Source organism: Paracoccus sp. BR5-17 (genome assembly GCF_055693925.1).
Genome location: NZ_JBVFUV010000002.1, coordinates 55,360 through 113,030, shown reverse-complemented (window position 1 = coordinate 113,030; position 57,671 = coordinate 55,360). Strand labels below are relative to the sequence as shown.

The window sequence follows — 57,671 nt, the reverse complement described above, 5'->3', positions numbered from 1 at the left end:
TGAGCTGCTTGATCATGTTGCCATGCACGTTCGAATTGGCTTGGTACTTCTGGATAACGATGCCGAGGGGCTCGATTGGCTCGGCGATCTCCTCGGCAAATTCACGCACGCGTTTGACGATCTGTGGGATGCCGTACGTAGATAGGATGTCTGGGATCGTGGGGATGATGAAACCCTGTGACATCCGCAGGCCGTTCTGCGTGATCTTGCCGAGGTTCGGTGGGCAGTCGACAATGACGACGTCATACTGCTCCACGATGTCCTTCACGGCACGCCACAGGATATCGAAGGGCCTGATCGCGCCGTACTTGCCGACCGGCGTGTTCACCAACTCATCCTGCACGTCGATCAGGTCCAGGCTTGAAGGAAGCAGGTCGATAGATCGCGCAGCAGAAACATCCGAGACGCGCTTCTGCAGAGTCTTCTCGAGGTCGAACTTCTTGCTCGAGGGGTCCAGCGCATCCTTGAATAGCTGAGCGAGCGTGTGACCTGCGTCGTTCAGTTCCCGCCAGCGCTCCTCACCAATCAGCATGGTGGTCGCGTTGGTCTGAGGGTCCAGGTCGATGACGAGAACCTTTTTGCCGAGTTCGCCAGAAAGCGTTTCGGCAAGCGCTACCGTCGTGGTGGTCTTTCCGACGCCGCCTTTCAAGTTGATGGTTGAAAACACGTGGGCCATTGGTATCCTCCTTCTCCTGAGCCAAGCACTGACGTGCGAGCGCTTGAACACAGGACCGGACGCGAGTTCGACGACTGGCTTTGGGAAGTCGGACATGCGGCTTCGCCAATTGGCTACCGCTTGCCGCGTCACCTTGGCCATGTCGGCAATCTCGTTGATGCCGACGAAGTCCTCATCCTCAGACACTTTGGGTGATCCTGTGAGCAACGTAAACAGGAAGTGTGTACGTTGTTCACGGAGCGCTTGTCAATCCTTCCGTCACGCCGCCGCCGTCGCCACCCCATCCAGCGGCATGGCGACGCTGGTGACGCCATTCCCCGCCGCCTCCACGGCAACGCCGATGGGGAAACGCCCCGCCGTCGGGGTGGTCACTTCCTTCGCCGTGTTGTCCCACGCCACGCGGCGCCGACGGCTAGGGGCCGCGGCGCTGGCCTTCGGCAGCTGGAACACGCCGGTGGTCGAGAGCTCGACCGGGTCGCCCTCGGCCGAGGAATAGGCAGCGATGCCGAAGATGCTGCCGACGATCAGCGCGTCGCCCGAGGCGATGCCGCCTGCGGGCGTCGTGACGCGGACGATGTGGCCGTTCTGAAGGTAGTTCTTCATCTCAGAGCCCTTTCGAGGATTGGATCCGGACGACCGAGACGCGGTCGGTCGCCCCTGCGATCTGCCGGTTGAGGTCCGCGAGCGCGGCGGCCATCTCGCCGTCGCTCGCGTAGGTGACGCGCTTGCCGTCGTATTCGACAGTCCGGACTCCTGGTAGCGCGCGGCCATCAGGGCGTCCCGCCAGGCGGTGAGCTGGGCGAGGTCGGCCATGCTCACGCCCCGGCGTTCATGAACCAGCCGCGATGGTCGATGAAGCCCGCGCCGAAATCGAGGATCACCCGGATCTCCACGCCGTCGACGTCCCAGCCCGAACGGCTCTCGACCTGCGGACCCTCGGCGCCCGAGAGATAGGCGAACTCCAGCCCGTCGATCTCGCCGGGGTCAGCGGTGACGTACCAGCGCGTGGCCGAGCTGAGGCGCGGTTCGACCACCAGAGACAGCGAGCCCGAGAACGGGTTCACGTCGGCCGCTGTCGCGGGCGCAATGCTCGCCAGCCACTTCTCGGCCGTGGTCTCAAGCGCGGGCGGGACCAGCAGGTTGCGGGGCGTCACGCGGATGGTGCGATCCTCGATGCCCTTCTGGGTGCGCAGCGCCAGCCGGGCCGCCGACAGCGTCGCATCCGAGATCGTCGCACCAGTGCCGGCCTTGTTGCCATGGTCGGCATGGAACAGGGTCTTGCCGTCCGACATGGTGGGGCCGTTGCCGCTGGCCGCCTCGAGGAGCGTAACGAGAATCCGCGCCTCGGTCTCGGCTGCGGCCTGGCCCATGCGGCGAGCGAGGTCCGAGAACGCGCCGAGGTCGTCGTTCACCAGCACCTGACGGGTGATGCCGATCTTCCGCGCCCAGGTCTCGACCTTGTAGGCCTCCCGTGCCTCAGCCATCGTGCCGGCCTTGATCTCGCCGTGCTCGTTGAGCTTCTCCAGAAGCGGCGCCTCGCCCAGCATGATCTTGTTCACCGCGCGGAAGTCCCGCGCCGTGGTCTGGCGGCCGAGGCGGCGGATGCCCGAGGGCGCGGCCTGGTAGGCGTCGCGCAGCACGCGGCCCACCGTGTCCCCGAGGATGATCGGGAAGTCCGAGGTGGTGTGCAGCGCGCGGGTGACGAGGCTCGCGGGCGAGAGCGCCATGGTGGACTCGCCGCGGAGCGTCAGCAGTTCCTTCGCCATGTCGACCGGGGTCGAGTAGGCGTAGCGCCGGGCGGGCTCGGAAAGCTCGTGGCGCGGATTGATCCGGGCATAGAGCGCCTCGCCCATCTGGCGGGCGCGCAGGGCGGGGTCGTCATGGGCTTCGCCCATCTCGACGCGGACCTGTTCGGTGCGGATCGCGGGCGCGCTGCGACTCGCCAGCGCCTCGAAGGCGGCGCGGCGGGCGGTGTCGGGATCGGCGCCTCGGTCGATCTGGCCGTCGATCCATGACTGGTCCAGCCCGGCGATGCGGGCGATTGAGCGGATCTCGGCGTTCGCCTCGGCGCGGCTTTCTTTCTGCCGTGCCTCGGGCGGGGCCGGGGTGGTGGTCGTGTCGGTCATCTCAGTCTCCATGCGGATATGGGCGCCGGGGTCGGCGGGCGTCGGCACCAGGGAAATCTCGTGGGGCGTCCAGCGCACCGCGGTCAGCACGCGCGCGCCGTTCTCGGTTGTCTCAGCCCACTCCTCGACCGAGTAGCCGACCGAGACGTGCCGCAGGATCCCCGCCAGCACGTCCTGCCAGACCGGCTCCACCTCGGGCCGGGCCGAGAACTGGATCAGCGCCGTGCCGCACTTGCTGTCGACAGCGGCGCTGCGGACGGAGCCGAGCACGTCGCGGACGGCGGTCTGGCGATGCGCGTCCAGAACGCTGGCGCCTTCGAGGCGGGACAGGTCGACCGCCTCGGGCGCGAGGCTCAGCCGCTCGACATACTGGCCCGCCATGTCACGGCGGCGCACGGGCGCGCCGGTGGACCAGACCACCTCGACAGTGCGGGCCTCCGCATTGGCGGTGGCGGGCGCGAGCGTCGCGCGTCGGGTCAGCAGCTCCATCGTCTCAGCCATCAGCAGCCTCCTTCTGCTGGGGCGCGCCGGTCTGGCCGAAAATCAGCCCCAGTCCATCTGCGCGCGCCTGATCGGCCGCAATCTCGGCATCCACCTGCTCGGCGTCGTAGCCCCGCTCGGAGATCGCCTGGGACCGGCTCTTGAGGCCCGCGCCGATCGCAAGGATCTCGGCCTCCACGTCCTTCTTGGGATCCACGTAGTCGAACTTTGGCGGCAGCCATTCGCAACCGAGATACGCCTCCGGGTTCCGGTCGAAGGCGCGTGCCGGAAGATCGCCGGTCAGCACCGCCAGCCGCACAAACCGCTCCCACACTGGGCGGCAGAACAGGTGCACAACCACGTTGTGCTGAAGCTGCTCGACACGGCGGCGGAACTCGATCAGGCCGGCGCGGATCGAGGAATAGGTGACGCCCTCGAGGTCGCCCGAGACCAGCTCGTAGGGCAGGCCGAGTCCGGCGGCGACGGCGCGCAGGTGGTTCTTCACGAAGGGCGCATAGGCGTCGTGCTCGGTAGGGTTGGAGAAGCGGATGTCGGTGCCGGGCGGCAGCGGGACCAGGCTGCCGGGTTCCATGCCGACGGTGAGAGCGCCGCCGGTGTTGGTGCCCGAAAGCCCGCCCGCCGTGCCGTCGGGATCGGTAATGAAGCCGGTGAACAACGCCGCCACCTTAGCCTTGACCAGCGCGGCGTCCTCGAACTGATCGAGTTCGTGCAGCCGCAACAGCACCGGCGCAAGCCAGGTGATCCCGCGCAGCTGGCCCGCCGCGAGCGGCTTGAACAGGTGCAGGCAATCGGCGGCGGGGACGCGGATCGGGTCCATGCGGAGAGACCCGAGAGGATCGCCCGAACGGGAGGACAAGATCCGGTAGGCGACCCGGCGACCGGCAGAGTCGAACTCGATGCCAGCGCGGATCCGCGCCCCGCCGCCGATCTCGCGGTGCAGGTCCATCGGAACCTGCTCGCGATCCAGAAGCTCGATTTGGAGGGGAAGAGCAGCGACGTCGCTGGCGACGCGGAGGCGGGCGAAGCTCTCGCCGCTCTCGACCATCGCGCGCACGGCCATCGCCTGCAACCCGTAGAAATCCGCCAGTCCGTCCGGGGCGGCGTGGCCGGTCCAGCGCAGCCATAGCGCCTGCAGCCGTTCGCGCACAACCGGGTCGGGATGGGTGGACTGCGGCTTGATCCCGGCGCCGACGACGTTGCCGACCAGACTGTCGACGGCCGCGGCGACCCACGGATTGTTCCGTGCATACCACCCAGCCCGGCGCGCTGCCGTGGTCGCGCCTGCGAGGATCGCCCCGTTCAGCCCGTCGACCGTTCGGGCGCCTTCCCAACGCCGCCCGCCACCCGCAGCATCGAAGCCGCGAGCGCGCGCGCGGCCGATAAGACGATGGAGAAAGGTCCGCATGGGCGACAGAATCACCCGAAAACGGACCCTCAAGCTATTGGGAATGTTTGGGAATAGCTGTCTTCGACCTGATATCCTCGAGCCCAACCACGCCTTGAATCAGTTCATGAATCCTCTATGGTGAAAAACAGAACATGAAATCTAGACTGGGTATGAAACATGGCGAACCAGGCAGCGGAAGCTGATCAAAAGCGGCTCTTCCAAGAAATCCGCAACTTTCTTGCGGGACGCATGCTTGGAGCTACGCGAGATCAAACGCTGCTTGAAGAGGTCATGAAGTGCCTTTTCACGCGAAAGAGGATGCTTCTCGATGGCCTAGAGACGGGGTCGTCCAAACTCGACGACCTCGCGCTTGCCAAGCTCTATCGATCGAACTTCATCGGCGTCCCGGGCATCTTCGAGCGCGACGACCAAATACTGCTCGACCCTGTCGCACTGCGATTTGTTGATGACCGAATAGCTCGGATTGACCTTTTCGCATCAGATCGTGACCCAGTCGGAGATCTCTATGAGACATTCATGGGAGCAGCTGTGAGGGGGCAGGAAGGGCAATTCTTCACTCCACAGAACGCAGGCAGATGGCTGGTTGAAGCGCTCGACCCCTCTTCGGGAGAGCGTGTCATCGACCCCGCTTGCGGTGCTGGTGGCTTCCTTGTTTGGGCCGCGCAGCATGCTTCCGGTCTGAGCCTTGTGGGGGTCGAAAAGGACGATTATCTCGCTGCGCTAGCCCGCGCGCGCACATCAATCATTGGCGCGCAGGCAGAAATCCATTGCGCAAACAGTCTGTCGTTTGAAAACGGTTCACCCGAGAGCAAGCTTGAACGGGAAATCATTGGAGAATTCGACGTTGTATTGGCAAATCCCCCTTTCGGCAAGAATATCCGCAGTGTTTCAGAGGAAATACAGCGCAAGTTTGAGCTTGGTTATAAATGGCGTAAGCAAGGGCAGGACTTCATACGCACGTCTCAATTGGCACCAAAGGTCCCGCCCCAAGTTCTATTTATTGAGAGGATCGTTTCGGTTCTGAAGGACGGCGGTCGTGCTGGTATCGTCGTCCCAGAGAGTATGCTCGCGAGCCGCTCCTATGGCCATGTTGTGCAATACCTAAGAGAGCATTCGCGCATTAAGGCTGTCGTGGGGATGCCCGAGGCCTTGTTCAAGTCCTCAGGTAAGGGTGGCACGCACACGAAGACTTCTTTGCTTATTTTTGAGAAGGGCAAGAAGCAGACACACGTTTTCATGGCTGAAGCGAAATGGTGCGGCCATGATTCCCGCGGGCGCCCTATTCCGAAAGACGATCTGCCGCGCATTTTGGAGGACTACCGTGCGGGAGCGCGCGCAGAGCTTGAGATGTCGTATCGATTGCCGGCCAAGGAAATCTCGAAGAATATCCTCTCGCCTCGATACCACGAGCCAACGGCAGAAGTTTTCAAGTCGGAGCTTGGCGAAACGCACGACTTCGTCCTTATCAGTGATCTCATCGAAGATGGAGTACTTGAGGTCCGAACGGGTAACGAAGTTGGTAAGTTGGCGTACGGGACGGGCAGTATTCCATTCGTACGAACTTCTGATATGTCCAATTGGGAGATCAAGATCGATCCCAAGCATTGTGTCTCAGAAGAGACCTACAATTCACTTCGCGTTCAACAGGATGTTCGGCGCGGGGACATTTTGATGGTCAGGGACGGAACTTATTTGATCGGCAGTAGTGCTATTGTAACGTCTTACGACGAAAAGATCGTTTATCAGAGTCATATACTTAAGATTAGGTCTCTGGACCATGATCGGCTTTCACCGTTCCTGCTTTTGGCGTTGCTTTCATCTGATCCTGTTCAAAAGCAAATTCGTGCGAAGACGTTCACCCAGGATATCATTGATCTCGCTGGGCAATCGGCTCGGAGAAATATTTCTTCCGATCCCCAAGAGTCAGGAATTGCAGCGGGAGATCGTAAAAATGGTGGAGCGGGTCATCATTGACCGGGTCGAGGCTCGTGAGCTGTCCCGTAGGGCCAAGATGATGGTTGTCGATCCTACGCTTTCCGTTCAGACTTCAGGATCCACGACATCGGAAGCTGCGCTGCTCGCCTCACCAGTGATATGAATCTCGCCGAGTTCGAAATAGCGCCCAATAAGTTTGACAAAGTAAATGCGCGATTGTCGAAGCGTCATGTTGCCTTGGATGAGATTGCTTCGGTAGGTCCTCCACCCAACATTGTCAGGGCGATGCTTCGGCTTCAACGTTGGGTCTTCGTGTCCGATGTGGAAGCTCGAGTGCCCATGGACTGGGTTTAGGCCTTCCGCCACGAGGTCATTGAAGTCGAACCGTTCGAGTAGCAGACTGTCGCGGAACGTCCCAGACTGGATCTGGTGACCAAGATAGTGCTCTTCGCAGATATGCTTGAGGTCAGGGCCAAGGTCCTTGATTTCTTGGGAGACCCGGGTCAGCACCGTTGGCATCTCGGGGGCATTGTCGAAGCAGAATATCTGAGCAGCGAGCTTTACAAAGATTATTTTGCAGTCAGTTTCAGTTCCGTATTGAGGATGTCCCGGATCCAGGGACCAGCGAGAATCGCGATTGGTTGCGTACTCGCCAGTGACTTTCCGGCCGGTGCGTAGGGCTTTAGTCTTGATGGACGATACCGTTTTTGAATGTAGCCCTGCAGCCCGTAAGGCTGCGCCCATGGCTTCAAAGTGCTTCTCAACTTCGGGTAGGTCTGGATACACGCCGATTCCACACTGCTCATGTTTCTCGAGGGCAGGGTATCGGCAACGGGGTTCAGCGTCACTACCCCACAGCGCGAGTTGTGTGGCCCACTAGGTGCCGTACAGCCACCGTGAACGTATCGGGGCCGGTCTCACTGTAGAAGTGACTTCGCTTGCTGTGGCGACCCCCTCCACCTCCTCGTTCAGCCTGAGCCCCATGCTGATCAGGCCGTGCAGGGCGGCGTGGGCGTAGACGAAGGTGTCGAGGGCCTCGTTGCGCTCGCCGTCGCGCTTGGGCTGCCAGGAGCGAATGGGGCGTCCGCGCTCGAAGCGGGTGACGATCCGTTCGGCGGTCAGCTGGCGGAAGTAGTCGGCATCGAGGCGGCGGGGGAAGTGGATCGCGCCGGGGCCGGGCTCGGTCAGCCGCAGGCGGGCATAGACGGCGTCCTTCACCGCGTCCACGCCGACGATGAAGAGCGGGATCTTGCCCTTGTTCGTGCGGGTCGGGCGTCGCGGCCAGACCGGGATGCCGGGCCCGCCGCGGCCCTTGATCGCCCAGATGCGACGGGCGAGGCGGGTGCGGCAGAACTCGTAGGCCATCTTGGTGTGGTGGCCGCCGGTGTCGATGGCGGCCGCGCGCACGGGCAGGTCGAGCCCCGCGGGATGCGGGAAGGTCGCCTGCAGCACCATGTCCAAATCGGACCAGAGGCGCGGCCCGGACGGGTCGCCCCAGAGCACGCGGTAGTCGATCACCCACGCCTCCTCGTCTCGGCCCCAGCCGAGGATCTGCACCTCGATCCGGTCGCCCTGCACGTCGACGCCCGCGGTGAGCGCGGCGACGGAGGCGGGCAGCGCCTCGCCCCAGTCCTCGCGCCGGGCCATCAGCGGATCGGCGGGAACGGTGTCGCCTGCCTGGTCCTCCCAGGATTCGCCCAGCTTGGTGTTGACCCAGACCTGCAGCCGGGGCGGATCCTTGCGAACGCGGCCATGCTCGGCGGCGATCTCGGCCCATGTCTCCCACGGGGAATAGAGCGCGGAGAGATGGAAGCCCGCAGTGCGGCCGTCGCCTTGGGCCGTCGCGCGCCACTCGCCCGCGGCCAGCAGGCGAGGCTTCTCGTGATCGTGGTGGATGCCGCCGCAGGCCTCGCAGACCAGGTAGGCCGCGTCGCGGCGCCCCTCAGGCCAGCGGATGCGCGCCCAAGTGATCGGGGCCATGTCGCCGCAATGCAGGCAGGGGACGCGATAGAAGCGCCGGTCGCTGTGCTCGAAGGCGGCCTCGATGCGGGAATGGCCCTTCAGCGTGGGGGTCGAGACCATGTAGATCTTGCGTCGTCCCCGAAAGGTGGTGGTGCGCTGGATCGCCAGATCGACGGGATCGCCTTCGCCATCGGCATCGCCGGGATAGCCGTCGACCTCGTCCAGGAACAGGTAGCGGACGGGCGTGGACCGCAGGCCAACGGCGCTGTTTGCACCCGTCATTACGAGCTGACCGCCGGGGAAGGATTTTCGGAACAGGCTGTTCCCGGCGTCGCGGGACCTCGGGGCCGATACCAGATCGCGCAGAGCAGGCGTTGCCTCGATCAGCGGATCGATGCGGACGGTCGTGTTCCGGCGCACCATGTCGAGCGAGGGCATGACCAGCATGGCAATGCCGGGCGCGTTCTGGATGATGTAGCCGAGCCAATTGAGCCCGACCTCAGAGCCACCTGTCTGCGCGCCCTTCATCAGCACGACGCGCTCGTAGGGGCTGGCGGTCGAGAGCGCGTCCATCACCTCGCGCAGATAGGGCGTGCGATCTGTGCGCCAGCGCCCCGGCTCGGCCGAGGTCGGCGGCAGAATGCGATGCCGGTCGGCCCAGTCGGAGACCGGGATCGGCGGTTCGGGGCGGATGCCGCGCCGCCAGGCGAGGTCGATGTCAGGCACCATCGCCAAAACTCCCGAGCGGCAGGTCGGCCAGGTGTTCGAGATGTTCCCGCATCATCCGGTCGAGGGCGGCGAAGGTGGCGCGGGGATCGGCGCTGAGCTCGGCCGCCAGCAGCGGCGCGCTGCGCTGGACCCATGCGAGATGCGCGTCGCGTTCGGCACGGGCGCGCGCGAAGACCGTGCGGGTGGCGGCGGCGGTCTCGACCAGCTGGCCCTGTTCGCGCTCGAACGCGAGCTTGGCGCGCTGGACCTTCACGATCTCATGCAGCCGCTTGGCCTCGGCCAGCGTCGTCGCCGCGCGGGTCGGGCTGGCGGCGCCGCCCTTGTTTCGCCGCGCCGGGTCGAGGTTGTCCTCGATCCAGGCGAGCCCAATCGCCACGTCGATCCGCCCGTCCGCGCGCACCGGCAGCCCCTCGGCGACCAGTTGCGAGATGCGGCCCTTGGTCAGCCCGACGCGGGCGGCGAAGGTGGTCTTGGTTTCGGCGCTGTCGAGTTTAGTCATTTCCGCCCCCCGACGCTGGCGGGCCAATGCGCTGCGCGTCCCCACATACGGATCGGCGCAGGAGGAACCGCCCGGCCTTCCCAACGGTTCGGATGTTTCCACGCCCCGTCCCGCGCCCTGCCGCCCGTTCCCGATCCATCTGGTTAGGTTGGGTGGGTTGGGTGAGGTGATCCCGGCCCATCCCCGTAGGTGTCACGTCACACGCGTGGTTCGTGGCGTCATGTCGGCACGGTGGCTGTGCCACGTCACCGACAGTTTCGGTGACAAACATTGTTCCCGGCTGGAAGCACCTAACCCAACCCACCCAACCTAACCGGGCAATCCGGGACGGATCGTTACGCATTGGCAGCCCTCCGGAACGGATCAGAACCATCGGGGATCGGGGTGGCGTCGCCGGTCACGATGTCCAACTGCCAGCGCGCCCGGTTGCCGGTGGTGCCCGCCGCGATGATGCGGTGGCCCGCGACGATGCGGTTCTGATGCTGCGATAGCCATTTGCCCAGCCGCGTGCCGTTGATCGCGCCGCCTTCGCCCGCGACGCGCAGCAGGGCCTCGCGGAACTCGGGGTTCACGAACTCGGCCTTGCCGAACATCTGGGTCTGCTGGGCGGCGGCCCGCTCGATGATCTCGCGGACGGTGACGCGGTCGGTGCCGATCACCGATCGCCATTCCTCCAGTGCCGCCGTCAGCGCCTCCAGCTTCGGGTCAGCGCCGCGCATATCCTCCATCGTCTCGCAGGGGTCGGCCTCGCCCAGCCAGATCAGCGCGTCGCGCACCCATCCCGACCAGGCGGTGAAGGAGCCGAGCGGCACGGTCTGCGATGGGCGGCCCGCGATGTGGAAGGCGCGCAGGATGGTAAGACCCGCTGTGACATAGTCGCCGCGCTGCGCCGCCACGAGGGCGAGGGGATCAAGGTCGAAGGCGCGCAACTCGGGCCGTTCCACCCCGGCATCCAGCGTGGCCCGGATGGCGCGGCGGGTCATGTCGCCCTCGAGGGTCAGGTTGTTGCCGGTGGCGAAGACGGCGGCGTTGCTCGGCACCTCGGCGTTGACAGACTTGCCGAGGATGCGGACCTTGAGGCTGGTCTGGGTGAGGGTCTGGCACAGGAGCTCGCCGCCCAGCGGTTCCTCGCAATTGTCGATGGCGATCAGTACGTCGCCCGCGATGAGCGCCGCGCCCAGTCGCTTCTCCATCTCCTCCTCGGACTTGCCTTGTGCGATGACCGGCGCGGGACGGGCGGTGGCGATCTGGCTTGCCAGGTCGACCAGCATGGATTTGCCCGTCCCGGCCGTCGGCGCGTTGAAACCATGCAGCGGCGCGGTCGGCAAAGACCGGCGGATCAGCGCGGTGAGGATCCCGGAGAGCGCGACCGAGCGGTCCGCGTCCGTGACGAACGGGAAGGTCGAGATCAGATCCTTGAGGAAGGCGAGCGCGCGAAGGGCCGTGGCCTGGTCGGGATCGCGCGGCAGGGCGGGGAAGCGCACGTCCTGCGGGTCGAACAGCAGCCCGGTCTGCGCGTCATAGCCGGGCAGATCTAGGATCGAGCCCTCAGGCCGCAGGGTCGGGCAGTTGATGATCCCGGTCAGCACCGGCAGGCGCCACTGGCCCTCGCGCGCCAGGAAGGTTTCCGCGATCCTGTGCGGGCAGTCGGTGCTGAGCCACTCGCCCTCGCGCTTGTCGAACCGCTTCCAGTTGGCGGCGCGGGTGAAGGCCTCGGCCATGTGGTGCGCCTTCACGTCCACCAGCCGGGGCGCGTCGACAGTGCGCCCATCCGAGACCGCCACCGGCACCATCGCCGGGCGCACCACCATGCTGCCTCGCTGATAGTAGCCGAGCCCCGCCTGCATCAGCGCGCCCTCGGCCTTGTCGACGGCCCGGTGCAGGAAGCCCGCGAAGATGCGGATCACCGGGCGGCCGTCTCCGTCGTCATCGTCGGCATCCTGGCCGTCTGGAATACGAGCGCGCGAGGTTCGCACCCGCTCCACCCGTTCCGCGCGCCAGCCGTTCTGCCGTGCGAGCCAGAACAGCGTGCCCACGGTCACGCTGCGCACGCTGGCGAAGCTGTCCCATTTCTCGGCGGTGTAGGCGGGATCGTTCTTCGACGCCTCAGCCGACCAGGTCTCCCACAGGCCGCGGCCATCGGGCCCGAGCGCCGCGTAGAGCGCGAGCCCGACCTTGATCCAGTCGTCGTAGGGCAGCTCGTCGTTGCGGATGTGGGCGACTGCTTCCTCGATCAGCGCGCGCGACGGGGCTTCCTTCTGCTTGAGCCCGGCGGCCTTGCGCCCATCGCGGTCGATCTCGCGCCGGTCGGCGGTGGTCTGGCCGCCCACCTTGCGCAGGTACTCCTCGGCCGCGGCGATGAAGGCCGCGCAGCGGTCCCGGCTGACGACCGGCAACTCGTGCAGCGGCACGTCGAGCGGCGAGCATTCGGGCCAGTGATAGGGCGCCTTCGTGTCGGGGTGGATGCCGAAAGCCACGAACTGCTGCCCGGTCGCCAGCACCTCGACCCGCGCCACCGTGCCGTCGAGCATGTGGAACTCGCTGGTCTGCACCTTGTCGAACGGCGCATCGGTGCGGAAGGCGAGCAGGATCTTCGGCGCGCGCCCGATCCGGGAGGCAGACGACATGCCGAGCATCTCGGCCGCGATGCCCGTCAGCCGGTGGGCATGGTCGCTGTTCAGCACGTCGATGTCGACGCCGACGAGCTCGCCGCAGAGCAGGCCGGTATTGGTGCAGTTGCGCTGCGCCTTCGTCCAGCGCGCGATCTCGGCTTCGTCGGCGCTGGCGCAGACCGTCTCCCAGCCCTTCATCATCGGCCGCTTGCCCGCGCCCTTCATCGCGACATGCGCACCCAGAACCGGGATCGGGCGATAGCCGTTGCGATGCAGCCGCAGGCGCAGTTCGGTCGGATCCTCGGGCATGGCCGGGGCGCTTGACGTCGCATCCGCAGTATCGGCGCAATTCGTGTCGATGGTCAGGGGGATGGGCTCGTCCATGGTCACTCCTCGAGCTCCCATCCTGCAAAATCGTCCTTCTCCCGTTCCTCTTCGTTGGTGAGGCAGCCGGAGATGTGCGTCAGCCCGCCATAGATGTGCCGCGTCATGCGCCTCGGATCGCGCCGCAAGGGCCTCGTCACTTGCAGATGGCAATCCATCTCGGAGCGGAGGCGGTCCATCGCGGCGACGGTCTTTCGCGCAATGCGGCTGACCTCGCTGTCGGGCGGGGCAACCAGCAGAAGGCCCATCGTGGCCTCGCGTGCCTGGCGTAAGCGCTGGCCAAGCGAGACGTGATCCCAGGGCAGGAACCGGTACAGCGGATCCATCATCGCGCGGCCTCCTGCTGCTCGATCCAGTCGAGAAGCCGCGATTTGCGTGCGCAGATCACGTTGCCCATCCGGAAGGTGGGCATCCGCACCTTGGCCTCGCCCGCATAGTAGTAGACCTTCCGGCGCGCCTTCGCGTCGCCGAAGACGAAGATCGCGATGGCGTCCGCGCCGCGCAGCAGATCGTCGGCCAGCGTCGGGCAAACCTCTCCCGTGGCGGGTCCGGCCCGCAATTGCTCCTGCATGATGTCCTCCGAAGTTTCTGGTGGGGGTCAGGCGATGCCGAGGGAGGCCTGCACCCGGTGTTCGAGTTGCTCGAGGTTCACCACCGCGAAGGCGCGAACCTTCGGATCGGCGACGATGCTGGCAATCTCGGCGGTCGGGACGATGCTGCCCGAGGTGATGTCGATCTCGCCCTCGATGTCGGGGTTGGCCTCGGTGGCGCTGACCTGCCGGAAGACCGTGCTGATCACGAACAGCGCCCCACGCCCATCGCGGAACCGCAGCTGCGCCGTGTGCATCGAGACGACCGCAGGCGAGAGCCCGAGGCGGCTGAACTCGGCAACCGCGCCGAGAACGATGGCATCCCCGTAGGTGAACTTCCGTGCCTTGCCGGTCTCGACCGGGTTTTCCGGCTTGAAGTGGCCGCGGGAGATCCACGCCTCGACCTGATAGCGGGTCAGCTGCGCCGCATCCGCGAGCTGCTGGATGGTGAATTCCTGGTTCATGGCGATTACCTTTGACAGTGCGTCTGGGCTATGGATAGATAACCTCAGACACACTGTCAATGGCATTCGTTCGCCTCGGAAATTCGGGCCTTGCCTGACCCGCGAAGCTGAGCGTGATGAAGCGTTGGAGGACGCGCATGGCCACGATCCGGAAGAGAACGCTGCCCTCGGGCCTGGTGCGCTGGCAGGTGGATTTCACCGACCAGGCCGGCAAGCGCCGCTCGAAGCTGTTCCCGCGCCGGAAGGATGCCGACGTCTATCTGGTGAAGGTCCGCTCGCTGGTCGCCAACCACACCTATCTGGCCGACAGCGAGAGCATCACGGTGGCCGAGGCCGCCAAAAGCTGGCTCGACCACTGCGAGGTGCGGTGCAAGACGGGGCGGCGGATGGAGCGCTCGACGCTGCGCGGCTACAGCGACTATGTGCGCCTGCACATCACCGCGCCCGAAATCGGCATTGGGGACAAGCTGATCGCCCAGCTGACCCGCCGCCATGTGAACGAGTTCCGCGACCGGATGCTGCTGAACGGACGGTCCGAGCATTTGACCCGCCGCGCCATCTCGGTGCTGAAGCTGATCCTCGACCACGCCATCGACAACGGCCAGCTGTTCACCAACGCCGCCCACGGCGTCCGGATCATCAAGTCCAGCCGGATCGACCACAAGGCGCCAGTCCCGTCGAAGGAGGCGATCCGCGCGCTGATCGAGGCGGCCGACGAGGACTTCAAGCCGCATCTGATCGTTTCGGCCCTCGGTGGCTTGCGCGCATCGGAACTGCGGGGACTGCGCTGGCAGGACGTGGATTTCGACAAGGGCTTCATCCACATCCGCCAGCGCGCGGACGCCTACAACCAGATGGGCGAACCGAAATCGCGCGCGGGCTATCGCGACATTCCGGCCGGGCCCATGGTCCTCAACGCCCTGCGCCGTTGGAAGCTGCGCTGCCCGAAAAGCGACCTCGGGCTGGTGTTCCCCGCCCCGCGCGGCGGCATCCTCCAGCACACCAACACGCAGGCGCGCTTCCGCAAGCTGCAGGAAAAGGTCGAGGTGACGATGCGCTGGCACGACCTGCGCCACTTCGCCGTGTCGCTCTGGATCGAGCAGGGGTTCTCGATCAAGGAGATCATGACCTTCGCAGGACACTCCTCCATCCAGATGACCATGGAGCGCTACGGACACCTGTTCCCGTCACCCGACCACCAGAAGGCCATGGCGATGGTCGAGGCGAAGCTGTTAGGCTAATCCAAAACAGGTCCTGAGGGATAGTGGAGGTGCCGGAGATGGAACAAAAGGCAGATTTCTATTTGGAAGTTGGAGCGATACAGAGACTATCTGCTCAATTAAATGATCTTGATAATCCAGATCGTGATTTCAAGCTGTCCAACTGCCTTGCGGTAGCGAACTTTATTCTCAACGTGATCAAATATCGGTATCTTGAGAGAAACCCTCCCTCCCTTAGGTCAAGGCTAGATACAACTCGTTTGAATGCCGACCTTCAGAATCGATTCTTTATTGAGTTCTCGTTTCTTAAGCCCGATGGGATTGAGAAAAGGCTAGACGACCCAACGCTATACCAAGTTTTGAATTGGTCAAGAAACCGGATAACTCACTATCGAAACGACTTGCCTGACAATACTCCGCCGCCGTGGCCTCGGGGCATACAGATACAAGGTCGAGGGCGGGGCGGCATTCGGACATTCACGATGAGCGGTCCGACAAGTATTGGCAAAAATCCAATAATATCAGCGCGAACGGATCGGCGGATGTTCACAGCGTTGGTTCAGTTCCTTGTTTCTGAATACATAGCTGCCTTGCACGACGCTGGTATGGACACCTCCGTGTCACGGACCGTTTCCCGCACGGAATCGGCTGAGATCGGTTCCTAGGAGATCCAACTGAATGACAAGCGCACTATTGACAGGTGTCATTTTGGCATGATACACATGACACATGTCGCATGTGGAGGGTATAATGCAGCTACGCGGCGTTCCTGATCTGAAGGGGCTGGAGTACCAGCCGCAGAACTTCCGTGACCTGTACGAGACCGAGCTCGGGCAGGAGATCTGGAGCTTCATGAAACGACCGGAGAACGTCGTGAGGATGGAGACAGCAACGTTCCTGGAGCGCGCGGCGGTGGAACCGCTGGCGCCGGGCCTCCTCACGGAGTTCGGGCCAGATGTCGGTGAGGACCGGATCAAGCAGATGATCGGCCACATGGCCCGCCAGATCATGGAAGCGATTGGCTACGAGATTGAACGTCCGGGGTTGCGGATCACGCGCGAAAGCTTGTTCTCCAGCGCCGCTCGCTACCGAAAGCCCGGAGAGGATCGCGACCGATCGATGAAAATCACGCGAGAGCAGCGCGAAGCATGGAAAGAGAAAACCGCGTCTAGTCCGTTCAATCGGTGGCTGGATCGGAAGGTCAAGCAGCCCGGAGGCAGCCTCGACCTTGACCAGCTGTACGCAGTGGCCCGGCAGTATGGGATCGAGAAGAGATACGATCATCTCAACCCCGGCCAGCAGCGCATGACCATTGGCATCATGCTGCGGAAGGCGGTACCGGAAGCCGACTATGCCGACGCGTGATCGGATTCCCGTTTTCTCCCAACGGTTTGCGGCTGCTCCGTGCAACACGACGCCGACGTTTGGCGCCCGAAAATCGGCTAACCTTTGGAAATCACAAAGACATTCCGGACGCCGGGGTAGCCCTCATAACCTGAAGGCCGCAGGTTCAAATCCTGCCCCCGCAACCAGAATATTCGCGTTATAAAACGCTTAAGCGCCGCCCTCCGGGGCGGCGTTTGCGTTCCAACGCTCGTGGAAGCACTGTGGAAGCAAGAGGGGCCGAAGTCCTTCATATCGCTGCGTATTCTATGAATCCGACATAATGGCTGGTCTCGGCTCGAGGCGAATTTGCAGGTCGCCGAGCATCGAGCCATCCATACCAGCACCTATGATATGCTGCAGATACTCCAGAAGATCATCCTGACGGGGCTGGCCGAAGGCCAGGCGATACACGGTCAGGCTGCGCTTGAGCCAAGCCAAGCGGGTTACCTCCCGGCTGAACGGCAACATCGGCACGCGCCGTTCGACCCTCACTGAGCCCTCATAGATCCAATAGGGGATGAGATCGGTGTCTACTGGCGCCTCGGATCGGGCGCGTTCGAACATCAGTTTCCACGGATCGTCAGGGGACCGCCCGCCGCCCCTGATGGCGTCGGCCTGCCGTTCGGCAAGATTGAGGCGCACTGCGTGGCTCTTGAATCGGTGAACGCGGCCTTCACGCTGTTCGAGGTCAACCGGGTTGCTCGGCAAGTTCCAATGGTAGACGCGATAGCAATAGGGATGAAAATCCAGCCCCTCCTGTCCGACCGAGGTCGTGGCGAGAACAAACGGCCGAAACGGTGAGTTGAACGCTTCGCGAACGCCTCCGAGTCGTGCAACGGCGCCATCCTCATCTTTGTAGTCGGCGAGCCGCATCGCAAAGCGTCCGCGCATCTGGAACTTGCTGATGGCGAGGGCCTCACCGTCGACATGCACATCATCGACGTCGATCTGCGAAGGGCGAATGGCAAGGGCATGGGCCATCGCATGAGCGACCCCGGTTGCTCGTTCTTTGGCTGGACTGGTCCCGAGGCCTTCTGCGTCGACGAGGTAGTGGGCGTATTCGTCGAGGACGGCCTGAAGATTGTGCTGGGCTCCATAGACCAGAACGCGCCGCCAGTAGTGGTCGTCTGTATCCCGTCGAAGCAAAGCGACCGCGTCATGCTGATTGAACAACGTCCGGAATGATCACGCGACTTCAGCGGCAGCGCTGAGTAGGCATGGATCGTCCCAAGCCAGTTCGGAGGCGATCCGCTTGAGGGCGCGAAGCGCGCAGACCGCCGGACTCCCCAACGCCACGTCGACAAGCAGTTCCGAAATATCAGCGGGCAAAGCGCCAACGTCACGCGTCGTCACCGCGGCCGCGAACTCACGGACATGATCCTGATAAGCGTCCTCGCTCGCCAGGGCGCGCATGCCTAGGGGAGACTCCAGCCATGTGCGGGACCGTGCGCCAAGGAGGTCATCGATCACTGCGGGGGCGGCCCACTCCGCGCTGCCGGTATCGTGCAGCGCTTCGGCTTGTTCGTTCAGACCATCGAGGACGGGCTTGAGGCGGTCGCCTATCGCGGCGCGCATCCCCTCCTGCGACAAGAGAGTCTCGGTTTCGCGGAACACCATCAGCGGATCAGCCAGTTCCGCCAGCTTCGGTGGCGGAACAGTTCGGCCACCGAGGGCGCCGCATCACATCCTCCTGAATATATTCCGGAAACTATCGAGTGATGCATTTCAGAATGGAATGTGCCCCCCATCGGCGGCGTCCGGTATAAGCAGAATTATGGAACGGATGCGCGCGGTGGCTCGCCGGATCAGCCCCGCGACCCGGGCTAGGTATTAGCCGAAGACCGCCTGCGCCCGGTCCAGATGCCCGGCCGCGATCAGCGCCGCCAGCAGGATGCGCGCCTGACCCGGCCGCAGCACCGGCGACAGCACCGCGCCCGCGCGCACCAGGTCGTGCCCGCCGCCGCCGCCGCCATAGCTGGCGGCCAGCCGCCCGCGGGGCACGCGGCTGGACAGCACCACCGGCACGCCCGCAGCCCGGGCGCGCGCCACCCCCTGGGCCACCGCGACCGAGGCATTGCCCGAGCCGAGCGCCGCCAGCACGATCCCCTGCGCCCCGGCGGCAAGGCTGGCATCCAGATGCGTGGCGTCCATGCCGGGATGGACCGCCACCACATCGACCCGCAGCCCGGACACCGGCGCGGCCAGGGCGATGGCGGGTGCGGGCGCGTCGGTGGCCAGCCGGAAGGCGTCGGCGCTGTCGGTGGCGATCTTGACCAGCCCCCAGGCCGGCAGCAGCCGTCCGCCGAAGGCCAGCCGCACGCCGCTGCCCTGAAGGGCCGCGCGGACCGCCGCCGTCATGTTCGCCGGGCCGTCGGCCTGCGGGTGGTCGTCGGTGAACTGCGCCCCCGTCAGGACCACCGGGGCGCCCGGATGCTGAAGGGACAGCAGCAGCGCGGTTTCCTCCATCGCGTCGGTGCCGTGCAGGACGACGACCCCCGCGGCGCCCGCGGCAAGTTCCGCCCCCACGCGGTCGCTGATGGCCTGCATGTCGGCCAGCGTCAGCGTCGAGGAATCGCGGGCAAACAGATCGACAGGCTTCAGCCGGACCGGCGGCAGATCCCCCAGACGGGCCAGCAGCGCCGGGCCGGCAAGGGTCGGGCTGCTGGATCCGTCGGCGCCCTGCCGGCTGGCGATGGTGCCGCCCGTGGCAATGACCGCGACCAGCGGCGGATCGGATTGCGCTGCGGCCATGGACATTCCCCGCGTGGTTCCCGGGCAGATCAGCCGCGGGGGCCTGGCTTGTCAACCGCCCGTGGCCTCACGGCGCCGGGCGGGCAAGGGGCGCGTGTCCCCGCGCGGCCATGCGCTGCGAAATGATCGCGCAGACGCCCAGTTGCAGCAGGTGAAAGACCATCAGCGGCAGGATGACCAGCGAGATGTCCTGGCCCGCGAACAGGATCCCCGCCATCGGCAGGCCGGTCGCCAGGCTTTTCGTCGATCCGCAGTAGAGGATCGCCATCAGGTCCGCGTGGTCCATGCGGGCGGCGCGGGCGATCAGCAGGGCGGCGCCCATCACCGCCGCCAGCAGGACCGCGCAGAGCCCCACCAGGATGGCCAGCGACCCGGCCGAGATCACCTGCCAGATGCCGTTGATGACCCCCGCCGAGAAGGCCGCATAGACGATCAGCAGGATCGAGCCGCGGTCCACGATCAGCGTCGGGGTCCGGTATCGCGCCAGCAGATCCGCAAGCACCGGGCGGCACAACTGGCCCAGGGCGAAGGGCAGCAGGATCTGCTGGACGATCTTCCAGATGGCTGCCGGCTGGATGCCATAGCCGGTGCCCTGCGGGATCAGGACCGCGAACAGCAGGGGCGACAGCACCACCCCCAGCAGGTTCGAGATCGAGGCCGCGCAGACCGCCCCCGCGACATTGCCCTGCGACACCGCCGTGAAGGCGATTGAGCTCTGCACGGTCGAGGGCATGCAGCCGATATACAGGAACCCCACGCCGATCGCCGTAGGCAGCCAGATCATCGACAGGGGCTTCAGGCCCAGGGCCAGGACCGGGAACAGCAGGAAGGTCAGCGCCAGCACCGACAGCTGCAGCCGCCAGTTCGCCAGCCCCGCCACGATCGTCGCCGTCGTCAGCTTCGCGCCATACAGGAAGAACAGCAGCGCGATGACCCAGTAGGTGACCTGGGACAGCGCCGCCGCAGCAGCCCCTCGCGCCGGCACGACGCTGGCCAGCACCACCGTCAGGATCAGCAGAAGCATGTATCGGTCGAAGCCGAAGCGGGCCAGCACGGCCTCGGCCCTGCGCAGGGACATGGGATATCCTCGGATGAAGCGTTCCGCGTGCTTCTAGCCGCTGCGCGCGGGCAATCCAAGGGGCCGCCGCCTGCGGTTCGCGCCCCTGCCCCGTCCGGCCCGCCACGATGTCCCCGCCCACGGCGCGCCCGCCCGGTCCGCCGACCGGGCGGGCGGTCGCGTCAGGCCAGATGGGTCCTGAACCACTCTACCGTCCGGTCCCAGGCCAGCCTTGCCGCGGCCTCGTCATAGCGCGGGGTGGAATCGTTGTGGAAGCCGTGGTTCGTGCCGGGATAGACATGCGCTTCGTAGCGCTTGCCGTGCTGCTTCAGCGCGGCCTCGTAGGCGGGCCAGGTGGCGTTCACGGTCTCGTCGGTTTCGGCGAAGTGGAACAGCAGCGGCGCCTGGATCTTCGGCACCTCCTCGACCGGGGCCTGGCGGCCGTAGAAGGGCACCGCGGCGGCCAGTTCGGGGAAGGCCACCGACGCCGCGTTGGACACGCCCCCGCCATAGCAGAAGCCGGTGATGCCCACCTTGTCGGTCGTCATGTCGCTGGCCATCAGGAACTCGACGGCGGCGAAGAAGTCGTTCATCAGCTTTTCGGGATCGACCTGCCGCTGCAATTCGCGGCCCTGTTCGTCATTGCCCGGATAGCCCCCCTGCGAGGTCAGCCCGTCGGGTGCAAGCGCCACGAAGCCCGCCTTGGCGACGCGGCGGGCCACGTCCTCGATATAGGGGTTCAGGCCGCGGTTCTCGTGGACGACGACCACGCCCGGCGCGGGGCTGTCCATCACCACGCCCTCGACGGCGGGACGGACCAGATAGGCGCGCACCTCTCCGTGGCCCTGCGGCGAGGGATAGGTGATGTATTCGGCCAGGATGCCCGGATCGGTGAAGGCGACCTGCTGGGCAAGCGCATAGTTCGGGCTGAGCGTGTTCAGCAGCGCAAGCGCGGTCATGCCCCCCGCGGCATATTTGGCGGCGCGGTCCAGAAACTCGCGTTTGGTGATGCGGCCGTGGGCATAGCCGTCATAAAGTTCCAGCAGTTCGGGCGGGAAGTCCCTTGCAGTCAGTCGAGTCATGGAAAGCTCCCTGTTGGCGTGTGGCGGGATCCTAGCGCCGGCCGCGTCGGGCGGGGATCACAGTTTGGACAGCCGGGCCCGGCCGTGCCGCAACGCCACGTCATCGGCACCGAATTGCCGGTCGGTGAAAACCACCCGCCGCAAGCGGTCGAAGAGGTCACGCGGCAGATCCAGCCTGCCCGAGGCCCGCTTGATGGACACCCCCCATGCCGTCGCGGCGCCGATGAGCAGTTCTTCCGCCCCGGCAATCCTCTCGCGCAGGCGGACGGCCAGGCGCGCGTCGTCCAGCATGGCCCAAAGAACGGCAGGCCTGTCCCGCAGCAGCCTCATTCCGGCAGGACGCGACCCGGAACAGGCGGGCAGCGTGGTCGTCAGGCAAGGCCGGAATCCTCGGGGTCCGGTTTCGCCTGCGCCTGCATCGCCCGCCCCAGGATCAGCGGTATCAGCCCGCCGCAGGCCAGCGTCTCGACCTCGAGGTGGGTTTCGATGGCTGCGGTGGCCTCGAAGCGTTCCACCGCGCCCCCGGACCGGCGCAGCGTCACCGCGACCGGCGCGCGCGGCGCAAGGCGCGCGGGGTCCAGGTCGATCTCGATCCGGTCGGCTGCCGTCAGGGCCATGTCCTGCGGGCTGAGGCCCGCGGGCAGGCGCAGGGGCGCGATGCCCATGCCGATCAGGTTGGCGCGGTGGATCCGCTCGAAGCTGACCGCCAGAACCGCCCGCGTGCCCAGCAGCGCCGGGCCCTTCGCCGCCCAGTCGCGCGACGATCCCATGCCATAGCGTTCCCCGGCGACGATCACCACCGGCGTGCCCGCGGCGCGATAACGCTCGGCGGCCTGCCACAGCGGCAGGATGGTGCCGTCGGGCAGGACGGTGCTGCCGGGGGGGATCGCGTCGCCCAGCAGGTTCCGCACCGACCTGTTGGTGAACAGCCCGCGCAGCATGACCTGCCAGTTCCCGCGCCGGGACGAGAACACGTTCAGGTCGTCCGGCGGCTCGCCGTTCTCGATCAGGTGGCGGCCCGCCTCGCCCTGCCTGGGGATCGCCCCGGCGGGCGAGATGTGGTCGGTGGTGATGTCGTCGCCCAGGACCAGGATCGGCGCCGCGCTGATCCGGCTGTCGCGGGACGCCGCAAAGTCCGCGAAGGGCGGGCGGCGGATATAGGTGGACGCCGGATCCCAGGGAAACAGCGGCGTCGCGGGCGCGTCGAGGTCGCGCCACAGGGCGCTTGCCTCGGCCTGGTCATAGGCGGCCCCGTAATCGGCGCTGTCCTGGGCCTGCGCCAGGGCCGCGTCGATGTCCGCCCCCTCGGGCCACAGATCGGCCAGGCGGACGCCCGGCGCGATCTCGTCGGCCAGGATGTCGCGTTCGACGTCGCCGGCAAGCGCGAAAGCCACCACCAGAGGCGGCGAGGCGAGGAACCCTGCCTCGAGCTGCGGATGCACGCGGCCCGGGAAGTTGCGGTTGCCGGACAGGACCGCGACCTGCAGCCGCCCCTCGGCCTGGGCCTGGATGGCCGCCTCGGGCAGCGGGCCGGAATTGCCGATGCAGGTGGTGCAGCCATAGCCGACGATGCCGAAGCCCAGGGCCTCGAGATCCCCCAGAAGCCCGGCGCGGCGCAGATAGCGTTCCGCGGCCGGCGATCCCGGCGCCAGCGAGGTCTTGACATGCGCGGGCGGGCGCAGGCCAAGCGCTCGGGCCTTGCGCGCGACAAGGCCCGCGGCGACCAGCAGGCGCGGGTCGGTGGTGTTGGTGCAGCTGGTGATGGCGGCGATGGCGACGGCGCCATCGGGCGATCCGCCTGCCGGGGCGGCAAGCGGCGCGCCGCGCAGCGCCGCCGTCGCCCGCGCGGTTTCCGAGGCCGCGATGCGGTCCTGGGGCCGGCGCGGCCCGGCCAGGCTGACCCGTACCCCCGACAGGTCCAGCGTCAGCGTTTCGGTGAAGACGGGGCTTTCGGCCGGGTCGAACCACAGCCGCTGGCGGCGGCAATAGGCCTCGACCATCGCGCAATGGCCGGGCGCCCGTCCGGTCTGGCGCAGATAGGCGATGGTCGCCGCATCGACCGGGAAGAAGCCCGAATTGCCCCCGAATTCGGGCGCCATGTTGGCGACGACCGCGCGTTCGCCCGCGGAGAGCGACGACACCCCCGGCCCGAAGAACTCCACGAAGCGGTCGGCCAGGTTGGTCCGGCGCAGCCGCTCGGTCAAGGTCAGCGCCAGGTCGGTGGCCGTCACCCCCTCGGGCAGGCGGCCGGTCAGCCGGACGCCGACCACGTCGGGCACCCGCAGCATGACCGGCATCCCGAAGAACACGCTCTCGGCCTCGATCCCGCCGACGCCCCAGCCTAGGACGCCGATGCCGTTGACCATCGGCGTGTGGCTGTCGGTGCCGATGAGCGTGTCGGGCATCATCCAGCCGTCGCGCGTCGTCACGACCGTGGCCAGCCGCTCGAGGTTCAGCGTGTGCATGATGCCGGTGCCGGGCGGATGGACGCGAAAGCCCGACAGCGCGGCCGTCGCCCATTTCATGAAGCGGTAGCGTTCGGCATTGCGGCGGTATTCGTTCTCGAGGTTGCGCGCCATCGCATCGGGGCGGGCATAGGCATCGACCGCCAGCGAATGATCGGTCGAGACATCGACCGGCAGCACCGGGTTCAGCAGCCGCGGGTCCTGCCCGGCCTCGGCCAGGGCCGACCGCATGGCGGCAATGTCCACAAGCGCCGGGCCGCAGGTGGTGTCGTGCATCAGCACCCGCCCCGGCCGGAAGGGAATCTCGGCGGTGCTGTGGCCGCGCTCGAGCCAGCCCAGGATCGCCTCGCGCCCCCGTTCGGCGCCGTCGGGCTGGCGCAGCACGTTTTCCAGCAGCAGCCGGTGGACATGCGGCAGGCGGCGCAGCGCCGGACCGGCGGCGGCCGGCAGGTCGATGATCCTGTAGTCGCCGCAACGCGCCAGATGCTGCATGTCCATCCCTCCGCAGACGCGGCTGGATAGCATTATTTGGATATGAAATGCAATCCGCTCAGAAGCTCTGCCTTGATGTCCGCGGCCTGCCGGATGTGGCGGTACAGGAAATCGGCGGCCGCGCGCATGTCGCGCGATTCGATCAGGTCCAGGATCTGCAGGTGTTCCCGGCACTGCTGCGGCATTCTTTTGCGGTCGTGGGCGATGCTGTATTCCATCAGCCGCCGCACCCGGTTCACGCGGCGCACCGCGTCCAGGAAGAAGTCGTTGCCCGCGCAGGTCATCAGCATCTCGTGGAACTCGATGTTGGTGCCGAAGACCTTCTCGCGGCTGTCGCGGCCATAGCTTTCCAGAAGCGCCTGCTGGTGGCGCCGGGCGGCGGCGAAGGCTGCCTCGTCGATGCGGAAGCCGGGCAGCAGCAGGGCCTGCATCTCGATCGCGGCGCGGAACTGGTAGGCGTCGGCATAGGCCTTGGGCGAGGTCAGGATCTCGCGGAACTGCCAGCCGTTGCCGGGCAGCCGCTCGATCCAGCCCTCGTCGGCGATCCGGCGCAGCACCCGCAGCAGCCGCCCGCGGGTGACGCCGTAAAGGCGCATCAGCTCGTTCTCGCTCTGCCGGGCGGGCAGGCGGTGGGCCAGCAGGTCGGCGGCGATGCGGTCATAGAGGACATCGTCGCCCGCAGCCTCGGCGTCCAGGTCGGGGATCTCGTGCGCGTTGCAGGCCAGGAAATAGCCGCGATTGGGCGCGGACCGGACCAGGCCCATCTGCTGCAGCTTCTTCAGCGCGCTGACGATGGGCTGGCGCGACACCTTGAAGCTGTCGGCCAGGACCTGCGCGGGCAGGTGCTGGCCGGCCTTCATGTCGGCGTGCCGGGCGTGTTCGACGATCCGGGCCATGATCTGGGGCGATAGGCTGGCGCGGGCCATGGGTCACTCCGTCGAAGGGGCGGCGCCGCCTGGACGCGCCGCCCTGCAGGTCAGTCCTCGTCGTGGCGGAACCGGGACAGGCCCTTGAACAGGAAGGGCGCGACCAGGGCGATGGCGGCGATGGCGATCATCACCGCCGATCCCGGATGCTGCAGCAGGATCATCGGGTCGCCCAGGCTCATCTGCAGCGACCGGCGCAGGGCGCTGTCGGCCATCGGCCCCAGGATCAGCCCGACCACCACCGGCGCGATGGGATAGTCATAGCGGCGCATGACGAAGCCCAGAACGCCGAAGGCCACCAGCATCGTCAGTTCCACCACCGAGGGATTGGCCGCGATCGTGCCCATGCAGGCGAAGACCAGGATGCCCGCGTAAAGCCAGGGCAGCGGGATCTTCAGCAGCCGCACCCACAGCCCGACCAGCGGCAGGTTCAGCACCAGCAGCATGATGTTGGCGATGAACAGCGACGCGACCAGCCCCCAGACCAGGTCGGGATGCTGCACGAACAGCAGCGGGCCGGGTTGCAGGTTGTATTGCTGGAAGCCCGCCAGCATCACCGCCGCCGTGGCCGAGGTGGGCAGCCCCAGCGTCAGCAGCGGCACCAGGCTGCCCGCGGCGGAGGCATTGTTGGCGGCCTCGGGGCCCGCCACGCCTTCGATGGCGCCCTGCCCGAACTCCTCGGGGCGTTCGGCCAGGCGGCGTTCGGTGGTATAGGACAGGAAGGTGGGGATCTCGGCCCCGCCGGCGGGCAGCGCGCCGATGGGAAAGCCCAGGGCGGTGCCGCGCAGCCAGGGTTTCCAGGACCGTTTCCAGTCCTGCCGCGACATCCAGACGGATCCCTGGATGGCCAGCGGCCTCTGGTCGCTGAACAGGTGGCACGAGGCGACGTGCAGCGCCTCGCCCAGGGCGAACAGGCCCACGGCCAGGGTGGTCACCTCGACCCCGTCCAACAGGTTCGGCACGCCAAAGGCCAGCCGCGCCTGCCCGGTCAGCTGGTCGATGCCGATCAGGCCCAGCCACAGGCCGATGCCAAGGCTGGTCAGCCCCCGCAGCGGCGAGGATCCGAAGGTGGCCGACACGGTGACGAAGGCAATCAGCATCAGCCCGAAATAGTCCCAAGGCCCGAACCGGATGGCGATCTGGACCAGGATCGGCGCGAAGAAGGCCAGCCCGGCGGTGGCGATCAGCGTGGCGACGAAGGATCCGATGGCGGCGGTGGCAAGCGCCGGGCCGCCGCGCCCGCGCCGGGCCATCTGGTTGCCTTCGAGGGCGGTGACGACCGAAGCGCTTTCGCCCGGCGTGTTCAGCAGGATCGCCGTGGTCGAGCCGCCATACATGCCGCCGTAATAGATGCCCGCGAACATGATCAGCGATCCGCCGGGATCCAGCTTGAAGGTGATGGGCAGCAGCAGGGCCACCGTCAGCGCCGGCCCGATGCCCGGCAGCACCCCCACCGCCGTGCCCAGCAGCACGCCGATGGCCGCGAAGGCCAGGTTCATCGGTTCAAGCGCGGTGGCGAAGCCCTGCATCAGGAAGGCAAGCGATTCCATCCCCGCCCCCTCAGAACAGCCGTTCGACCGGGCCCATTGGCAGGGCCAGCGTCAGCAGCTTGTTGAACAGCAGGAAGATGCCGGTGGCCAGGACCAGGCCCAGGATCAGATCGGCGATCCAGGCGCGGCGCCCGAAGGCGCGGGCGGTCAGGACGAATAGCAGGGTCGATCCGATGATGAAGCCCGCGCCGGACCAGATCGCCGCGATCAGGCTGGCCAGCCCCAGGGCGACCCAGCCCACGGCCCGCCAGTCGGTGGGGCCGGGATCGTCCTGCCAGCGGAAGGCCGCGAACAGGTGGCCCGCCCCCATGACCGCGAGGAACAGCGCCACGAAGTAGGACGCCGCATCAGCGCCCATCCCGTAGGTGGCGCGGATCTGCATGGCACTGGCGTCGCGCCAGGTGATGAACGCCATCGCGAACAGGACGATGCCGATGACAAGCGTGGGCCGGTGCAGGCCCCGGGCGGTCGGTGTGGACACGGGACGGGCTCCCCAGGGGTCGGGACGGAAGCGGGGACCGGAAGGCCCCCGCCGGGGGTCGCTGGGCGCTTGCTCGGGCGCTTATTCGGCCAGGCCGATCGAGGTCAGGATGGATTTCACCCGTTCGGTTTCCGCTTCCAGAAAGGCCGCGAATTCCTCTGAGGGGGCGTAATAATCGGACCAGCCGCGGGCCTTCAGCATTTCCTGCCATTCGGGCGTCTGCACGGTCTGGGCGACGGCCTGTTCCAGGGCGGCCTTGTCGGCCTCGGCCAGGTCGGGGCCGGCGAAGATGCCGCGCCAGTTGACCAGCTCGATGTCGATGCCCTGCGCCTTCAGCGGCTGCGCCTCGATGCCCTCGATCGGCTCGGGGTAGGAGATCGCAAGCGCCCGCAGGTCGCCCGATTCGATCTGGCCCTGCCATTCCCCATAGCCCGAGATGCCCGCAGTCACCTGCCCGCCCAGCATCGCCGCCAGGGCCTCGCCGCCGCCGGAATAGGCGACGTAGTTCACCTTGGCCGGATCCTCGCCCGCCGCCTGGGTGATCAGCGCCGACAGCATGTGATCGGCGCCGCCCGCCGACCCGCCCGCCCAGATGGTGCGTTCGACGTCGCTCTTGATGCCCTCCATCAGGTCGGCCATCGTCTGATAGGGGGACGAGGCCGGGACCACCACCACCAGCGGATCGCCGGTCAGCCGCGCGATGGGCGTGACGGCGGTCAGGTCATAGGGCGCCTTGTTGGTGATGATGGCGCCGACCATGGTGATGCCGCCGACCATCAGCTGGTCGGGGCTTCCCGCCGCGCCCTGGACGAACTGCGCCAGGCCCACCGTGCCGCCCGCACCCGGGACGTTGACGACCTGCACGCTGCGGGCGTTGCCGGTGGCCATCATCACCTCTTGCAGGGACCGCGCTGCGGCATCCCAGCCGCCGCCGGCACCCGCCGGGGCCATGATGGTCAGTTCCAGATCCTGCGCCGCGGCCGCGGATCCGGACAGGGCCGCGCCTGCGGCGACCAGCCAGGCTGCGGCCAGGCGGGAATGAAAGAAAGTCATGCTTATCCTCCCTGAAGTCGCATGTTTGCGATCACGAAGAAGATGCACTTCATCATAATAAAGTGCAATTTCTTTTTCTGGCACCGCTTGGGGAAGGGTCCGGGCTGCGGGCATCCTACACCGGTTCGACCCCAATGGCGATGCCCGTCTGCACGGATCGTCAGGCGGGGCCCTGCAACGGGGCCGCAGGGTCGCGGCCTTGGCGGCGCCAGAGTTCGGGCGTCATCCCGGTCGCCTCGCGGAACACCCGGATCAGGTGCGAGGCGTCGCAAAATCCGGTCTCGGCGGCGATCTGGCTGATGGTGCGGTCCGGGCGGCCCAGCAGCATCCGCACCTGCGACAGGCGCACGCGCATGAAGGCTTCGGCCGGCGACATGGACAGCGAGGCCGCGAAATGGCGCTCGAGCTTGCGGCGGCTGACCTGGAGATGGGCCGCCACATCGGCCACCGCGGGCGGCGTGTCCAGGTTCTGCTGCAGCATCAGCAGGGCGCGGCGCACCAGCGGATCGTCGGCCGCCAGATCCAGCGGCAGGCCGGGCTGGGGGTCGTCCGCGGCCATCGCCTCGTCGATGATCATGATGTGCAGGCTTTTCCGCGCCGCCGCGCGGCCGATGTGGCGGTCGATCAGGAAGGCCGCCAGATGCGCCGAACTGGCCCCGCCCGAACAGGTCAGCCGGTCGCGATCCACCACGAAGATGCGGTCCGAGACGGGGCGCAGCCCGTCGAACTGTTCCAGGAAATCCTCGTGGTGGAACCAGCTGACGCAGCAGCGGTATCCGTCCATCAGCCCGGCCCGGTGCAGGATGAAGGCGCCGGTGCAGACGCCCACCAGCGGCACGCCCGCGCGCGCCGCGCGGTGCAGGAAGGCGGTGTATTCGGGCTCCAGCCGCTCGATCTCGTCGATCAACCCGCCGACGACGACGATGTAGTCGAAGCGCGCGGGATCGCCCAGCCTGTCGTCCGGGGTGACCGCGATGCCGCAGCTTGACTGCACCGGCTGCGACGAGGTCGCCAGAACCCGCCAGGAACAGCGGATCGGGCGGGACCGGTCGCCCTCGTCGGCGGCCAGCCGCAGCATGTCAACGAAATTGGCGAAGGCCGACAGGGTGAAGCGCCGCGCCAGCACGAAGCCGACGCGCAGCCGCAGGGGATCGCCGGGGCCCGGGGTTTCGCGCATGACGCAAAGATAACACCGCACTGGCGCAGGGATCCAGTCCGCGCCCGAGGCTTTCGGTCAGAATGGCGGGTGACACCGCAATTGCCCGCAAGGTCCCCGCCATGACCCGTTTTTCCGCCTTCACCCTGCTGAAGCAGGCGCTCAACGGCCACAAGGGCTGGCGCGAACAATGGCCGGACAGCCAGCCCAAGGCGGAATACGACGTGGTCATCGTCGGCGCGGGCGGACACGGCCTGGGCGCGGCCTATTACCTGGCCAAGGAACACGGCATCACCAATGTGGCGGTGATCGACAAGGGCTGGCTGGGCGGCGGCAACACGGGCCGCAACACCACCATCATCCGGTCGAACTATCTCTATGACGAAAGCGCCAGGCTTTACGACCACGCGCTTGACCTGTGGGACGGCCTGTCCCAGGAGCTGAACTACAACGTCATGTATTCCAAGCGCGGCGTGCTGATGCTGGCGCACAACGTCCATGACGTGCAGTCCTTCCAGCGTCACGTCCACGCGAACCGGCTGAACGGCGTGGACAACCGCTGGCTGACGGCCGCGGAATGCAAGGCCTTCTGCCCACCGCTGAGCATCAGCCCGGACGCCCGCTTCCCGGTGATGGGCGGCGCCTTGCAGCGGCGCGCGGGCACGGCGCGCCACGACGCCGTGGCCTGGGGCTATGCCCGCGCCGCCGCGGCCCGCGGCGTGGACATCATCCAGAACTGCGCTGTGACCGCGATCCGGCGCGGCCCGGACGGGGCGGTGATCGGCGTCGATACCGCCAGGGGCTTCATCCGCGCGAAGAAGGTCGCCGTCTCGGCCGCGGGCAACACCAGCGTGGTGATGGACAGCGCCGGCCTGCGGATGCCGCTGGAAAGCTTCCCCCTGCAGGCCCTGGTCAGCGAGCCGGTGAAGCCGGTCTTTCCCTGCGTGGTCATGTCCAACAGCGTCCACGCCTATATCAGCCAGTCCGACAAGGGCGAACTGGTGATCGGATCGGGCACCGACCAGTACACCAGCTACAGCCAGCGGGGCGGGCTGCCGCTGATCGAACACACCCTGGCGGCGATCTGCGAGATCTTCCCGATCTTCACGCGGATGCGGATGCTGCGCAAATGGGGCGGCATCGTGGACGTGACGCCCGACCGTTCGGCCATCCTCGGAAAGACCCCGATCAAGGGCCTGTATGTCAACTGCGGCTGGGGCACCGGCGGCTTCAAGGCCACGCCGGGCGCGGCGCATCTGCTGGCCTGGACTGTCGCCAGGGACGAGCCGCACCCGCTGAACGCGCCCTTCACGCTGGAACGCTTCACCACCGGCCGGCTGATCGACGAAGCGGCCGCCGCCGCCGTCGCGCACTAAGGATCCCGCCATGCTGCTGATCCACTGCCCCTATTGCGACGACAGCCTGCCCGAGCTGGAGTTCACCTATGCGGGCGAGGCGCATATCGCCCGCCCCATCGACCCCGCCGCCCTGTCGGACGAGGAATGGCGCGACTTCCTGTTCATCCGCACCAACGCGCGCGGCCCGCATTACGAACGCTGGCGGCATGTCGGTTGCGGGCGCTTCTTCAACGCCCTGCGCGACACCGTCACAGACCGTTTCCTGATGACCTACAAGGCGGGCCTGCCCCGTCCCCCCTGCCCCCGGAGACCGCCCGATGAGCCGCTATCGCATCCCCGGCAAGGGCCGCGTCGATCATTCCGCGCCGGTATCCTTCACCTTCGACGGCAAGACCTACGGAGGCCTGCGCGGCGATACCGTGGCCTCGGCGCTGCTGGCCAACGGCGTGCATCTGATGGGCCGGTCCTTCAAGTATCACCGCCCGCGCGGCGCCGTCACCGCGGGGTCTGAGGAGCCGAACGCCCTGATCGGCACCTCGCGCGGCGCAGGCCGGTTCGAACCCAACACCCGCGCCACCGTCCAGGAACTGCGCGGCGGCCTGGTCACGGAAAGCCAGAACAGCTGGCCGAAGCTGTCCTTCGACCTGGGGGCGGTGAACGACCGGGCCTACATGCTGTTCTCGGCCGGGTTCTATTACAAGACCTTCATGTGGCCGAAATCCTTCTGGGACAAGGTCTATGAACCCGTGATCCGCGGCGCGGCGGGGCTGGGCCGGTCGCCCGCGGAACCCGACCCCGACCGCTATGCCTCGCGCTACCTGCACACCGACGTGCTGATCGTCGGCGCAGGCCCCGCGGGGATCGCCGCGGCGCTGTCGGCGGCGCAATCGGGCGCCGACGTGACGCTGGTCGATGAGAACCCGGAAATGGGCGGATCGCTGCTGTCGGACCCGGCGGTGCAGATCGACGGCCGGCCCGCCTGGGACTGGCTGGAGGCGCAGCTGACCCGCCTGCGCGCCGCCGGGGTGCGGCTGATGACGCGGACCACGGCCATCGGCTACTACCACCAGAACATGGTGGGCCTCTGCCAGCGGCTGACCGATCACCTGGACAACCCGCCCGCCGATGCCCCGCGCGAACGCCTGTGGCGGGTCCGCGCGGGCCAGGTGGTGCTGGCGCAGGGGGCCCTGGAAAAGCCGCTGGTCTTCGACGGCAACGACCGCCCCGGCGTGATGCTGGCCGGTGCCGCGCAGACCTATCTGCACAAATACGGCGTCCGCGTGGGCGATGCGCCGGCGGTCATCACCAGCCATGACAGCGCCTGGTACGCAGCCTTCGACCTGGCCGACAGCGGCGCGCGCGTGGCGGCGATCATCGACACCCGCGACAGCCTGCGCCCCGACCTGCTGGACGGCGCCCGCAGGCGCGGGATCGAGGTGCTGGCAGGCCACACCGTCACCACCACCCGGGGCCGCTTGCGGGTGAAATCCGTCCGCGCCGCCCCCGTTCGCGGCCAACACGTCGGCACGGGCCGCGACATCGCCTGCGACTGCCTGCTGATGTGCGGCGGCTGGACGCCCTCGCTGCACCTGTTCTCGCATACCAAGGGGTCGCTGGCCTGGGACGGCCAGACCTTCCTGCCCGACCGCAAGACCGAGGACTGCGAGATCGCGGGCGCGGGCCGGGGCCTCTGGGGTTACGCCCCGGTGCTGGCGGATGGCGCGGCGGCGGGGCTGCGCGCGCTCGAGGGGCTGGGCCGTGCGGGCCATCCGGCCGCCTTCGCGGTCGCGAACGACCGCCCCGGCAGCGGGATCAGCCACACCGAACTGCCGACCGACGGCGATGCGGGCAGGGCCAGGGCCTTCATCGACTTCCAGAACGACGTGACCGCCAAGGACATCCGCCTGGCCGTGCGCGAGGGGATGCGGTCCATCGAACACGTCAAGCGCTACACCACCAACGGCATGGCCACCGACCAGGGCAAGATGTCCAACATCAACGGGCTGATGGTCGCGGCCGACGCGCTTGGCAAGGAGCCCCCGCAGGTGGGCCTGACCACCTTCCGCCCGCCTTATACCCCCACCAGCTTCGGGGCCTTCTGCGGCTATCTGCGCGGCCAGACCTTCCAGCCGACCCGCAAGACCCCCATCGACCCTTGGGCCGAGGCGAACGGCGCGGTCTTCGAACCCGTCTCCCAGTGGCGCCGCGCCCGCTATTTCCCCCGCCCGGGCGAGGACATGCACGCCGCCGTGATGCGCGAATGCAAGGCCACGCGGGCCTCGCTGGGCATCTTCGACGCCTCGACCCTGGGCAAGATCGAGGTCGCGGGGCCGGATGCGGTCGAGTTCATGAACCGCATGTACACGAACCCCTGGACCAGGCTTCAACCCGGCCGCTGCCGCTATGGCCTGCTGCTGGGCGAGGACGGCTTCATCCGCGACGACGGCGTGATCGGGCGGCTGGCCGACGACCTGTTCCACGTCACCACCACCACCGGCGGCGCGGCGCGCGTGCTGACCATGATGGAGGACTACCTCCAGACGGAATGGCCGGAACTGGATGTCTGGCTGACCTCGACCACGGAGCAATGGGCCACGGTCGCGCTGAACGGGCCGAACGCCCTGGCGGTGCTGAAGCCGCTGGTGGAGGGCGTGGACTGGGCCGACTTCCCGCACATGTCCTGCGCCGAATGCACCGTGGCGGGCCTGCCCGCCCGCCTGTTCCGGCTGTCCTTCACCGGAGAGGCGGGCTTCGAGGTGAACGTGCCCTCCCGCCACGGCCTGACCCTCTGGACCGCGCTGATCGAGGCGGGCAGGCCCCATGACATCTGCCCCTATGGCACCGAGGCCATGCACGTGCTGCGCGCCGAAAAGGGCTACATCATCGTCGGCCAGGACACCGACGGCACGGTGACGCCGGCGGACGCGGGCTTGGACTGGGCCGTGGGCAAGGCCAAGAAGGACTTCGTGGGCAAGCGGTCGCTGTCGCGCCCCGACCTTGTCGCCAGGGGCCGCAGGCAGCTTGTGGGCCTGCTGACCGACGACGGCAGCCTGCTGGAGGAAGGCGCCCAGATCGTGCTGGACCCCGACCAGCCGACGCCGATGCGCATGGTCGGGCACGTCACCTCGTCCTATCATTCGACGTTGGGTCATCCGATCGCCCTGGCGGTGATCGAGGGGGGCTTCGACAAGATGGGCGAGACGGTGTTCATCCCCATGCCCGACGGGGTGCGCAAGGCGCGCGTCACCTCGACGGTGTTCTATGACCCCGACAACAGCCGGCTGAAGGCCTGAGGAGAGACGCATGACCAACCAGAAGCACGGCTTCGCCGCCTCGGCCGTGGTGGTCGAGGAACTGGCCCCGGTCCTGCGCCTGTCCCTGCGCGTAAAGCCCGCGTACAGGGACGGCCTGGCGCAGGCGCTTGGGCTGGACCTGCCCGCCCGCATCGGCGCGCGCGCCCGCTCGGCCGGGGCCGAGGCGCTGTGCCTGGGTCCCGACGAATGGCTGCTGACCGCCCCCGCGGGCAGCGACCTGGCGGCGCCGGCCCGCGCCCTGCGCGGGTCCGCGCCGCACAGCCTGGTGGACATCAGCGACCGAGAGATCACGCTGCGCCTGTCCGGCCCCGCGGTGCTGGACCTGCTGGCGACCTGCTGCCCGCGCAATCTTGCGGCCATGCCGGCGGGCAGCGCCGCCCGGACGGTCTTCGACAGCGCCACCGTGATCCTGTGGCGCGACGGCCCGGCCGATTTCCGCATGGACGTCTGGCGCAGCTTCGCCCCGCATGTCCGCCTGCTGCTGGCCCAGGCGCAGCAAGAGATCGCGGCGGGGCTGTAGCGCTGCCCGGTTGTCCCGGCCGGCGGGCCCGGCTATCCTTCCGCCATGACAGCGACACCCCGGAACTGGTTCGACCAGGGCGGGCAGGGCTATGCGCGGTTCCGCCCCGACTATCCCCCCGAACTGGCGGTGCATCTGGCCCGGCTGGCGCCGCGGCAGGGCTGCGCGGTGGACCTGGGCTGCGGCAACGGGCAGCTGACGACCCGGCTTGCGGCGCATTTCGACCGGGTCATCGGCCTTGATCCCAGCCGGGACCAGGTGGACCACGCCCTGCCCCATCCGCGCGTCCGCTATCGCCGCGCCGCGGCCGAGGCCACGGGCCTGCCGGACGGCGCTGCCGACCTGATCGCGGCGGCGCAGGCCGCGCACTGGTTCGACCAGCCCGCCTTCCACGCCGAGACGCGCCGCATCGCCGCCCCCGGGGCCGTCCTGGCCCTTGTCAGCTATGGGCTGCTGCGGCTGGAGGACGAGGCCCTGAACGACCGCTTCGCCCGCTTCTACCGCGACGGGATCGGACCCTTCTGGCCGCCGGAACGCCGGCTGGTGGACAGCGGCTATGCGGATCTGGACTTTCCCTTCGCGGAACTGCCGGCCCCTGCCCTGTCGATCCGGCGCGACTGGGATCTGGCCAGCTTTCTGGGCTATGTCGGCACCTGGTCCGCCGTCCGCCGCGCCCGCGAGGCAGGCCGGGACGCCGTCCTGGACGACTTCGCGCAGGATCTGTCCCGGCTGTGGGGCCCGCCCCTGGCGCGGCGGCGGGTGATCTGGTCGCTGGCCATGCGGATCGGCCGCGTCTCGCCCCTTCCGGGTTGAGCCCGGCGCCGCCTGCGCCCCTTCCGCACGGCCGCCTGCGACCCAAGCAGGGAGATTTGCACGTTCTGCAGATCCCCTTGCGGCGGGCTGTGGCGGCGCCTAAGCATGGCCTGTCGGATGGACGGTCACGCCATGACTTCTCAGAACCCCATGCGGGGCATCGTGCTGAAATGCGCCAGCGTGGCGGTGTTCACGGTGATGGCCGCGATGCTGAAGGCCACGGCGGAAACCGCCAGCGTGCCGCCCGGACAGCAGGTGTTCTTCCGGTCGCTGTTCGCGATCCCGGTGATCGTGGGCTGGCTGGCCCTGCGCGGGGAACTGGCGGTGGGCTTCCGCACCGTCCGCCCCCTGGGCCATGTCTATCGCGGCCTTGTCGGGACCGCCGCCATGGGGCTGAACTTCTGGGCCCTTGCACTGCTGCCCTTCCCCGAGGTGACCGCCATCGGCTATGCCTCGCCCCTGCTGGTGGTGGTTTTCGCGGCGATGTTTCTGGGCGAGGACGTGCGCCTGTTCCGCCTGTCCATGGTGGGGCTGGGGCTGGCGGGGGTGCTGATCGTGCTGTCGCCGCAACTGCGGCCGGGCGAAGGGGCGGATCCCTATCGGCTGCTGGGCGCGGTGGTGGCCCTGGGGGGCGCGGTCATGGCGGCCCTGGCGCAGCTGTTCATCCGCAAGCTGGTCCAGCAGGAAAGCACCTCGGCCATCGTGTTCTGGTTCTCGTTCACCTCGACGGTGCTGGGGCTGCTGACGCTGCCCTTCGGCTGGGTCATGCCCGATGCGGGGACGGCGGCGCTGCTGGTGGGCAGCGGGCTTCTGGGCGGGCTGGCGCAGATCCTGCTGACCTCGGCCTATCGCTTTGCCGACGCCTCGCTGGTGGCGCCCTTCGAATACGTCTCGATGCTGCTGGCCATCGCCATCGGCTGGTATGTCTTCGCCGAGGCCCCCACCGCGGTGGTGCTGGCGGGGGCGGCCCTGGTGATCGGCGCGGGCATCGCGATCATCTGGCGCGAACGCCGGCTGGGCCTGGAACGCAACCGGCAGCGCAAGGCCATGACGCCGCAGGGCTGATCCGCCCCCCGGACGCCGCTTCTTTCTGGGTCGTGACAAAGATTTCGCTTCCGAATAACGTGCGGGCAACCAGGCACCGGTCGCTTCAGGGAACGAATGAGCAAGCTGTCAGAAGAGCGCCGCATCGACACCGAGATCCATCGGTCGAAGTCGGGCTCGGATCCTTTTTCGGCGGCGATGCGGGCGACACGGATGCCCATGCTCATCACCGATCCCCGTCTGCCCGACAACCCCATCGTCTTCGTCAACGACGCCTTCGCCCGGCTGACGGGCTATACCCGCGACGAGACGCTGGGGCGCAATTGCCGGTTCCTGCAGGGGCCGGGCACCAACGCCGAGGATGTGGGCCGGCTTCGCCAGGCCATCGCGGACCTTGTTCCCATCGAGATCGAGTTGCTGAACTACAAGAAGGACGGCAGCATCTTCTGGAACCGCGTGCTGGTGTCGCCGGTCTTCGACGAGGGCGAGGTGACCTATTTCTTCGCGTCGCAGTTGGACGTGACGGGCGACAAGCTGGGCGAAACCGCCCTTGTCGCCGGCAGGAACACCGAAATGCAGCGCCGCATCGCCGACCTGACGGCGGCCGAGGAGCGGCTGCAGTTCACGCTGGAGGCCGGCGGCCTTGGCACCTGGACGCTGGACGTTCCCAACCGGCGGCTGGTGGCCTCGGCCCTGTGCAAGGCCACCTTCGGCCGCGGGCCGGGGGACGACTTCAGCTACCAGGATCTTCAGGCCTCGATCCATCCCGGCGATCTGGACCGCTGGAGGCAGACGCTGGACGCGGCGCTTTCGGGCGACGGTCAGTTCCGCATCGAATACCGCGTCATGCGGCCCGACGGCGAGATGCGGTGGGTTGAAATCCGCGCCGAGACGCGCTTCGACGCCGACCGCCGCCCCCTGACGATGAGCGGCATCTCGGTGGACATCACCGACCGCAAGGAAGCCGAGGCCTTCCGCAGCCTGGTCACGCAGGAGATGAGCCACCGGATCAAGAACACCCTGGCGACCGTCCAGGCCATCGTCAGCCAGTCGCTGCGTGCCGAACTGCCGACCAACCAGATGCGGCAGGTGATCGCCCGGCGGATCGAGGCGCTTGGCGGCGCCCACGACATCCTTGCCGGCAAGGACTGGGACGTGGCGGGGCTGCGCCAGACGGTGGACCGCGCGCTGCGGCCCTTCAACGCCGACGGGCGCATCCACTTCCACGGCCCCGATGTCGAGATCAGCCACAAGGTCAGCAGCGCCCTGACGCTGGCCCTGCACGAGCTTGCGACGAACGCCGTGAAATACGGCGCGCTGTCCGGCGACAGCGGGCAGGTGCGCATCGAATGGCGGGCCGAGGGCAGCCAGTTCATCCTGACCTGGGACGAATCCGGCGGACCCACGGTCAAGGCCCCGGCCCATACCGGCTTCGGCAGCCGGATGATCGAAAAGGCGCTGTCGGCCACCGTCAACGGCACCGCCGCCGTGGAATACCGCCCGGGCGGCATCCATTTCGAGCTGCGGGCGGACTGGGATGCCCTGGGCGGGCCGCCGCCGGCCTAGGTGATGTTGACAGAAGGGGTTCCACCGGCGTTCGCGCTGTGATTCAAGCTGCTCTCTACGTAGGAGATGAGCTTGGCACGCAACCTGATGTCCGACGACGAATGGGGATTCTTTGAGGGCTTCATCCGAGCCGTCCGGCATCCGAACGGGCGCAAGCCTGCGGACCATCGTCTTGTTCTGGATGGCATTTTCTGGATCGCAAGGACTGGTGCGCCGTGGCGCGACCTGCCCGAAGAGTTCGGCAAGTGGTCCTCGGTCTACCGGCAGTTCCGCCGTTGGACCCTTGCCGGGCTGTGGGAGGATATCCTGGACGCGCTGAACCACGCTGGGATCGCGCCGGACAAGCTGCAGATGATCGACAGCACCGTGATCCGCGCCCATCATCATGCGGCGGGCGCAAAAGGGGGACCCGAAAGAGGCTCTTGGCCGTTCGAGAGGTGGCTTCTCGACCAAGATCCATCTCCGCGTCAACGGCGCTGGCCTCCCGATGAGGACCGAGATCACGCCGGGGCAGGATTCCGACTACACCGGCTATGATCTGGTGATGGCCGACAACCTGCCGCAGCCAGCCGTCCTGGTCGCAGACAGGGGCTATGACTCTGATAAAATTCGGGAAGACATCGAGAGCCGCAACGCCCTCCCCATGATACCGATGCGAAAGAACCGAAGGGTGCGCAAGGCTGTCGACATGACCATCTACACCCTGCGCAACATGGTCGAGCGCTGCTTCAACAAGCTGAAAAACAGCCGTCGGCTGGCAACCCGCTACGACAAAACCGCAGAAAGCTTCCGCGGCTTCATCGACATCGCATGCATCAAGCTCTGGCTCCGCCATTTGTCAACATGACCTAGCGGCGGCCGCACGGGCCAGGAATGGCGATGCCGCGACGGAACCCGGCCCCTGCCGCGGCGTTCGGTCGGCAGCCGCCAAGGGCTTGTCCCCCACCGGATCGCAGCAGCAATCGCGGATCGTCGCCGATCCGGCCAGGGAAAGACGTTCGCCGCTGGCGGATGCGGGCCGCACAGCCGTCCTGACGCCGTGCTGGATCCGGCAGGGAACCGGCTGCCGCCGCGGTCCCAGGGGGTGCGTCAACCAAGGCGGTCGTTCGACCTTGGCCGGACGCGAGATCGGTTGCGCGCCCCGTCAAATCACCTACCCTCTGCGTCCGCAGTACGGAGAACAGCTATGGAAGACCAAGCCCCGCACGGCAACAAGACCCTGACGAACCGCCAGGGCCACGAGATCACCAACAACCAGTCGCAGCGCACGATCGGCCCGCGCGGCCCGGCGACGCTGGAAAACTATCACTTCCTGGAAAAGATCACCCACTTCGACCGCGAGCGCATCCCCGAACGGGTGGTTCATGCGCGCGGTTTCGTCTGCTATGGCGAATTCGAGGCCACGGGCATGATCGGCGACGAGCCCGCCTCGACATACACCCGGGCCAAGCTGTTCCAGCAGAAGGGCAAGAAGACGCCGCTGGCGATCCGCTTTTCCACCGTGATCGGCGGCCGCGACAGTTCCGAGGTGGCCCGCGACCCCCGCGGCTTCGCCGTCAAGTTCTATACCGAGGACGGCAACTGGGATCTGGTCGGCAACAACCTGGCCGTCTTCTTCATCCGCGACGCGATCAAGTTTCCCGACGTGATCCACTCGCTCAAGCCCGACCCGGTGACCTTCCGCCAGGAACCCAACCGCATCTTCGACTTCATGAGCCAGACGCCCGAGTCGATGCACATGCTGACGCACCTGTTCAGCCCGCGCGGCATCCCGGCCAGCTATCGCCACATGGAAGGCTTCGGCGTGAACACCTACAAGATGGTGAACGCGGCGGGCGACACGGTGCTGGTCAAGTACCACTTCCACCCGCGCCAGGGCGTGGCCTGCCTGACCGCCGCCGAGGCCGAGAAGGTGCAGGGCAAGGACTTCGGTTCGGCCTCGAAGGATCTGTTCACCGCCATCGAGCGCGGAGACTATCCGCAGTGGGACATGTATGTGCAGGTGATGGAGGATCACGACCATCCCGAACTGGACTGGGATCCGCTGGACGACACGAAGATCTGGCCGGAAAAGGATTTCCCGCTGCGCCATGTCGGCGTGATGACCCTGAACCGCAACGTCGAGAACTTCTTCGACGAGAACGAGCAGATCGCCATGGGCACCGGCGTGCTGGTGGACGGGCTGGACTTTTCCGACGACAAGATGCTGGTCGGCCGGACGTTCTCGTATTCCGACACGCAGCGCTACCGGATCGGCACCAACTACCTGCAATTGCCGGTGAACCGGGCGAAGGGCGCGCGGGTGGCCACCAACTACGACGGCGGCCAGATGTCCTATGGCCGCGACATCGCCCCCGGGCAGAACCCGCACGTGAACTATGAGCCCTCGCTCCACGGCGGGCTGCAAGAGGCGCAGCGCGACGCCCCCAACAACCCGCCCGAGATCCGCGGCCGGCTGACGCGCAGCGTACTGGAACGGCGCAACGACTATGTCCAGGCGCGGGCGCGCTATTGCACCATGATGGATTGGGAACGCGACGATCTGGTGCTGAACATGGGCACCATGCTGGGCCAGTGCGAACGCGACGTGCAGGAACGCATGGTCTGGCATCTGCTGATGGTCCACGACGACTACGGCACCCGCGTGGGCGAGATGCTGGGCATCGGCGCGGCCGATGTGAAGCACCTCGAGCCGCTGCCCGGGCAGGTCCTGACCGACGAGGATCAGCGCCGGCTGGGCAACCTGGGATCGAACGGCGACGCGATCGATCCGACCGTCTGGGGCCAGTGGACCAGCTCGGTCAAGAACCGCCAGACCACCGCCGACGAGGTTCTGGGCGGGCTGCCGGGCGCCGCCGAGAAGATGCCCCATCGCGGCCAGGCGGCGGGTTCCTGAGAAGCCTTGCAACTGCCTGCACCGGAAAGGGGCCGCATCCGCGGCCCCTTTTTCCAAGCCGCCATCAGCGGTGGACGGAGCGTTCCGATGCCTTCCAGTCCTGCCATCCCGGCTGGCCCTGCATGAAGGCCTCGATCTCGGCCCGCGACGCCTCGAGCCGGGGGTCGTGGCGCAGGTAATGGCGCGTCTCGCGGGCGATCAGGCCCGACAGGATCAGAAGCCCGATCAGGTTCGGGATCGCCATCAGCCCGTTCATCACGTCCGAGAAGTTCCACACCACGCCCAGCTGCACCGTGCAGCCGACAAACACCACCGCCGAGAACAGCACCCGGAAGGGCATCACCCCGCCCCGGCCGACCAGCCGTTCAACGTTGCGTTCCCCGTAATAGGCCCAGCCGAGGATGGTCGAATAGGCGAACAGCACCAGCCCGACCGTCACGATCCCGTGGCCCCACTGGCCGGGCAGTCCGTGGGTGAAGGCCTCGCCCGTCATGATCGCCGCGGAAATCTGCTGGCCGGTCGCGGGGTCGGTCTGCGTCCAGACGCCGGTGGTGATGATGACAAGGCCGGTGCAGGTGACCACGATGATCGTGTCGATGAAGGTCTGCGTCATCGACACCAGCCCCTGCCGCACCGGATGCGTGGTCTGGGCCGAGGCCGCCGCGATCGCCGCCGACCCCATGCCGGATTCGTTGGAAAAGATCCCCCGGGCCACGCCATATTGCACGGCGATCATGATGGTCGATCCCACGAAGCCGCCCGCCGCCGAGGTGCCGGTGAAGGCGTCGCCGAAGACGGTGGCGATGGCGCCGGGGACCGCGCCGATGTTGGCGCCCAGGATATACAGCGCCCCCAGCACGTAGAACAGGATCATCGCCGGCACGAAGCCCGCCGTGACGCGGCCGATGGACCTGATGCCGCCCACCAGCACCAGCAGCGTCATCGCCGCCAGCACCGCGCCGGTGGCCCAACTGGGCACCGCGAAGCTGCGCTCGAGGTTCGAAGCGATGGAATTGCCCTGGGTCATGTTGCCGATGCCGAAGGACGCGCAGACCGCGAAGATCGCGAAAGCAAGCGCCAGGACGCGGCCGAAGCGGCCGGGGATGCCGCGTTCCAGGTAGTATTGCGGCCCGCCCGACTTCTCGCCCGCGGCATCGGTGGTGCGGAAGCGCACTCCCAGGAAGGCCTCGGAATATTTCGAGGCCATGCCCAGAAGCGCGGTCACCCACATCCAGAACAACGCCCCCGGCCCACCGATGCCGATGGCGGTCGCCACGCCGACGATGTTGCCGGTGCCGACCGTGGCGGCCATCGCGGTGGTCAGCGCCTGGAACTGCGAGATGTCGCCCTCGGCCTCGTCGTCCTGGCGCCGGATGAGGCCCAGCCGCAGGGCCGCGCCCAGGCGCAGGAACTGGATCCCGCCCAGCCGGAAGGTCAGGTAGATGCCCGTTCCCAGCAGCAGCGGGATCAGCATGAACGGCCCCCACACGATGCCGCCCAGGGTTCCCAGGAAGGTTTCCAGATTGTCCATGTCGGTCCGTCTCCTTGGTGAGGCCCGCAACACAGGGGCGGCGCCCCGCTTTGTCAAGGCGGCGATGTCCGGCAGCCCGGTGCGGCGGCCTTGGCCCTATCCGTCCGGGAACCTGTTGCGCAGAAGGTGCTTGTCGATCTCCAGCACGGCCAGCGACAGCAGGCCGATGGCGATGATGAGGACGCCGTCCTGCAGGGTCAGGGGGCGGGAATCGAACAGGCGGTTCATCACCGGCAGATAGGTGAAGGCCAGCTGGCCCGCCACCACCACGGCGATGGCGGCCAGGACCGGGCCGGTGCCCTTCATGCCCGTCAGCGTGAACGAGGTCGTGTGCAGGTAGCGGATGTTGAACAGATAGAAGATCTCCAGCACCACCACCGTGTTGACGACCCTGGTGCGCGCCACTGCCATGTCGCGGCCCTGGTCCAAGGTCCAGAAGAACACGGCCAGCGAGATCGACGTGACCATCGCCGAGACCAGGACGATGCGCCAGACCAGGAACGGGGTCAGAAGCCCGGCCTCCGGCCGGCGCGGCGGGCGGGACATCACGCCGGGCTCGGAGGGCTCGAAGGCCAGCACCAGGCCCAGCGTGCCCTCGAGGATCAGGTTCACCCACAGGATCTGCACCGGCGTCATCGGCAGGGCGAAGCCGATCAGGATCGCCAGCACCACCATCAGCGCCTCGCCGGCATTGGTGGGCAGGGTCCAGGCGATGACCTTGCGGATGTTGTCGTGGACCGTGCGGCCTTCGTGGACCGCCGCCACGATGGACGCGAAGTTGTCGTCCATCAGCACGATTTCGGCCGCTTCCTTGGCGGCCTCGGTGCCCTTGATGCCCATGGCGATGCCGACATCGGCCTGTTTCAGCGAGGGCGCGTCGTTCACCCCGTCGCCGGTCATCGCGACCACGCGGCCCTGCGATTGCAAGGCGCGGACGATGCGCAGCTTGTGTTCGGGGCTGGTGCGGGCGAAGACCTGGGTGCGGCCGACGGCATCGGCAAAACCGCTGTCGGGGATCGCGTCCAGATCCCTGCCCGTCAGCACCTGCGGGTCGGGCGCAAGGCCCAGCTGGCGGGCGATGGCGGCGGCGGTTTCGCCGTGGTCGCCGGTGATCATCCGCACCTCGATGCCCGCGCGGCGGCATTCCGCGATGGCCGCGACGGCCTCGGGGCGGGGCGGGTCGATGAAGCCGGTGATGCCCAGGAAGGTCAGCCCGCCCGCGACATCGGGGAAATCGATGCGGGCGGTGCCCGGGGGCATGGGCTTCATCGCATAGGCCAGAACCCGCTCGCCCTCGCGCGCGGCCTCGGCGATGCGGCCGGACCAGTGGCCATGATCCAGCGCCTGCGCGCCGGCGGCCGAGGCCTGGTCCGCGCACATCGCCAGGATCCGTTCGGGCGCGCCCTTGACCAGCATCACCCGCCCCTGCCCCGGCACGTCGTGCAGCGTCGCCATGAAGCGGTGCTGGGCGTCGAACGGAATGGCGTCCAGCCGCCCAGCCGCGCGTTCGGCGGCCGGGTCGAGGCCCGCCTTCATCGCCGCGGTGATCAGCGCGCCCTCCATCGGGTCGCCCTCGACCTTCCAGGTGCCGGGACGCAGTTCGGCGTCGTTGCACAGCAAGCCCGCCCGCAGCAGGTCGCGCGCGGCGGGTTCGGGGGTGAAGTCATGGCCGGTCGGGTCATAGCCCGCGCCCCGGACCACCGTCACACCGTCGGCGGTCACCACCCGGCCCACGGTCATCTCGTTCCGGGTCAGGGTGCCGGTCTTGTCCGAACAGATGATCGAGGTCGCGCCCAGGGTTTCCACCGCCGGCAGGCGGCGGATCACCGCGCGGCGGGCGGCCATGCGCTGCACGCCGATGGCCAGGGTGATGGTGATGACGGCGGGCAGGCCTTCGGGGATCAGGCCCACCGCCAGGGCCACCACCGCCATCAACGCCTCGTCCCAGCCAAAGCCGCGCAGGGTGACGGCGAAGACGAAGATCAGCGCCGCCCCCAGGAAGGCCAGCATCGTGAACCGGCGCGCAAAGCCGTTGATCTGGCGCAAGAGCGGCGTGGCCAGGGGCTCGACCTCGCGCAGCAGGGTGCTGATGCGGCCGATTTGGGTGGCGGTGCCGGTGGCGGTGACGACGCCGCTGCCCTGGCCCGCCGCGACAAGCGTGCCCGAAAAGGCCATCGACCGCCGGTCGCCCAGCGGCGCCCCGGCCACGACGGGATCGGCCCCCTTCGAGGCCGCCACGGATTCTCCCGTCAGGATCGCCTCGTCGATCAGCAGGTTGCGCGCGCCGATCAGGCGCAGGTCGGCGGGCACACGGTCGCCGGCCTCGATCAGGACCACGTCGCCGGGCACCAGATCGGCCATGTCGATGCTGATGCGCCGCCCGTCGCGCAAGACGCTGGCCCGGGGCGCGATCATGGCCTGGATGGCGTTCAACGCGTTCTCGGCCCTGCCCTCCTGCAGGAAGCCCACGACGGCGTTGACGATCACCACCGCCAGGATCACCCCGGTATCGACAAGGTGCCCTAAGGCCGCCGCAGCCGCCGCCCCGGCCAGCAGGAAATAGATCAGCGCGTTGTTGAACTGGTCCAGAAAGCGCAGGATCGCCGGGCGCGGCTTTGCTCCGGGAAGCCGGTTGGGGCCGTGCCGGGCCAGCCGTGCGGCGGCTTCCGCGGCGCTCAGGCCGGTGGCAGTGGCGTCCAGGGCGGCCAGGACTTCGGAGACAGGGCGGGCATGGGCCTCGGCAAGCGCGCTTGGATCGGTCATCGGTTATCGTGGTTCCTTGCGGCGTTCCGGGCATTCCGGTGGATCGTAACGGCGCCGGCCCCGCGGCCCTTGATCCAGGTCAAGACCCGCCCGATTGCGACCCGGACCGGCCCAGACTGGACGCCGGCTTGACATGGGTCAAGGCAAGGGGTGCCCCTTGGGGATTAGGTGACGATCATCCGACCCAAACCGAAAGGACCGTGCCATGACCGACATCCGCTCTCGACTTCTCGGGCCGCACCGCGATCGTGACGGGGGCCGCCTCGGGGCTGGGGCGCGAGATCGCCCTGGAGCTTGCGGCCTCGGGCGCGCTCGTGGTCGTCAGCGACCTCAAGGACGAGGGCTGCCGCGCCGTGGCGGACGAGATCGCCTCGGCCGGAGGACAGGCCCGGACCTTCGCCGCCGACGTCACCGACGAGGACGCCATGCGCGAGATCGCCACCTTCGCCGAACGCGACTGCGGCGGGCTGCACATGGCGGTGAACAACGCCGGCATCGCCGGCCCCTCGGTCCCGACCGGCGATTATCGCCCCGAGGACTGGCGCCGGGTGATCGACATCAACCTGAACGGGGTCTTCTACGGGATGCGGTGGCAGATCCCCGCCATGCTGCGCGCCGGGGGCGGGTCCATCGTCAACATGTCCTCGATCCTAGGATCGGTGGGCTTTGCCAATGCCGCCCCCTATGTCGCGGCCAAGCATGGGCTTCTGGGGCTGACCCGGACCGCCGCCCTGGAATACGCGCGGCAGGGCATCCGCGTGAACGCCATTGGGCCGGCCTTCATCGACACGCCCTTGCTGTCGGCCAACCTGTCGCCCGAGGTCCTGGACAGCCTTGCAGCCCTGCACCCGCTGGGCCGCATCGGCAGGCCGCCCGAGGTCTCGGCCCTGACCTGCTTCCTGCTGTCGGACCGCGCCAGCTTCATCACCGGCAGCTATCACTTGGTGGACGGCGGCTACACGGCGCCGTAAGCCGGGCTGTCGGGGCGGCCTTGCGTGCCCGACCGGATCCGCAGCCCGTCCAGCCCTAGGGCGGCGCGGCTGCGGCGCGAGATCATGTCGATGGCCACCGTCGCCAGCATCGTCACCAGCAGCAGGAACACCGCCCGGTCCAGCCGGATTTCCTGGATCGCGGCGCCGACATAGAAGCCCAGCGTGCCCATGCCCAGCAGGCCCACGATCGCCGATTCTGCGGACGATGATCTCCCACCGATAGAAGCACAGGGCCAGGAAATTGCCGTGGATCCGCGGCAGGATCTCCCAGGCATAGAGATCCAGACCGCGCGGCGCATCGGGCCGCAGGCCGGCATGGACGCCCTCGGACTGGCGGCCCAGAAGATGGGCGATGATCGCGCCGTTGTGCAGGCCCAGGGCGATCACCGCGGGCAGCATCGACGGGCCCAGCAGTTGCAGCATGATGTAGGCCAGCATGTATTCGGGGGTGGACCGCCCGATCACCAGCCCCAGATGCCCCAGCCAGGCGCCGTGGCGCCCGACCAGGGGACGCAGGATCAGCGGGAAGCCGATCAGCGCCACCAGCCCGGCCAGGACCAGGGCCAGTTGCGCCACGATCAGGGTGGCCCCCAGCCCCGGCAGGGCCTGGTCGAAGAACAGCCTGCCCGCCCACTCCGCCAGCCGGTCCCAGGTCGCGCCGTCCCCCCAGTCCCCGTTGCGCAGGGGCGCCGGCACGATGTCCTGGCCCAGGAACCGCATCAGCGCGCCGGGGGCCACGGGCGGCGTCTGCAACCGCGACAGCACCCAGGCGGAAACCAGCACATAGACCGGCGCCAAGGGCCACCGCATCCACAGCCGGATCGTCGCGATCATCGCGAAATACAGGATCAGCACGGCCGCGACCGCGCCATAAAGGCCCTGCTTGAAGAAGCTGTCCAGTTCGAACCCCAGGGTCGGCAGGCCGACGAAGCCCAGCACCGCGCTTGCGCGCAGCCCGCATTCCAGCCGGTAGAGCGTGTAGGTCCCGAATTCCCGCATGGCCAGCGGGAACCGGGCATAGAAGAAGGCCGACAGAAGATCCGCGCCGGCCGGAAGGGCGCGAAGCGGGCGCGGATCGGCCTCGTCCAGGTATTCGGAGAAGACCTTGGCGAAGATCCCGGCATAGGGGATCGCCAGGGCCAGGATCCCGGTCGTGGCCGACAGTCCCGTGACGTGCATCAGCAGGATGGCCCAGAACAGTTCGTGGATCGACCGGGCGGCGATGCACAGGAAGCGGACCGGGGCATGGCGATACAGCGGCGCTAGCAGGAACCCCGCCAGCCCACCCGCCGCCACCCCGCAGATGCCGAAGGCCAGCGTCAGCGCGGCAGCGCGCGACAGCCCGGGAAGGGCGCCGAAATCCGGCGACAGCAGGCCCCGGACCATCCGGCCCAGTTCGCTCCAGGGGTCGTGGCTGGCGATGCGCAGATCGCCCAGCGGCAGCAGCGCCACCGCAACGGCCAGAAAGCCCAGCGAGGCGGCCAGGCGCCCCCCGGCCACCGCCGGCCCCGGTCACCGACGATAGAGCGCATCGATCTCGTCCGCGCTGACCTGTCCGGCGGGCCGGTCGATCACCAGCCGCCCGTCGCTGATGCCGACGATGCGGGTGGCGATCAGCCGCGCCAAGGCCACGTCATGCAGCGCCAGCACCAAGGTCGGGAACTGCCGTCCCAATGTCGCGACCAGTTCCGCCGCGTGGCGTTCGTCCACCGCCGAAACCGGCTCATCGCCGATCAGCACCGATCCGCCGCGATGAAGCGCGCGGGCCAGGGCGGTGCGCTGCTTCTGGCCCCCCGACAGCGCCGCCACCGGCTTGCGGCCAAGCCCGCCCAGACCGACATGGGTCAGGGCGGCCTCGACCCCGCGGCGCTCGGCCGGCAGGGGCCAGACCAGGTTCAGCAGGTTGTAGAGGGGCCGGTGTCGGTCCAGCCGGCCCATATAGACGTTGTGGAAGACCGACAGCTGCGGCACCAGACCGTGTTCCTGCGGAACAAGCGCCAGGTCGCGCCGCCCCTGCGCCGCCAGCCGGGCATGGATCGCGTTCAGAAGCGTGGTCTTGCCGCTGCCGCTGCGCCCCAGGATCACCACGCGGTCTGCCGGATGCAGGCAAAACTGCACATCCGGCAGGACGACGTGATCCCCATAGGCAAGCCGCTCGCCCTGGAAATGCAGCATCCTCAGTCAAGCAGGCCCAGGGCGCGGCCGGTCTGCAGGATCGGCTCGTAATCCTCGTTCGCGGCGGGAACGAAGGACTTGCGCGGGAAGGACGCCAGCAGATCGGGGTCGTCCATCCCGATCAGGGCCGCCTGAACCCGGTCGGCAAAGCCCGCCCCGAAGCGGTCGTCCACGTCGCCCCGGATCGTCCAGTTGTAATCGGGATAGGGCGGGGTTTTCCAGATCACCCGCGTCGTGGCCGCCTCGGGCGCGTTTTCGGCCACGGCCGTCTCATAGACCGTGTAGTTCAGCGCGCCCAGCTGATAGGCGCCGGTGGACACCAGCCGCAGCGTCTGGTTGTGGTCGCCCGAAAATCCCACCCGCGAGAAGAAATCTTCCGGCGCCATGCCGGTTTCCTGCCGGATGTAGAACTCGGGGAACAGCCGCCCCGAGGTCGATGTCTGCGCCCCGAAGGTAAAGCTCATCCCCTCGGCCTCGAGCGGGAATTCCGGGCCGGGGGTCAGCCCCGTGTCCTCATGGGCGATGAAATAGGACACGAAGCTCATGTCCTCGTCCCCCTGGGCCAGGGCGCGCGACCCGGGAACCGCCAGACGGGCCTGCACGCCGGACAGCCCGCCGAACCAGCCAAGCTGGATCTGGTCGTTGCGAAACGCCACCACGGAGGCGGCGTAATCCTTGACCGGGACATATTCCACCGGCACGCCCAGCTCGGCCTCAAGATAGTCGGCCACCGCGGCAAAGCGCTGCATCAGCCGCGTCTCGTCATCGTCCGGAATGGCCGAGAAATACAGCGTCGGACCCTCCTGTGCGCCTGCCATTGGCGCGCCTGCCGCCAGAACCGCGAGGGCGGATGCGGCGCCGACAAGCAGGGCAAGGGTGGTCCTGCGCCCGAAGCCGTCCCTGTCGACACAAACCTTGCCAGACCTGGGCATTTCCGTTCCTTTCGATGCCATCACCGGGGGTGTTGCGGGGATCGCCTCCCCGGCTGGACCCTACTTCACGCACGACCCGCCGGCAACCGGACCGCCAACGGGGCCGATGCCGCTGGAAGTGGCGCGCGGATCCCACCCCTCCGGGTTGCAGGCGGCGGCAGGATCCTGGCAGTTCGGGCGCTGCGAGCAGCGGGAAAGCGGGTGTTGCCGGAGCCTGCCGGGCAAAGCGGCCGGAACAGGACCATCGCGCCGTCCGGGGGCGGCCATCCTGATGGAGGGCCATCTGCAGGGCGAAGCGCAGACCGCACCCAGCGGCCCGGACAGATCCGCGCGGAGGTGCGGCATCAGGCCTTGGGGTTCGCGACCCGGCAGGCCCGCCCGCACCCGGGCCGGCCAGAGCAAGAGGCGCGCCGCCTTCCCGTGGACCGGCGAGACTTTTCGGTTGGTGCTGGTGGATTGCGCGACCCGGGCCCGAGGCGCAGGGGCGGTTGGCCGGGTTGGCCCGGAACCCTCCGCACTGCCCTCAAGAAGGCCTTGCCGAACCTCCAGCCATTGCATCTTCTGGCCGGAAGAACCGGACGCGACTCCGCGATGCAGGCGGAGCCGACAGGCGGATACTTCCGGCCATCGGGCCGCAGTTCGCCATTGCCCACGGCCCGACGCAAGGGCTGATCCTGCCGCACCGGCGCTCTTGGGAACCTCTCTCATGGCCCTGAACCACACCACGATCCGGATCCGGTTCGGCGCCACGCCGTATGACGATGCCCCCGCCGAACGTCGCGGAGCCTGCGCTTATCCCTCTGGCGCGATCTCGGCGCAGGGGACGCAGTGCCCGAAGGCCGCCCGGACATGGGCAGCGGCCGTCGCGGCTGCCCTGACTTGCCGGCTTCGGGATCAACGGGCCGATGATCTCGTGCCAGAGCCGGGGCCGCGGCGTTTCATCATGCGGCCAAACGGCCGCCGAGGCCCGCGCCCAAGCCCCGGGCAACGTCCGCACCGGCCGTTGCGCCCGGGCGCAACCGGGCCCGGCTGCCGCAAAAGAATGCCGCCAACCCCCTCACCACAGCGACAGAAGCCCCACCGCAACCGAGCCGATCGCCACCGCGGCGCCGGCTCCGGCAACGGCGGCAAGCCAACCGTTCGTGCCGCGCACCGGCATGGCGATGCTCGATGCGCTTGTCTCGAGACGGAGTTGAACCAGTTCCAGACGCTCCTGGAACCGGGTCCGTGCCTCGAGGTCCGCTCTCGCCTCCTGGCGAAGGCCGGCGACGTCTGCCCGCAACTCGGCCAGTTCGCACAAGATGCGGCCGAGCGCCTTCTGGTCAGGAGAGACGGCCCGCGCCGCCCCGGCGGCCAGGGGCAGGGTCATTTCGATGCCGTCGTGGGACCTGGCGGTGACGGCCACCGTGAACTCCATCCCCTCCTCCAGCGGCGGATCCAGAGTGAAGGCGAAGCCGTAGGACCCGGTTCCTACCGCCTGACGCTCCAGGTCCTTGCGGTGCCGGTCGGCGCTGACGCTACCCACCGGCCGGCCCTCGCGCCGGATGTCGACGGTGGCGCAGCGTGCGGGATCGGTGCGGTCGATGACCCAGCCGGCGACGCGATCCGGCCGCAGGACATCGACCACCCCATGGAGCCGAGGTTCCTTCAGGACCTGCGGAAAGGGCGTCTGATCCGTCATCCCTGCATCCTTTGTCCTGATGGGGAAAAGCCGGCCGGGGCAGGCCCTGTCCCCGTATCCCCTCGGCGCCCTGCTGCGCGGCCCCAACGATCCGTCGTTCCGGCGCGGACCGTGATCCGCGCGTCAGCCCCCACCGGCTTATGGCACACCACCGGCGATCCTGCTGCATCGCGGTCTTGATGCGCCATGTCGACGCGCCGTCCGGCGGTGCCGCGCATCGCGGTACCGGAAAACAGGTTGCCGCGGCGCGGGAAAGCACGATCTGCCATCGCTTCCCTCACACCGCCTGCGCCACCGGCCCGGCAAAGCGCGCGGCAAGACGTGACGCCAGGTTCTGCGGTTCCCGCAGATCGTCCGGGGTCACGACCGGCCCTTCGTAGGGATGGATCTCCCCGGTTGCGGCCAGTTCGTCGATCCGGTCGAGAACCGCGGCGATATCGTCCAGCGGCGCCGAGAAGAGGTCATAGATCGAGTAGCGCCACCACGCCGAAGCCAGCAGCCGTTGCACCACATCCTCGGCAAAGCGCGACCGCACGACCCGTCCGGGCGTGCCTACGACGATCGAATAGGGCGGGACGTCGCGCAGCACGATGGCGCGCGCGCCGATGATCGAGCCCGTGCCGATGGTCACGCCGGACTTGATGAAGGCGCCCTGACCGATCCAGACATCGTGACCGATCTCGGTGATGGGGCAGCTGTCCCTGAAGGGCCGCAGGCCGCGGCGGATTTCCTCGCGGCGGGTGGGGGCAACCAGTTCCCGCCAGCCGTTCACCTGCGGGTAATAGGCCGTCCGCGAGGTGGTCAGCCAGTCGGTGGGATGTTCGTGCATGCCGATGACCACCCCCGCGGCGATCGAGCAGTAGCGCCCGAACCGGACATTGTTGATCGTCCCGCCGCTGAGATTGCAGAAGGCCCCGATGTCCACGAAGGCGCCCGGCGTGACGGCGGCGATGATCGAGGTCGGGCCCTCGATCCGCGATCCGGCGGCCAGCCTGCCCGTCTGGAGCAGGCCCGGGATCCGCAGGCCCGCGCGGTCAAGGGCCGGAAGATCGGCATGTTTAAGGGAAAAGGCGCCTTCGTTCATGTCATACCCCCTTCTTCCGGTCATCATTGCGCCGAAAGGTTAAGAAACTCACTCATCCCGCATTGCCCTGCGCATATGCCGGAAGAGCGGCTCCAGCAGATAGTCGCCCGCGCGTCGTTCGCCGGTCTGGATCGCCACCTCGACCGGCATCCCGGCACTCAGCGCCACGTCCGGGTGGCGCGCGAGAGAGGCTGCGTCCAGCCCCACCCGGGCCTCGAAGTAGCGGGTGCCGTCGCGCGGCTCCTCGAGCAGGTCGGCAGAGACATAGACGACCGTGCCGGTGATGGTGGGGGCGACCGCACGACGATAGGCGGTCAGCCTGACCCGCGCGCCCCGGCCGGGATGGACCGTGTCGATGGCCTCGGGCGGCAGCCTCGCCTGGACGACCAGGGCATCGGCCTCGGGCAGGATCTCCATCAGGATGGCGCCCGACCCGATCACCGCCCCGGGCGTGACCACGGGGATGTCCACCACCAGCCCGTCCTGGGGCGCGCGAAGGGTACGGCGGCGAAGGATGTCCTCGACCCCGCGCATCTGCGCCTCGAGCGCGGGAAGCTTGCGGCGCGCTTCTGCCAGAAGACCCGTCGCCTCGGCGATGCGTTGCTGGCGCAGCGTGGCAATGTCGGCCATGACGCGCGCCCTGTCGCGTTCCGCGGCCCGTGCAAGGCCGGCATATTCGTCGCGCTCTCCCTCCAGGACCGAGAGGTTGCGGTCGATTTCCCGCAGCTTCTGAGGAGGCGCGGCCCCGCGATCGACAAGGGCCCGGGTGTTGTCCCGATCTTGGGTCCAGCTGGCGATCTGACGCTGCGACGCCAGGGTGCGCGCATGGCTGGCCTGGGCCTGCGCTTCCAGGTGGTCCGCCTGCCGCATCAGCGAGGCGATCTGCCGTTCGTGCAGCGCAAGGCGCGCCCGGTGCAGGGCAAGCTGCGCCTCGGTCCGGGCGGGATCGGCTTCGGGGGCGTCGGCCGCGTCGGGGGTCACGCCCCGGATCTCGGCCTCGAGCCGCCAGATGTCGAAGACCAGCCCAAGCCGTTCGGCCTCCATCTGCGCCAGGCGTTCCCGGTCCTGGGTGCCGTCCAGCAGGGCCACCGGCTGTCCGGCCCGGACCCGATCGCCCGGTGCCACCAGCAATTGCGACAGGATGCCTCCTTCCAGGCTTTCGACGGTCTTGCGCCGGCTCTCGGCAAGAACCACTCCCTGCGTCACCACGGCGCTGTCCAGGCGGGCATAGATCCCCCAGCCCCCCAGGGTCAGGACCAGAAACAGGATCGTTGCAAGCGCGGTCAGCAGCACCGGCCGGTAGCCCGGCAGGCTGTCGGGGTCGATCATCGTCGTCATGACAGGCGGGCCTCTGCGGCGGTTGCGGCATCGCGCCGGCGGGGGCCCAGCAGCCCCAGCACCTCGGCCTTGTCGCCGTAGTGGGCCACGGCGCCGTCGCGCAGCAGAAGCAGCCGATCGGCCTTGTTGAGGATGGACATCCGCTGGGCCACCACCAGCACGGCCGCACCCCAGGCACGCGCCCGCTCGACCGCCTCGACCAGGGCGGCCTCGCCATCGGCATCCAGGGACGAGTTCGGTTCGTCCAGCACCAGCAGCAGGGGCTTTCCGAAGACGGCCCGTGCCAGGGCCAGTCTTTGCCGCTGCCCGCCCGACAGCCGCGCCCCGCCATCCGCAAGCGGTGTCTCATAGCCCCGTGGCAGGCGGCCGATCATCTCGTGGATCCCGGCCAGGCGCGCGGCGGCCACGACGTCCTCAATCGGGGCTTCGCGGAAGCGGGCGATGTTCTCGCGCACGGTGCCGTCCAGAAGCAGCGGTTCCTGCGGCAGATAGCCCACCGCCTGACCGAAGCTGGCCCGTTCGTGCAGGAACGTCGATTGCCCGTCCAGGAAGATGCCCCCCGTCGTCGGCGCCCAGAGCCCGACCACCAGCCGCGCCAGGGTGGACTTGCCCGCCCCCGACGGGCCGATCACCCCCACCATTTCCCCGGGCGCGATGGCAAAGCTGATGTTGCGCAGCAGCGGCGCCTCCTGTCCCGGGGGGACATAGCCCAGCCGGTCCACCACCAGGTCGGCACGGCCGACCGGAACCTCGACATCCGAGCGTTTCCGCCCGCCCTCGCGAAGCAGCCTGCGCAGGCGCCTGGCGATGCCGAAGGCATTGACCCATTGGCGCCACCCGTCGATCAGATGCTCGAAGGGCGCCAGCATCCGCGAGGTGATGACGGCCGCGGCAAGGATGGTGCCGGGGCTTGCCTCTTGGCGGATGACCAGGGCGGCGCCGGTGCAGATCACGGCGATCTGCAGACCCACCCGGGATCCGCGCGCGAAGGCGGCCAGGAACTTCGCCGTCGTCCCGCCGCTCTCGATGCTGTCGAGCGACAGGCTCTGCCCCCGCCGCCACCGCCGGGACAGGTCGGGCAGCATTCCCATCGCGGTGATGACCTCGCAATTACGGATGGCGTTGGCGGTTTCCGCCTGGAGCAGGCCGTTCTGCCGGATAGCTTCCGCGGCCGGCCGCCGCGACAGGCCCTCGACGCCCAGGGCGATCAGCGTCAGCAGACCCGCCCCGCACAGCCCGACCACGCCGTAAAGCGGGTGCAGCATCGCCAGCACCATCAGCAGGATAGGGGTGAAGCCTATGTCGATGGGCAGGGTGATCGCGCCACCGGCGACGAAGCCGCGCAGGCCGGCCAGATCGCGCATCGCCGTGGCAGAGTCCGCCGCCCCCGCCCTCAGGGCATTCTCGACCGCGGCCTGAAAGACCGGGCGGCCCAGGGTGGCCGACAGCCGCGCGGCGACGACGATCAGCAATCGCGACCGCAGGAAGTCCAGCATCGACTGGAAGACGAACAGGAAGCCCACGATCATCGTCAGCGCCATCAGCGTGTCGAGGTTCGCCGACGAGATCACCCGGTCGAAGATCTGCGCCTGATAAAGCGGCAGCGACAGGTAAAGAAGATTGACGAAAAAGCCGATGAAGGCGGCAGCGGCGACACCCTTGGCCAGATCGATCAGGGCCGTCCGCCAGATGCCGGGCAACCGCCTTTCAGACATGCTCGGCCTCGTGGGCCGGTTCGGCCCTCCGGTCCAGCAGCCTGTCGAACAGGTCGGCGTGCTGGCGGGCCGACCCGGCGGCGGTGGTGGGCGGCCGGATGCCGGACCGCAGGCGGTCCCAGAGCGGGGGCTCCATCGCCCGCATCATCGCCTCGGCCAGGCTTTCCGGGTTCGAGACGCGGAAGTGCAGCCCGTCGATCCCGTCGCGCACCTTTTCCGCCATGCCGCCTATGTCCGAGGCGATGATCGGACGGCGGTGGTGGAATGCCTCCTGGATGACCACGGGCGCGTTTTCCCACCAGGTCGAAGGCACGATGGTCCAGTCCACCTCGCGCATCAGGTGCGGCAGGTCGGCGCTTTTGTAGGATCCCATGAACCGCAGGCGGCGGCCCGAAAGGCGGAACAGCTCCTTGATCTGGGCCTGGAAATCCTCGGGCTGGTGTTCGAGGTTGCCGCCGAAAACGTACAGGATCCCGTCGCCCCAGACCTTTTCGGGGATGCGGGTGACGGCCTCGACTAGGACCTTGATGCCCTTGAAGGGGTTGAGCTGGCCGAAATAGGCGAAGCGGTTGCGGCGTCCGCCCGCCGGCAGGGCGCGGGGCGGCGCCACCGGGCCGCCGTCCATGCCGTTCTCGATCATGACCAGCTTCGCGCGGGGAAGCCCCCAGTCCTGGAACCGCCGCAGCAGGAAGTGCGAGGGCGAGACGAAGGCATCGACCTGGTCGAAGAAGGACTTGATGAACAGCTCGCGCCGCAGCATGTTCGCCGCACCCCGTTCCGGAAAGCACATCCCGCAGTCGGAGGCCGAGGCCTTCAGGCAGAGCGCCCCTGACCGGGCCTTGATCATCTGCCCGTGATGGGCGCAGATCGGCAGGTATTCGTGCAGGGTATAGATGATCGGGACGTTGCCCAGGGCGCGGCGCGCGGCGCGGATCGCCTGGATCCCGAAGCCCATGACGTGGTGAAAGTTCACGACATCGGGTCGCAGGTCGGACAGGAACCGCTCGAAGTGCTGGATGATCGCGCCCGTGTCGTTGAGGCCAAGGTGGAACCAGTCGTAGTCGTTGGACCAGAACAGCGTCTCGTCGGCGGCCTGGCCCAGCGACATCAGCGGTGTGGCAGCATGGCGGGCGACGGGCGCGCCGATGCCGGCCATGTAATGGGCGTTCCAGCCCGGCTGCTGCTTGAGCCCCTGGAAGAGATTGTAGGAGGCGACCTGCGCGCCGCCGATGGAAAAGGCGGGATGGGCATGGCTCAGGACAAGGGCCTTCATGCGAATCGGTCCTTTGCATCGGTCGGACCAGTCTTAGCCAGCAAGGCTGAATCAATCCTTTCCAGCAGAGGCGCCAGCCCGTCCGCCGCAGGCAGATCGTCCAGCATCCAGAAATCGACCCGGCCCGAGGACCAGGTGCCGAAGCCGCCCTCGTGCAGGCGGTCCGCCAGATCCTGATGCAGAAGCGCGTCCGAATACAGGCGGCCCCCGAACCCGCCCGCGGCCGTCAGGGCGTCGCGGTCGATCAGCGCGATCTGCGCCGCGCCTGCGGACTTGGGCTGTGCCGCCCCGGCCGTCAGCCAACCGCGCGGATAGCCCAGCATGGCGCTGCCACCCTCGCCGCCATAGAAGATCGACCCGTCCTCATAGACCAGGATGGGCGAGATCAGGCCGGGCACCGCCTGCGCCGAAAGCTCTGTCTCGAGCGTTCTCAGCCAGCCCGGCGCCGAGGGAAGCGCCGAAGGCTGCCAGATCAGGACGCGGGGGCCGGCGGCAAGATCCAGCCCGGCCTCGATCCGGGCGCAGAGGTCGGCCTTGTCGGAAACCGGCAGCAGGCAGCCACGCAGGCCGTAGAAGGTGAACAGATCCCTGAGGCGCAGGGTCAGGCCCGCAATCCCCGACCGCCGCATCACGATCACCAGATCAAGGCGCGCCGCCTCGGGCGTCCCGGACAGCAGGGCCATGATCGGCTGGAGGTGGTCGAGCCGGTCCAGCGGGATCACCGCCGTGATCTCTCCGCGCGCGGGCGACAGGGGAAGGGGGGATGGCGTGGCGGGGGACTTCCGCCTGCCGGCAGCCAGATCCCGCAAGAAGGGGGCAAGCGCGCCATCGACCATCGGATCGCTGGCGGGATCGTGCAGCGGAAGCGCGGCAAGGACCCGGGGCAGCCCTTCCCGCCCGGCAAGTGGGGTGATGGTCAGGGGGCGGAACAGGCAGCTGGCGTCGTCCAGGACCAGTTCCAGATAAAGGTCCTCGCCCTCCTGCCGGGGTCTCGCCGGCGGCATGGGCCACGAAGCCATGCGCGTTGTCGCTGTCGTCCAGCAGGCCGGCGAAGCGGGGATCGCCTGAAAATCCCACCTGCAGATCAGCCCGCGGAAACCGGCTCCACCGGTCGTGGACCGGGGCATAGAGGCCCGCCGTGCTTTTGATGATGACCCGTTCCACCCGCTGC

The 57,671-nt window shown here is 67.8% G+C and carries 48 protein-coding genes and 1 pseudogene (2 of these 49 only partly in view); 14 read left to right on the top strand and 35 right to left on the bottom strand.

Annotated features, from left to right (window positions below; all coding sequences use genetic code 11):
- From ACZ1HC_RS00660 to ACZ1HC_RS00640, 5 genes are all read right to left on the bottom strand, one after another.
- Positions 1–862, bottom strand: the 5' portion of a protein-coding gene (locus ACZ1HC_RS00660) for a ParA family protein (RefSeq protein ID WP_472698300.1). The gene continues 191 nt to the left of window position 1, outside the view; 862 of the gene's 1,053 nt are visible here — the first part of the coding sequence; the start codon lies at positions 860–862; its stop codon lies beyond the left edge, outside the window.
- Positions 863–934: 72 nt separating this feature from the next.
- Positions 935–1,279 (bottom strand): DUF2190 family protein, encoded by a 345-nt coding sequence (locus ACZ1HC_RS00655; protein WP_472698299.1) that lies wholly within the window; start codon positions 1,277–1,279, stop codon positions 935–937.
- A 1-nt stretch (position 1,280) separates the two neighbouring features.
- The gene (locus ACZ1HC_RS00650; RefSeq protein WP_472698298.1) at positions 1,281–1,373 is read right to left on the bottom strand and encodes a hypothetical protein; all 93 of its coding nucleotides are present in this window, start codon (positions 1,371–1,373) and stop codon (positions 1,281–1,283) included.
- Positions 1,374–1,491: 118 nt separating this feature from the next.
- On the bottom strand, positions 1,492–3,303 hold the full coding sequence (locus tag ACZ1HC_RS00645) for a prohead protease/major capsid protein fusion protein (protein ID WP_472698297.1): 1,812 nt from the start codon (positions 3,301–3,303) through the stop codon (positions 1,492–1,494).
- On the bottom strand, positions 3,296–4,723 hold the full coding sequence (locus ACZ1HC_RS00640; protein ID WP_472698296.1) for a phage portal protein: 1,428 nt from the start codon (positions 4,721–4,723) through the stop codon (positions 3,296–3,298). The genes ACZ1HC_RS00645 and ACZ1HC_RS00640 overlap by 8 nt, the downstream gene beginning before the upstream one ends.
- A gap of 144 nt (positions 4,724–4,867) precedes the next feature.
- On the opposite strand from ACZ1HC_RS00640, the gene ACZ1HC_RS00635 reads away from it, so the two are divergent.
- Complete coding sequence (locus ACZ1HC_RS00635; protein WP_472698295.1) at positions 4,868–6,685, top strand: N-6 DNA methylase; 1,818 nt, start codon at positions 4,868–4,870, stop codon at positions 6,683–6,685.
- A 66-nt stretch (positions 6,686–6,751) separates the two neighbouring features.
- Here ACZ1HC_RS00635 and ACZ1HC_RS00630 read toward each other — a convergent pair whose 3' ends face one another.
- The 7 genes from ACZ1HC_RS00630 to ACZ1HC_RS00600 form a co-directional block, all read right to left on the bottom strand.
- Positions 6,752–7,432, bottom strand: coding sequence for a hypothetical protein (locus ACZ1HC_RS00630; RefSeq protein ID WP_472698294.1), 681 nt, complete (start codon positions 7,430–7,432; stop codon positions 6,752–6,754).
- A gap of 90 nt (positions 7,433–7,522) precedes the next feature.
- Entirely contained in the window at positions 7,523–9,337 is a 1,815-nt protein-coding gene (locus tag ACZ1HC_RS00625) for a phage terminase large subunit family protein (protein ID WP_472698293.1), read from the bottom strand.
- Positions 9,327–9,836, bottom strand: a complete 510-nt coding sequence (locus ACZ1HC_RS00620; protein WP_472698292.1) for a hypothetical protein — start codon at positions 9,834–9,836, stop codon at positions 9,327–9,329. Before ACZ1HC_RS00620 ends, ACZ1HC_RS00625 begins: the two co-directional genes overlap by 11 nt.
- 335 nt (positions 9,837–10,171) lie before the next feature.
- Positions 10,172–12,832, bottom strand: coding sequence for a PriCT-2 domain-containing protein (locus ACZ1HC_RS00615; RefSeq protein ID WP_472698291.1), 2,661 nt, complete (start codon positions 12,830–12,832; stop codon positions 10,172–10,174).
- Between the two features lie 2 nt (positions 12,833–12,834).
- Entirely contained in the window at positions 12,835–13,161 is a 327-nt protein-coding gene (locus ACZ1HC_RS00610; RefSeq protein ID WP_472698290.1) for a hypothetical protein, read from the bottom strand.
- Complete coding sequence (locus ACZ1HC_RS00605; RefSeq protein WP_265508259.1) at positions 13,158–13,403, bottom strand: hypothetical protein; 246 nt, start codon at positions 13,401–13,403, stop codon at positions 13,158–13,160. The genes ACZ1HC_RS00610 and ACZ1HC_RS00605 overlap by 4 nt, the downstream gene beginning before the upstream one ends.
- Positions 13,404–13,430: 27 nt before the next feature.
- Positions 13,431–13,886, bottom strand: coding sequence for a MerR family transcriptional regulator (locus ACZ1HC_RS00600; RefSeq protein ID WP_472698289.1), 456 nt, complete (start codon positions 13,884–13,886; stop codon positions 13,431–13,433).
- Positions 13,887–14,023: 137 nt separating this feature from the next.
- Here ACZ1HC_RS00600 and ACZ1HC_RS00595 point away from each other — a divergent pair, with 137 nt between their 5' ends.
- Positions 14,024–15,127 carry a site-specific integrase gene (locus ACZ1HC_RS00595; protein ID WP_472698288.1) on the top strand — a complete coding sequence of 368 codons (1,104 nt, stop codon included), beginning with the start codon at positions 14,024–14,026 and terminating at the stop codon, positions 15,125–15,127.
- Between the two features lie 729 nt (positions 15,128–15,856).
- Complete coding sequence (locus tag ACZ1HC_RS00590; protein WP_265508262.1) at positions 15,857–16,471, top strand: hypothetical protein; 615 nt, start codon at positions 15,857–15,859, stop codon at positions 16,469–16,471.
- A gap of 285 nt (positions 16,472–16,756) precedes the next feature.
- Here the strand turns inward: ACZ1HC_RS00590 and ACZ1HC_RS00585 are convergent, their stop codons facing one another.
- Positions 16,757–17,473 (bottom strand): helicase-related protein, encoded by a 717-nt coding sequence (locus ACZ1HC_RS00585; RefSeq protein WP_472698287.1) that lies wholly within the window; start codon positions 17,471–17,473, stop codon positions 16,757–16,759.
- A 3-nt stretch (positions 17,474–17,476) separates the two neighbouring features.
- On the opposite strand from ACZ1HC_RS00585, the gene ACZ1HC_RS00580 reads away from it, so the two are divergent.
- Positions 17,477–17,677: a hypothetical protein gene (locus ACZ1HC_RS00580; RefSeq protein ID WP_472698286.1), complete on the top strand. Its 201-nt coding sequence runs from the start codon at positions 17,477–17,479 to the stop codon at positions 17,675–17,677.
- Here ACZ1HC_RS00580 and ACZ1HC_RS00575 read toward each other — a convergent pair whose 3' ends face one another.
- The 11 genes from ACZ1HC_RS00575 to ACZ1HC_RS00525 form a co-directional block, all read right to left on the bottom strand.
- Complete coding sequence (locus tag ACZ1HC_RS00575; protein ID WP_472698285.1) at positions 17,678–18,109, bottom strand: hypothetical protein; 432 nt, start codon at positions 18,107–18,109, stop codon at positions 17,678–17,680. It lies immediately after the preceding gene.
- A gap of 213 nt (positions 18,110–18,322) precedes the next feature.
- The gene (locus ACZ1HC_RS00570; protein ID WP_472698284.1) at positions 18,323–19,243 is read right to left on the bottom strand and encodes an asparaginase; all 921 of its coding nucleotides are present in this window, start codon (positions 19,241–19,243) and stop codon (positions 18,323–18,325) included.
- 67 nt (positions 19,244–19,310) lie between these two features.
- Positions 19,311–20,321 (bottom strand): bile acid:sodium symporter family protein, encoded by a 1,011-nt coding sequence (locus ACZ1HC_RS00565; RefSeq protein ID WP_472698283.1) that lies wholly within the window; start codon positions 20,319–20,321, stop codon positions 19,311–19,313.
- A gap of 161 nt (positions 20,322–20,482) precedes the next feature.
- On the bottom strand, positions 20,483–21,382 hold the full coding sequence (gene yghX / locus ACZ1HC_RS00560) for a YghX family hydrolase (RefSeq protein ID WP_472698282.1): 900 nt from the start codon (positions 21,380–21,382) through the stop codon (positions 20,483–20,485).
- Between the two features lie 57 nt (positions 21,383–21,439).
- Positions 21,440–21,673 carry a PIN domain-containing protein gene (locus ACZ1HC_RS00555; RefSeq protein WP_472698281.1) on the bottom strand — a complete coding sequence of 78 codons (234 nt, stop codon included), beginning with the start codon at positions 21,671–21,673 and terminating at the stop codon, positions 21,440–21,442.
- 80 nt (positions 21,674–21,753) lie between these two features.
- On the bottom strand, positions 21,754–24,339 hold the full coding sequence (locus ACZ1HC_RS00550) for an aconitate hydratase AcnA (RefSeq protein WP_472698280.1): 2,586 nt from the start codon (positions 24,337–24,339) through the stop codon (positions 21,754–21,756).
- 32 nt (positions 24,340–24,371) lie between these two features.
- Positions 24,372–25,265, bottom strand: coding sequence for a GntR family transcriptional regulator (locus tag ACZ1HC_RS00545; RefSeq protein WP_472698279.1), 894 nt, complete (start codon positions 25,263–25,265; stop codon positions 24,372–24,374).
- A gap of 50 nt (positions 25,266–25,315) precedes the next feature.
- On the bottom strand, positions 25,316–26,815 hold the full coding sequence (locus ACZ1HC_RS00540) for a tripartite tricarboxylate transporter permease (RefSeq protein ID WP_472698278.1): 1,500 nt from the start codon (positions 26,813–26,815) through the stop codon (positions 25,316–25,318).
- A 10-nt stretch (positions 26,816–26,825) separates the two neighbouring features.
- Positions 26,826–27,296, bottom strand: coding sequence for a tripartite tricarboxylate transporter TctB family protein (locus ACZ1HC_RS00535; protein ID WP_472698277.1), 471 nt, complete (start codon positions 27,294–27,296; stop codon positions 26,826–26,828).
- Positions 27,297–27,377: 81 nt separating this feature from the next.
- Complete coding sequence (locus tag ACZ1HC_RS00530; RefSeq protein ID WP_472698276.1) at positions 27,378–28,349, bottom strand: Bug family tripartite tricarboxylate transporter substrate binding protein; 972 nt, start codon at positions 28,347–28,349, stop codon at positions 27,378–27,380.
- A 160-nt stretch (positions 28,350–28,509) separates the two neighbouring features.
- The gene (locus ACZ1HC_RS00525) at positions 28,510–29,526 is read right to left on the bottom strand and encodes a GlxA family transcriptional regulator (protein ID WP_472698385.1); all 1,017 of its coding nucleotides are present in this window, start codon (positions 29,524–29,526) and stop codon (positions 28,510–28,512) included.
- 101 nt (positions 29,527–29,627) lie between these two features.
- Here ACZ1HC_RS00525 and ACZ1HC_RS00520 point away from each other — a divergent pair, with 101 nt between their 5' ends.
- From ACZ1HC_RS00520 to ACZ1HC_RS00480, 9 genes and pseudogenes are all read left to right on the top strand, one after another.
- Complete coding sequence (locus tag ACZ1HC_RS00520; protein WP_472698275.1) at positions 29,628–30,881, top strand: sarcosine oxidase subunit beta family protein; 1,254 nt, start codon at positions 29,628–29,630, stop codon at positions 30,879–30,881.
- A gap of 10 nt (positions 30,882–30,891) precedes the next feature.
- Positions 30,892–31,158: pseudogene (locus tag ACZ1HC_RS00515) on the top strand (sarcosine oxidase subunit delta); the annotation flags it as partial.
- A gap of 22 nt (positions 31,159–31,180) precedes the next feature.
- Positions 31,181–34,156: a sarcosine oxidase subunit alpha gene (locus tag ACZ1HC_RS00510; protein WP_472698274.1), complete on the top strand. Its 2,976-nt coding sequence runs from the start codon at positions 31,181–31,183 to the stop codon at positions 34,154–34,156.
- 10 nt (positions 34,157–34,166) lie between these two features.
- Positions 34,167–34,697 (top strand): sarcosine oxidase subunit gamma, encoded by a 531-nt coding sequence (locus tag ACZ1HC_RS00505; RefSeq protein ID WP_472698273.1) that lies wholly within the window; start codon positions 34,167–34,169, stop codon positions 34,695–34,697.
- Positions 34,698–34,742: 45 nt separating this feature from the next.
- Complete coding sequence (locus ACZ1HC_RS00500; RefSeq protein ID WP_472698272.1) at positions 34,743–35,510, top strand: class I SAM-dependent methyltransferase; 768 nt, start codon at positions 34,743–34,745, stop codon at positions 35,508–35,510.
- 132 nt (positions 35,511–35,642) lie between these two features.
- Positions 35,643–36,575, top strand: a complete 933-nt coding sequence (locus ACZ1HC_RS00495; protein WP_472698271.1) for a DMT family transporter — start codon at positions 35,643–35,645, stop codon at positions 36,573–36,575.
- 96 nt (positions 36,576–36,671) lie between these two features.
- On the top strand, positions 36,672–38,120 hold the full coding sequence (locus ACZ1HC_RS00490) for a PAS domain-containing protein (protein ID WP_472698270.1): 1,449 nt from the start codon (positions 36,672–36,674) through the stop codon (positions 38,118–38,120).
- Between the two features lie 66 nt (positions 38,121–38,186).
- A protein-coding gene (locus ACZ1HC_RS00485) for an IS5 family transposase (RefSeq protein ID WP_472698269.1) occupies positions 38,187–38,967 on the top strand; the annotation gives its coding sequence in 2 pieces (ribosomal slippage) (positions 38,187–38,530 and positions 38,529–38,967; 783 coding nt in all).
- A 339-nt stretch (positions 38,968–39,306) separates the two neighbouring features.
- Complete coding sequence (locus ACZ1HC_RS00480) at positions 39,307–41,016, top strand: catalase (RefSeq protein WP_472698268.1); 1,710 nt, start codon at positions 39,307–39,309, stop codon at positions 41,014–41,016.
- Positions 41,017–41,080: 64 nt separating this feature from the next.
- Here ACZ1HC_RS00480 and ACZ1HC_RS00475 read toward each other — a convergent pair whose 3' ends face one another.
- Together ACZ1HC_RS00475 and ACZ1HC_RS00470 are read right to left on the bottom strand one after the other, a co-directional pair.
- A complete protein-coding gene (locus tag ACZ1HC_RS00475; RefSeq protein WP_472698267.1) occupies positions 41,081–42,547 on the bottom strand; it encodes an alanine/glycine:cation symporter family protein in 1,467 nt (488 codons plus the stop codon).
- A 96-nt stretch (positions 42,548–42,643) separates the two neighbouring features.
- On the bottom strand, positions 42,644–45,310 hold the full coding sequence (locus ACZ1HC_RS00470) for an HAD-IC family P-type ATPase (RefSeq protein WP_472698266.1): 2,667 nt from the start codon (positions 45,308–45,310) through the stop codon (positions 42,644–42,646).
- A 248-nt stretch (positions 45,311–45,558) separates the two neighbouring features.
- Between ACZ1HC_RS00470 and ACZ1HC_RS00465 the strand changes: the two genes are divergently transcribed.
- Complete coding sequence (locus ACZ1HC_RS00465) at positions 45,559–46,281, top strand: SDR family NAD(P)-dependent oxidoreductase (protein ID WP_472698265.1); 723 nt, start codon at positions 45,559–45,561, stop codon at positions 46,279–46,281.
- 1,533 nt (positions 46,282–47,814) lie between these two features.
- Here the strand turns inward: ACZ1HC_RS00465 and ACZ1HC_RS00460 are convergent.
- From ACZ1HC_RS00460 to ACZ1HC_RS00420, 9 genes are all read right to left on the bottom strand, one after another.
- Entirely contained in the window at positions 47,815–48,477 is a 663-nt protein-coding gene (locus ACZ1HC_RS00460; RefSeq protein ID WP_472698264.1) for an ATP-binding cassette domain-containing protein, read from the bottom strand.
- 2 nt (positions 48,478–48,479) lie between these two features.
- Entirely contained in the window at positions 48,480–49,346 is an 867-nt protein-coding gene (locus ACZ1HC_RS00455) for a putative selenate ABC transporter substrate-binding protein (RefSeq protein ID WP_472698384.1), read from the bottom strand.
- A 1,120-nt stretch (positions 49,347–50,466) separates the two neighbouring features.
- Positions 50,467–51,090 carry a hypothetical protein gene (locus ACZ1HC_RS00450; RefSeq protein WP_472698263.1) on the bottom strand — a complete coding sequence of 208 codons (624 nt, stop codon included), beginning with the start codon at positions 51,088–51,090 and terminating at the stop codon, positions 50,467–50,469.
- Positions 51,091–51,367: 277 nt separating this feature from the next.
- Positions 51,368–52,174 (bottom strand): CatB-related O-acetyltransferase, encoded by an 807-nt coding sequence (locus ACZ1HC_RS00445; RefSeq protein ID WP_472698262.1) that lies wholly within the window; start codon positions 52,172–52,174, stop codon positions 51,368–51,370.
- Between the two features lie 48 nt (positions 52,175–52,222).
- Complete coding sequence (locus ACZ1HC_RS00440; RefSeq protein WP_472698261.1) at positions 52,223–53,512, bottom strand: HlyD family type I secretion periplasmic adaptor subunit; 1,290 nt, start codon at positions 53,510–53,512, stop codon at positions 52,223–52,225.
- Positions 53,509–55,227: a type I secretion system permease/ATPase gene (locus ACZ1HC_RS00435; RefSeq protein WP_472698260.1), complete on the bottom strand. Its 1,719-nt coding sequence runs from the start codon at positions 55,225–55,227 to the stop codon at positions 53,509–53,511. The genes ACZ1HC_RS00440 and ACZ1HC_RS00435 overlap by 4 nt, the downstream gene beginning before the upstream one ends.
- On the bottom strand, positions 55,220–56,500 hold the full coding sequence (locus ACZ1HC_RS00430; RefSeq protein WP_472698259.1) for a glycosyltransferase family 4 protein: 1,281 nt from the start codon (positions 56,498–56,500) through the stop codon (positions 55,220–55,222). The genes ACZ1HC_RS00435 and ACZ1HC_RS00430 overlap by 8 nt, the downstream gene beginning before the upstream one ends.
- On the bottom strand, positions 56,497–57,222 hold the full coding sequence (locus ACZ1HC_RS00425; RefSeq protein WP_472698258.1) for a hypothetical protein: 726 nt from the start codon (positions 57,220–57,222) through the stop codon (positions 56,497–56,499). The genes ACZ1HC_RS00430 and ACZ1HC_RS00425 overlap by 4 nt, the downstream gene beginning before the upstream one ends.
- Positions 57,143–57,671, bottom strand: partial view of a hypothetical protein gene (locus tag ACZ1HC_RS00420; protein ID WP_472698257.1) — the end only. The gene runs 953 nt beyond the window's last position; the window shows 529 of its 1,482 coding nt (coding positions 954–1,482); its start codon lies off the right edge, out of view; the stop codon is at positions 57,143–57,145. The genes ACZ1HC_RS00425 and ACZ1HC_RS00420 overlap by 80 nt, the downstream gene beginning before the upstream one ends.

Excerpts from the sequence above, each read along its gene's own strand:
- ACZ1HC_RS00480 (WP_472698268.1), top strand. The coding sequence starts at position 39,307 with ATGGAAGACCAAGCCCCGCACGGCAACAAGACCCTGACGAACCGCCAG.
- ACZ1HC_RS00445 (WP_472698262.1), bottom strand. The coding sequence starts at position 52,174 with ATGAACGAAGGCGCCTTTTCCCTTAAACATGCCGATCTTCCGGCCCTT.
- ACZ1HC_RS00635 (WP_472698295.1), top strand. The coding sequence starts at position 4,868 with ATGGCGAACCAGGCAGCGGAAGCTGATCAAAAGCGGCTCTTCCAAGAA.
- ACZ1HC_RS00450 (WP_472698263.1), bottom strand. The coding sequence starts at position 51,090 with ATGACGGATCAGACGCCCTTTCCGCAGGTCCTGAAGGAACCTCGGCTC.
- ACZ1HC_RS00505 (WP_472698273.1), top strand. The coding sequence starts at position 34,167 with ATGACCAACCAGAAGCACGGCTTCGCCGCCTCGGCCGTGGTGGTCGAG.
- ACZ1HC_RS00655 (WP_472698299.1), bottom strand. The coding sequence starts at position 1,279 with ATGAAGAACTACCTTCAGAACGGCCACATCGTCCGCGTCACGACGCCC.
- ACZ1HC_RS00615 (WP_472698291.1), bottom strand. The coding sequence starts at position 12,832 with ATGGACGAGCCCATCCCCCTGACCATCGACACGAATTGCGCCGATACT.
- ACZ1HC_RS00600 (WP_472698289.1), bottom strand. The coding sequence starts at position 13,886 with ATGAACCAGGAATTCACCATCCAGCAGCTCGCGGATGCGGCGCAGCTG.
- ACZ1HC_RS00570 (WP_472698284.1), bottom strand. The coding sequence starts at position 19,243 with ATGGCCGCAGCGCAATCCGATCCGCCGCTGGTCGCGGTCATTGCCACG.
- ACZ1HC_RS00620 (WP_472698292.1), bottom strand. The coding sequence starts at position 9,836 with ATGACTAAACTCGACAGCGCCGAAACCAAGACCACCTTCGCCGCCCGC.
- ACZ1HC_RS00460 (WP_472698264.1), bottom strand. The coding sequence starts at position 48,477 with ATGCTGCATTTCCAGGGCGAGCGGCTTGCCTATGGGGATCACGTCGTC.
- ACZ1HC_RS00565 (WP_472698283.1), bottom strand. The coding sequence starts at position 20,321 with ATGTCCCTGCGCAGGGCCGAGGCCGTGCTGGCCCGCTTCGGCTTCGAC.
- ACZ1HC_RS00610 (WP_472698290.1), bottom strand. The coding sequence starts at position 13,161 with ATGATGGATCCGCTGTACCGGTTCCTGCCCTGGGATCACGTCTCGCTT.
- ACZ1HC_RS00490 (WP_472698270.1), top strand. The coding sequence starts at position 36,672 with ATGAGCAAGCTGTCAGAAGAGCGCCGCATCGACACCGAGATCCATCGG.
- ACZ1HC_RS00585 (WP_472698287.1), bottom strand. The coding sequence starts at position 17,473 with ATGGCCCATGCCCTTGCCATTCGCCCTTCGCAGATCGACGTCGATGAT.
- ACZ1HC_RS00575 (WP_472698285.1), bottom strand. The coding sequence starts at position 18,109 with ATGGTGTTCCGCGAAACCGAGACTCTCTTGTCGCAGGAGGGGATGCGC.
- ACZ1HC_RS00470 (WP_472698266.1), bottom strand. The coding sequence starts at position 45,310 with ATGACCGATCCAAGCGCGCTTGCCGAGGCCCATGCCCGCCCTGTCTCC.
- ACZ1HC_RS00440 (WP_472698261.1), bottom strand. The coding sequence starts at position 53,512 with ATGACGACGATGATCGACCCCGACAGCCTGCCGGGCTACCGGCCGGTG.
- ACZ1HC_RS00500 (WP_472698272.1), top strand. The coding sequence starts at position 34,743 with ATGACAGCGACACCCCGGAACTGGTTCGACCAGGGCGGGCAGGGCTAT.
- ACZ1HC_RS00495 (WP_472698271.1), top strand. The coding sequence starts at position 35,643 with ATGACTTCTCAGAACCCCATGCGGGGCATCGTGCTGAAATGCGCCAGC.
- ACZ1HC_RS00540 (WP_472698278.1), bottom strand. The coding sequence starts at position 26,815 with ATGGAATCGCTTGCCTTCCTGATGCAGGGCTTCGCCACCGCGCTTGAA.
- ACZ1HC_RS00550 (WP_472698280.1), bottom strand. The coding sequence starts at position 24,339 with ATGCAGCATCTGGCGCGTTGCGGCGACTACAGGATCATCGACCTGCCG.
- ACZ1HC_RS00555 (WP_472698281.1), bottom strand. The coding sequence starts at position 21,673 with ATGCTGGACGACGCGCGCCTGGCCGTCCGCCTGCGCGAGAGGATTGCC.
- ACZ1HC_RS00475 (WP_472698267.1), bottom strand. The coding sequence starts at position 42,547 with ATGGACAATCTGGAAACCTTCCTGGGAACCCTGGGCGGCATCGTGTGG.
- yghX (WP_472698282.1), bottom strand. The coding sequence starts at position 21,382 with ATGACTCGACTGACTGCAAGGGACTTCCCGCCCGAACTGCTGGAACTT.
- ACZ1HC_RS00430 (WP_472698259.1), bottom strand. The coding sequence starts at position 56,500 with ATGAAGGCCCTTGTCCTGAGCCATGCCCATCCCGCCTTTTCCATCGGC.
- ACZ1HC_RS00595 (WP_472698288.1), top strand. The coding sequence starts at position 14,024 with ATGGCCACGATCCGGAAGAGAACGCTGCCCTCGGGCCTGGTGCGCTGG.
- ACZ1HC_RS00510 (WP_472698274.1), top strand. The coding sequence starts at position 31,181 with ATGAGCCGCTATCGCATCCCCGGCAAGGGCCGCGTCGATCATTCCGCG.
- ACZ1HC_RS00545 (WP_472698279.1), bottom strand. The coding sequence starts at position 25,265 with ATGGCCCGCGCCAGCCTATCGCCCCAGATCATGGCCCGGATCGTCGAA.
- ACZ1HC_RS00525 (WP_472698385.1), bottom strand. The coding sequence starts at position 29,526 with ATGCGCGAAACCCCGGGCCCCGGCGATCCCCTGCGGCTGCGCGTCGGC.
- ACZ1HC_RS00580 (WP_472698286.1), top strand. The coding sequence starts at position 17,477 with ATGAGCGACCCCGGTTGCTCGTTCTTTGGCTGGACTGGTCCCGAGGCC.
- ACZ1HC_RS00605 (WP_265508259.1), bottom strand. The coding sequence starts at position 13,403 with ATGCAGGAGCAATTGCGGGCCGGACCCGCCACGGGAGAGGTTTGCCCG.
- ACZ1HC_RS00650 (WP_472698298.1), bottom strand. The coding sequence starts at position 1,373 with ATGGCCGCCGCGCTCGCGGACCTCAACCGGCAGATCGCAGGGGCGACC.
- ACZ1HC_RS00435 (WP_472698260.1), bottom strand. The coding sequence starts at position 55,227 with ATGTCTGAAAGGCGGTTGCCCGGCATCTGGCGGACGGCCCTGATCGAT.
- ACZ1HC_RS00625 (WP_472698293.1), bottom strand. The coding sequence starts at position 9,337 with ATGGTGCCTGACATCGACCTCGCCTGGCGGCGCGGCATCCGCCCCGAA.
- ACZ1HC_RS00530 (WP_472698276.1), bottom strand. The coding sequence starts at position 28,349 with ATGACTTTCTTTCATTCCCGCCTGGCCGCAGCCTGGCTGGTCGCCGCA.
- ACZ1HC_RS00645 (WP_472698297.1), bottom strand. The coding sequence starts at position 3,303 with ATGGCTGAGACGATGGAGCTGCTGACCCGACGCGCGACGCTCGCGCCC.
- ACZ1HC_RS00590 (WP_265508262.1), top strand. The coding sequence starts at position 15,857 with ATGCAGCTACGCGGCGTTCCTGATCTGAAGGGGCTGGAGTACCAGCCG.
- ACZ1HC_RS00520 (WP_472698275.1), top strand. The coding sequence starts at position 29,628 with ATGACCCGTTTTTCCGCCTTCACCCTGCTGAAGCAGGCGCTCAACGGC.